A 57,671-nucleotide genomic window follows, 5' to 3' on the forward strand; every position below is an offset into this window, starting at 1 on the left:
TTCGACAGTTAGTTAGCTTTTTAACCCCTAAACCTATGAAAATCGGGTGGGGATGATTTTTTTGTCGTGTGCAGAGATCTTTTTTAATCTTTTATAGCGTGACGGGTGTAATGTCGCGCTTCTTCAACCAATGTGGTTAATCATCTCATCAATGCTGTGCAAAACATCGCCATTCAAAAACGTTTATTTATCAAAAATACTTACAGGATAGTTTTTAAGCACCATTCATGATTACTAACCTCACCGACGATGTCTGAAAACAACCCTGCGAAATATCTTAATTAGCTCACCAAGAAGTTCAAAATTCTTCCAGAATTACAGCAGAGTCTGGGATGCGCAATTCGCCTGACATAAGCTTAGGTAAAAGAGTGTCGCGGAGCTTGGCAAGGGTCTGGCTCTCAATTCTCAATCTTATTTGCTTATTCAGAATACCTTCAAAAACTGCAAATATATTATCATCAACTCCATTTTCAGGAATAACGCATAACGCTTCTTTTAAGTGTCCTCGTTTAATATGTCCCATTGTCACAGCTTTATCTGTAGCAATCCTCTGAAACTCTACTAAATGGTGTTTTGTGTAGTTTAAATAAAACCATTTGGGATATTTGTCCGATGTTACTTTAAATAGATGCTGATTGAGCGCTGCTTTGCCACCACACCATACATCTACAAGTAATGATCCTGACCATGAGAAAATAACATCACCATTATCTATAATATATTCAGGTTTAATATTAATAGATGCCTTTTCATCATGATTGGGCAACCCTTCTCTCAGCTGTGCAATCTTAACTATTGGTAAATAATTATCGTCAATATCTTCAGGTCTGTATTTCTGCAGTGCTAGACCATTCAAATAGTCAGCAACTTCATCTAATGACTTAACTCCCCAACCCTTAGGAATCCAACCCATTTCCTCAGTAAACTCAAATTCATCAGGGAATAAATTCTGAATATCCGAGTTGTTTTTTTTCTCAATCGCTTTACGCTGCTCAGCACGTTCAGAGAACTCATCAGGAATAGCGTTACCAGCCGCGAGCGCGTTATCAATCACTGGATCAAAATCAACAAACCAGCTCTTAAACAACGCTTGCGCCATCGCCTCTAGCGTCTCGTTCATTTGGCGGTTGAGTTCGATTTTGTCGTCTAAAGAACCAAGGATATGAGCAATGGCTTTTTGTTCTGAGAGTGGTGGGAATTGAAATTCAAGACTAGTTAAATTCCCCACTTTAATACTGGGCTGAGCAGCACCAATATTAAGATTCATTAGTGCTTTTCTATTATTTTTAAGAAGGTAGTATAGAAAAATATTATCATTATCAGAATTGCATCTAAGTCCAATTGTATTTTGAATAATGACACATTTTTCTGATGGCGTTAAAGCTACCTGCCCATAACCATTACCCACCAGCGTAATCAACACATCATTTTCTTGAATATGTTTTCTTATGAAGCTCTCATAAGTTCTTTCATCGACACATCTTTTGACTTCATTTAAATTTACATACCCTTCACTAATAATTAAATAGTTGTCTATAACAGGGATGCCTTCATTAGAATATGATTCTGGATTTCGACCTCTATTATCAGCCACTAAATCAATAACATCTTTTAACTGCAAATACATCCAATCACTCGCCATAACCCAACACCTCCAAGTTCTGACGAATGGTCGCATCTAGGCTTAAAGATTCTTGCATCTGCGCATATAACGTTTGGCTCAGCTCCAGCATTTTAGTCTCAAACGGGATGCCATCATCTTCTATCGCGGCAGCACCCACATAACGCCCAGGAGTGAGCACATAGTCATTGGCTTTGATGTCACCTAGAATGGCTGATTTACAGTAACCTGCCTCATCCTCGTACGCTTCATAACCGCCTGCTTCCGCCTCACCACGCCATGCATGATAAGTCTTGGCAATCGCCTCGATATCATCTTTAGTGAGTTCTTTATTCGTGCGGCTAATCATGCTGCCGATAGCGCGCGCATCAATAAATAGTGTCTCACCGCTACGGTTACGCAGCCCTTTTGCTTTACTATCAGCTGAGGTGGCGGCTTTGTCTTTACTGATAAACCATAAGCACACGGGGATTTGGGTGGTATAAAACAGCTGACCCGGTAGCGCAATCATACAATCGACCAAATCGTTCTCGATAATCTGCTGGCGTATCTCACCTTCACCGCTAGTCGTGGTAGACATCGAGCCATTGGCCAGTACAAAGCCTGCTGTACCGTGCTCAGAGAGCTTAGATATCATGTGCAATATCCATGCATAGTTGGCATTACCCGTCGGCGGTGTCGGATACCCTGCCCAGCGTGGGTCATCAATCAGCTCATCAGAGGCGCGCCAATCCTTTTGGTTAAAAGGTGGGTTTGCCATGATGAAGTCGGCTTTAAGGTCTTCATGCTGATCTTTAAAGAACGTATCGGCTGCCACATCGCCCAAGTTGCTAGAGATACCACGAATGGCAAGGTTCATCTTAGCCAATTTGTACGTCGTGCTGGTGTACTCTTGCCCATAGATAGACACGTCTTTGGTATTGCCGTGGTGACTTTCGATGAACTTAATAGACTGGACGAACATACCGCCTGAGCCACAGCACGGATCATAGATTTTGCCTTGATACGGCTCTAGCATCTCTGCAATCAGATTGACCACCGACTTGGGTGTATAGAACTCACCACCGCCTTTACCTTCAGTCGCGGCAAACTTACCCAAGAAATACTCGTACACGCGCCCGACGGTATCTTCTTCTGGATTACCGATGGTGTCGATGTTATTAACCACATCAATCAAAGCAGCAAGCTTACTGGCAGTTAAGCCAAGGCGCGAAAAGTAATTATCAGGCAATGCGCCTTTCAATGATTGGTTGGTCTTCTCTATCGTGCTAAGCGCAGTGTCGATTTTAAGCGCGATGTCTTCTTGCTTGGCATTCTGCTGAATGAAGCTCCAGCGGCTCTCTTCTGGCAAATAGAACACGTTGTCTTTGGTATAGGCTTGTACCATGTCGATATGCTTTTCATAGCCTGTATCGATGAGCTTCTGTCTTTGCTGCTCAAAGGTATCACTGATGAATTTTAAGAAAATTAGGCTGAGGACAATGTGCTTATATTCTGATGATTCGACGCTACCTCGTAGCTTGTTGGCAGCATCCCAAAGGGCTTCTTCAAAGCGACCATCTTTTATATTGTCGTTTTTGTTTATAGGTGTTTTAGCCATTTTTCTTTAGTCTCGATTGTTAGTTTTTTCATTGTGTATAGTAGGATAGGGTAGTTTGCTGTAAGGAGATACATGTATAAGTAAGGCAGCTATTGTAGCCTTGAGGCATTAATTGAAGGAAGTCTGGCTTTTAGTCTTTCATTTTCCAACGTTAAATCAACAATTTCACGCTGAGTCTCTACTAACATTGATAGGGCTTTATCTCTTTGTTCTTGTAACGAAGTGACTTGCTCCCTTAGTGCTCTATTTTTTGATCTCTGAGCAAGCATCATTTGTCTTGAAGACTTCTGGACAGGATCTTCCTTGTGGTCTTCTATCCATTTTTGAATTTGTTGAGATAGCTCGGGATATCGAGAACTCCGTAAGGCCGATGGATTCACACCTGCTTCTTTAGCAACGTTGTTCTGACTTACAAGAGTTCCTTTAGGTAAGATTTCTGGCTTATTAGATTTTAAGCGTTCAAATGCTTCGAGAAACCTTATTTCCGCCTTGCTCAATACTCTTTCTTTGGCTTTCGGTTTAGCTTCTATGAATGACATGAATAGCTCGCTCCGCTGATTCTAGTTGGGCTTGTAGAGACTCGTGTAATGGTGTTCCAATTTCAACAACATTTATTTGGCTACTTAACACATCTTTTAATTGATTAATCATGGGTAACTTTTTTTTGTCTATTAATGCGGATTTACATGGCTTTTCATCACCAAAGCCCATACAAGAGCTAATATTGCTTATTCCGCCTAATGGACATGGTGGTCCTAAGTTTGCACAACCACCAAGAAACGTCTCACGATAGCTTACTTTGCCAGATTTAGCAGCCGCTAAAAGCTGCTTATGATCTTTTTCTGATATCTCAGACAATAGTTGTTCTTTTCGTTTCTCAGTATGTGGAGAGACGTAATGATCGGCTTGTAGCTCTTTAAGGTCTCTGACTATAGACTCGTACATTTCACGCAAATAGAAACTACGAGCTTCATCATTTAACGGTTCTTTTAACTTATAATAATTTTGACCGTAATACTGGCTCATAGCTCGACTAGCATGCTTTAGCTGGTACTGTACTGAGAACTCTGAAACAAGCCCACTTGCAAGCATGTTGACGGCTCCTGTACGTCTTAATTGATGCCATGCTAAAGGCCAGACCTTACCAACCGAATATTTTTCTGGATCTAAGCCACTTGTAAGTCTATTAGCCATTTCTAGATCTTTTTCGGTTATCCTCAGTTCATTTTCATCGAACAGCTTAGGCCATAGCTTAAGAGATTCAATATATCTACGTGGGGTTTTGAATAGATTTTTACTTTGCGATGCATTTTTCGATATCCACGGTTCGTGTGACGTACACTGTAAAACAGGGTTATCAATAAACTCTTTAGGTAAATTCGCATAGGGGTTTTCTTGAGCAGCTAGCATTCTCAAAGATGCAATACTAACCATAGCATCAATCGCTATTTTCACACTTGGAGAAACTATCCAACGAGCATGGCTATCTTCGAGAGTCTTAGTGGTAGCTCCTCTTATTAAATAAATCTCAGTCCCCAGTGGGTCTACTTCGACTTCAAAACAGTCAGCTCTCAGCCTATTACATTCTTCGACACGCATTAAGGAGAAGTTCAGTGTATAAGCTAACCCTACAAAGCTAATCAAGCTCATATAACTTGAAAGCGTTCCAATGCCAAATACCTCGTCAGCATTACCCCATTTTTTTAGTAGAGTATCTATTTCAAAAGTCTTAGCTGTATTAGCAAAGCTTCCATAGAAAATCTGACCTGACGGTCTTTTACCAATATACCTAGCAGAATTGAAAGGTGATTTCTCTGATAGCCCATTGAATGCATGTGAAAGCTTGCCACCAGCGTTATTAGCGTAAGCTTCCAAGCAAAATTTATAACATTCTTCTATCTTGTCTTTATGCGCTATGAAATCATCTAAGCACTCTTTTAATCTCTTTACCTGATAATGCCATAATCTAGTAGGAATATATGCTGTTTGAATTTTATCGCGTTTAACTACTGCACTGACAAAAATACTCATACCCTTTTCATCGAGAATATTAAATCCAATTTCTTTTGATATGAACATAAGGTCATTCAGGTAAGTAATTAAATGTTTTTCTTTAATCGTAGGATTAGAGGCTATTTCTTTAATTATGTCTGGAAAGTCAGACAGCTGAGAGGCACTGATGTTATGTTGTGAGCAAATTACAAATATGGGCTTTATTGTTGCAAACTTAGAAACTAGAGATCTTGGGTTAGTTACTGCTGCATAACCCCAAAGCCACCAAGCGACAATTTGTCGTAATAAATTGGCATTATCTTGACTAAGTTTATGACCTTGCCCCTGTCCATCACCAAAGTAAATCTTTAAATTGCTACCCTGCCAAACTGAAAAATCCCATCGAGCATCACCATACCGTGAAATGACACTACCATCTGTGTCAACAACAACAGGAAAATTAGAGGAAGGAGGCCAGCAATTAGGACGGAAGTTAGGTGAATCTGCTTCAATAAATGAAGAAGCAATTTGCAACCCTGGAAGGTTTGATATATTCATACCATAACCTCCAACAGTCTTATATAGCCATCCCAAGCAGGATGGTAATTACCTGAGCGAATTGAGTTTTGAGCATCTTCCACCCATGTATTTCGGATCTCACCACCATCAGAAATGGCTTTGAGCTTTGATGTGATTCTATCCATTACACGGTTGCCTGGGTGGATGTGGTTATGTTCAGATGGTTTATAAAGATTAGTTTCAAGCCTTTTTAGTTGTAAATGTGATGCTAGTTTCCAACAATATTCTGAACTCATTACATCCCTATGTTTCTCACAAAACAGGCAGCCTTCTGGACTTATACAGTCAGGTTGAGGTGCATTTTCTGGGAAATTAACTACTTGCTTAGGTTGATGTGAATCTACACATAGTCCTGGACCAGGTGCTAATTGAGCGTGGTCTATCAAGTTATGAAACTCTATAATCTCACTTGATGCTCTTTGATGATGAGGACGCAGATAATCTTTCAACAATACTTCTGTTGTATGACCCATTTGCTCTGCTGTGAGATTTAAGTCATCTGTTTGCCTCAACAACCAGTTAATACGTGTATTGCGTAATTGAGTAGGGTTAATAAAGATAAGGCCATGCTTTTTGAATAAGTTTTTGAGGGTGCTGATGCTTACCTTAGATGTTTCGGTACGAATCATGCCTCGACTCATCATTGGAAATAGCCTTTCATCGTTTTGACTTAATTCTGTCTCATCGAGCCAATCTAAGTATGTCTGTAGGTGGTCACGATACGCTTTATAACAGCGAAAAATGGCTTCACCTTCTCTGCGACCCTTATAGACTCGGAAAACTTCATAGTCCTCTCCATCAGACTGCCATCTGTAAGTACTCTTACTCAGAGCTACTGCTTGAGATAGGTTCATTCCAGTTTGCGCTATGAATATTAGTAACTCTGATTCAATTCGGAGGTTTAGAATTGATGATCTTTTATGAGTTTCTAAAAGGCTGATGTTCTCCGCTAATGGTTGTCGCGCAATGATAGCTCTTTTCTTTACACCGCTATTTTCTATTGTTGACACATCTAAGTAAGGATCAATTAAATTACCAGCGACCGTTAAGAACCTGTTTTTACTGAGTAAGATTTTTATAGGTAAACTACCGCGCACAGTTTTAATGTCTAAATGATTACAAATGGTAGTTAATGTATGTCCAAACTCAAAGGTGTCTACTAAATTCTGTTTATCAGCTTTTGTACTCAAAACCTTAGTAGGCTTTTTTGGCCTTTTGAGCCTCGTTGTAAGCATAAGACTGTGCCCAGGCTTAGCACCTGGTAGATGTAAAGCTTTGGCAATGAAACTTGCTATTGTTGAGGCCAGCTTATAGGCAGTCATTTGAGCTATATCTTTATTAACCTTAATTCTATTAAGTAAATGCTCAGTCCAAGCTTTGAATGTAGAGATGATGGATTCTTCTGTAGATAACTTATCAGTAGTATCTAACCAGCTGTAAAAAAACCATATTTTTTGAAGATAGCTTCTGACTGTGTGTTGAGACGATCCCCTGGTAAGATAAGAGTTAAGTATTTCATGAAGTTTAACTACAAAAAAAACTCTGTCTTCAATTAGGTCTCCGAACTCGCTTTCGTTGATAGACTGAATTACCACATCGCGCCTAACACTTGCAGCTCCTCTATATAACAAGGTTTGCAAATCCCAAGGAGTTTCATGGGTACCTAAAGCTAAACCTTTAACCGTAAGATCTAATTCAGACATTTTTATGGCTCTCTATCAATCCCATAAAAGCTTGGGTAAATGCATCAGATACTTCTTTCATTGCTTTATTGTTTTCAATGAACTTAATGTATTTCATAGTCGTGATTTCATCTTTATGGAGACAGGCTTCTCTGACGAACTGAATAGACTCGCTAACAGGCATGAATTTTAAAGCTAATTTCATTAGCTCAGTAGCATACGTGGCACGAGTTCTATGAAAATGAAAACCTCTTAATACCTTTACACCAGAATCCTTTCCTATACTACGAAAACGAGACATCTCAACATTTACTGCACGACTATTATCACCGCTATATGTATTGCCATATCTAGTTAGAAAAAGAATATCCTGATCTTTATGAGACGCTAAAGCTTGACGCTTTAAACGCCTCGTACTCATAGCGTAATCTAACAGGGTATCAACCAACTCTTTTGGTATTGGAACTGAACCTGTTACGTCAAATTTTGTTGCTACTGGTGGTCTAGCGCCAGGTCCTACAGATAGCGTCTTTAACCCAACATTTGGGATAAGAGTGGCATTTTGAAGGGTAGACACTTTTAAGTCAGTAATTGAGCCAAGTCGCAAACCTGTGAAAAAACCTATTCTTAACATCAAGGCAAATTCCTCAGAAGCACGTTCATCAGCTAAGGTCAAAATCTCTTTCATGCCTAAAGCTGATACAGGTAATAGCCCATCTTCAAGATTAATAGATCCTGCTACTTTGCGGTTCGGAATAGCTAGATCTGTACTTGATACACGTAAAGTGTGTTCCAGTCCAAATCCATTCGTAATCTTGATTCCTACAAATCTATCTTGCCACATCGGCCAATCTGGTGAAATAAGACCCTTCTCTTTGACCCATTTATAATATCGGATGACTGAGGACATTCTTTGAGATGTCGTACTAGGGGCTAACTCACCTAAGTTTCTAGCTTGTATTAGTGCGCCTCTAAATCGAATTAGGCATCGTTCATTCTCTCTCTCAGGAAAATGCCACCAATCAATTGATTCAGCCTCTAGCCATTTTGCATAAGCCAGTAGGTGAGACATATTAGATCTGACAGTCTTTATACTACGCTTAGAAGAAGTCGCCTGTTCTAAAGCCCATAAGTTTGCTTCTGCCCAAGTTGAGTTATCTTCCCAAACTATTTGAGGCAGTCTGTCGATGCTTTTAATTTTGAGTTTATTCCAGGATATAGAATTATTCTTGACTTGAATTGAGCGAGGTTGGTAATTGATAAATTCTAGGCTAGCCACTTTTATTTCCTTAATACCAGATCATCATTAGAAGTAATGTACTAATAATCAAATAATGATATCTATGTATTAAGTCATCATTATGTCACTAGATTATCATGTATGATGTGTTATTAAAAGTACCTATGTAACGTTTACCGCAAGTCGGGTCTATTGCCTTAATTTGAGAAATACGTTCAAGTAAAGCACTTAAGCGATCTGCCTTGTTGTTCTTGCGACGATTTTCATAGCTTAGAGATATAATAGTATTTAGTTCTTCACGCAGCTCGTCTAAAAATAGTGGTTGAATCACTTTCATAATATTACTAACGCTAGTGTAATGCTGTCCTAAGCTACCCCTCTGCTTAGGATCGATAACCGCCTGAAACATTGAGCCAAAAATATCAGGGTTAATTTCAGCCCAATTCAAACGAGCGCACTCTAGTAGAATACGGCGGGTACGTGCACTAAACTCAGGGATAGCAAACTGATATTCAAATAAGCTGCCATTTACATAAGGGAAGCTTGTGAGGTGTGTGGGTTTATTCTCACGCTCCTTACTAGATTCAGGTAGGTCAAGAACTTCAAACAGATCGAATAATACGGCATCAACATCACTACCATCTATATTAGTGGCTGAATCTATAAGGTCATGAAACTGGTTTGTTTTGAAAATGCCCGTGTCTTCGGAATACAAGCAAAATAGCAAGCGAGTCAAGAATACATTAAGCGCATGAATGTCGTCAGCAGTATCAAATTCGTTATGCTTGCGAATATGATCGAATAAACGCCCCATTTTCTCAGAGGCTTGCACATCCGCAGGATGTTCTGAGTATTCACGAGCACGTTCTAAGCCCGCAAGAGGCAATAAAAAATGATAGTTTTTATAAAGATCAGCGAAATCGCAATCTAGTGTCTCATCAAACTTAGTGTCATTAACGAGTACGGTTTCAAAATCTGTCACCATTATCATGCGAATTTTATTGGCATTTATAACTGGGCTACTCTTTAACTCGGTTAAAGCTTTGGCAGGATCGTGCCCTACAGGTAAAGGCTTGAAGTAAATTCTGTTCCTGTTAGCTACTTCGCCAGATTCAAGGTTGGTTGCTACGTTAATCCTCTTATCGTTCTTTTTGAGAGAGGTAATGGTTGCCTTTGAAACCTCTAGTAGGGCTAAAAACTCGTAAATAAAGTCATCTTTCTTGTTCTTATTGATAACTTCGTTGGTTAGCTTTTCTAAGCTGTCAAAAAATTGGGTTTGATTAAAAGCCATATTTATCTCGAATTATTTATAAAAAGTTGAGGTGAGTTTATAGTTCGGCTGAACTGATGCTTTTTAAGTACGCAATTCTACTGTGCGTTTTACATGCGAAATATTAAGCTGGATTAAGTTTGGCGATGGTTTGGCAGCCAATATTCCTTATTGCTAAGAGTTATTTTAGACATTGCTTGGTTAACTGGTTGGACAGGAATAGCTTTTAGTGTGTTTAAACTAACATCGACCTGATGGTAATAGGCCATTCCTAACTGTAGCCATCTTAGCTTGTCTTTTGGTGCTAAAGGACTGGGCTTGTTAAAAATATCTGCAATCTTCTTTTCAATCGCTTTTCTTTTGAAGCGTCGTATATCCTCTTCACTAGGTTTGTTGCAAATTAAAGACAGTTCATACTGATCATTCAAAAATCTCACGAAGCCGTAAAGTGAATTGTATTGCCCATGCTTCAATGTTAAATAGCTGTCTATATGCTCCTGATTTGGCGTATTTGAGCTTTTAAGCCTGCTCTCTACGCAAAGGTCTACAGCAGGCTGTAAGGCCATTCTGATGGACTTAAGAGTGGTTTTACGCTCAAGCTGTCTTTGTATTAAAAACTCATAATATTCATTGATGCACTGAGGTACTAGATCATCAAATTTTGCTAATAGACTATTAATCCGTTCCTGTTCAGCAATTCGATCTTTCACATCATGATTAATGCTTATTTTCTCAGCAGCAATCAGCCATCGTACAATCGTTAAATACTCACGTAAGCCGTTTGGCTTAAACTCTTGCGCTAATGACTCATAACTAGGTACTCGACCCCATAATTCATCACAACGGATAAAGAAATTGATGAAATGGTTATGCTTTGAAGTCGCTGTCTTTGCGCCTTTTTCGGCTTCAAACCACATCATAAAATCAGAATAAGCCTGCCTCATCACATCAGAAATTAATAGATAGGCATTTAGTCTTTTCTCATTTTCTAATCTTTGCGACCAATAGCATTCTTCACATTGCTTTCCCATACCTGCGGGCATTAATTGATGACATGTCTGGCAAGGAGTTTCTCCAAAATCATGGCACTTTTGACAAATTCTTCCTTTATTTGTTTCTACCAACTTCCGATATCGTCGGCACAAAGGGCAGGTTTCTCTTACATGGCTCTGATAGCAAACAATACAGACAGCATAATCATGAGGAAGTTCTGAATAACTACTAACGCCTCTTTTAAGCTCTCCGCACTCAAAACATTCTTTCTTAGGTCGAAAATACCCCTGATAGCAAATTTGGCAGACTCGGCCATATTCAGTGTTCGCACCGTTTTTAATAGCGTCATTACCGCAGCGAATACAGGGCTGGCTTACACGACAATCCGTACAAACAGGGAAGCTCTCTTTCTTGTGTAGGCGACTTAGGTTGCCGCATTTACTGCAAGGCTTCTTGATAAACCAGATGCGGTAGCAATTGGCGCAATAAGTTTCATTTTTATAACGTCGTTTGATTTCAACGTTTCGATTACCACAGTTGTCACATCGGTCTTCATTTTTCATTGAGGTGCTTGTCATATTTGTTTGCCATCTCTATCTTTCGTTGTAATCTGTTCCAAGAGGCCATAACCGCCTCGGGCGAAGCGGGCTGAAGATCGCTTAACTGGGCTTTATAACGTCGAAGAGGAGTTTTAGGTAGTTTGGCATAAACCTTATGAAAAGCCGCTGGTACGACGGTATGCTTAGACCATTTAAAGCTATTTTGCGTTATGTTTAATTCTTGGCAGTAATTTAGCCAAGTGTCAGCATTTATTTGTAATAGATAATAAGCCTGCTCAAGCAATACAATCCTTTCCTCAACTGGTAGGTAATCAAACCTAAGAGCTGTTTTAGGTAATGATAAATCACTAATGTCAGCACCAAACTTCATCAGTAACTTTCCAAACATATAATTAGGGTTTCTTACGGCTAGCCTTACCATGTTTATTAGAAAAAGTAAGTAGTTAAACCAATCGCTAAGACTGACATTTTCTCCTAAGACACTTCCTTCCTCTTCATGAAAAACTCGATTGGTTAGCAATTGGTACTGATAGATACTATCTCCTAGTTCGGTATTGAGTCTCTCTTTCCCAAGCTCGTTATGGCATAAATGGCAATGATTAATAAACCCTTGGTCGGGTTTTAACAGCTGCGGTTGATAGGGATGTTCGCAATGTGGGCAATTAGTCTCTAAAAGCTTTTTATGCTCAGTGCAGCAAACTGTCCATGAGAAACGCCAATGAAGTTTTAAGTATGCAGATTTGCTGTTTTTCATACATTCAGAGCAATAAGGATACCCAATTTTTGAATAACGATTTCTCTTTGAAAGAGGTAGTACCCAAGTCAGACTATGCTTGTCACTTAAGCTTGCATTAACCTTTTTTGTAAAACTCATCAGAGTCTGTTTGTTAAAGATATTTGAAGTAGTTTTAGCTAGCACAGCCATGTCGGAATGTATATTAGAGTCGATATGCTCAAATCCCTTATCAACATCATAAGTCCATATACGGTATTCAGGCCAAAAGAAGTAAGTAAATGTTAGAGGTGTGCAGCCATGCTTAAGCGCAGCTCTTACCAACCAAGATGCAAGGCTTTCGTCCTTCCGTAAGGGGGTTGGAAATGTCAGCGGCTTTATCCGATAATTTTTCGGAGTCCCTTGGTTGGTCTTAACCATGATTTACTCTCAATAATTTCCTTTGTTATACGTTCATTGCCTGATTTTATAGCCTCAATAGCGCACTCGTTTATCAGTCTCTTTACATTACCAATATTGCCGCCACTGATACTGTAAATTAAGTTTAGAACGGAAGTTTCAGTTAGATTTGAAGGTTGCTTTAAAGGCAGCACTCTCTCAAAACTACCCACGAGCTTTCTAAACTCTTTATCGTTCTGCCAAAGTGGTAGCTCGGCCACATCAAAGCGACTTGCGTGTTGTGGATCTATATGTAGGATGCGAACAGCATCTTTAGTGCCGCTGAGTACTATAGGCATTTGCAGCGCATTGCAAAGATACTTGATCGCATTCATTATTAAGCGTTGCTCTCTAGCCGTCCCTGTAAGCATTGAATGAACTTCATCAATGATTAGTATTTTTACGTGAGTCTCACGCAGAGTGTGAACCACCTGAGCACGTAAAGTACCTGCTGAATCACTGGATTTAAACGGCAAAGCAAAAGAATCAATTAGACTTATATATAAGTCTTTTTCGTTTGCAGAAGGCGGGGCTTGTATTAGACATACGGGTATAATCAAGTCTTCATCTATATATGTTTGACCAAACCTTTCAGCAAAATCTTGAATAATAGTAGTCTTGCCATTGTTAGAGTCCCCAATCAGTAATAGATTGGGCATACGATGTTGTTTTACCTTATTCATCAAGCCCTGCATTACCTCCAAGACCTCGTTCGCTCGGCTGTAGCCAATCCATCTTGGTGTATCTATAAATTCAATGCGCTCATCGTCGGGCAGTAGAGCTATATGTCTAAATTTTTGATGAATATGGGCATAAGATGTATCTGTCATTACCTTATATCCTCAAAGAAATCTAAATCATCATCGTCGTCATCACTCACTAAAAGCGATGTGTCTGGAACGGCAGGGGTTTGCATTTCTTTAATCTCGCTCTTTAGAGGCTGATGTACCTTTTGTGATTTAGAGTGAAACTTTCTGCGTTGCTCCTGCCGACGCAGAGTTTTAGTATTTTTTTCCGACGCTTCAACTAGGGTCTGCATGTCTTCCCATGCTTGATAGATTAGCGACTCATTAACAGTGCCAGACTCTTGCTGGACTTGCTTATAAAGTTGCTTATATTCCCATAGGCTCATAGCTGGCAACGCTTGATTTGCTAATGAGACGTTGAAGTAAGTTTTTGCTATAGGGTCATAAAACCAGATGATACTAATGTCTCTTGGGTCTTGACGAAAAATAAACTTCTTCTTTTTCTTGGTTTTACTATCGGTTTGATTAATAAAATGATTCAAACAAGGATCATAGTAATTAAGACCACCAATATTTACCCCATTGCGTTGAATTGTGCGCTCAATACTAGGCATAAAATCTAGCAATAATGTTGTTTGGTTGGAAGGTAGAGCAGGTATACCAATACCTTCATTAAGATTATCCCCAAATAAGCCAATCTGCCATTGTTGTTGAGGGGTTTTGCCGATACCGCTATGCACTGTTTCGTGATAAACCTTAGTGACGTAAATTAAGAACCATCTCTCAAACTCATCAAGCGTCAAAGAGGCGTTCTTTTCTGAGTTGTAATTATCTTTTTGTTTGATGTTGGAAAAGGTCGTTCCGGGCAACTCATGAACTTTTTTCATCAAGCTACCAATGAGGCGTTCAATATGACCACCAAACTCAGGTCGTGCTATTGGTCTGAACTCAAGGTCTATGCCATGAAAAGCACAAGATTTCTGTAGGCTGTCAGCCCTAAAATCTGATCCGTTATCTACGTGAATCTTTCTTGGTATGCCAAACACGTCCCATTTAGCGTCATTTAAGCCAAAATCTAGCAACAAATCGGTTTTGGGCAAAATACTTCGAGAAATACACATACCCACTGAGGTGACAGAGGGGGCATCAAGTGAGATGTAGTATCCTGTAATCATACGGCTGTAAACGTCAATCGATACAGTGATAAATGGTCTACCAATAGGCTTTCTGTGCCTGTCATCAACTAAGATGATGTCTACTGGGGTGTGATCAATTTGAATAACGCTAAGGGGGTAGTCTGCGTTAGGGAACATACCTGCTTTAGGGGTGAACTTGTCTTTCGCTCTCTCTCTATATCCTCGCCCTCTTAAAAAGTCTCGTTCGCTGATTTTCTCTATCCGTCTACGCACCGTATTCTTACTAGGCTTGCTAAGACCTAGCTTATGACAACGTTTAAAAACCTCTCGAATCGTAGCTTCAACTGAAGGGCGTTGTATGCTTAAGTAATGCTCTTTTATTACTTCATCTATTATCAATTCTAAATCTTTAGATATTCTGCCTTTACCAACCTTCCAACCACGCTTTCTATCAAGCAGTGATGCTATAGAGTTGGTTGATTTATAGGACTGCACCCAACGCTTCAATGTTCTTGAGGAAACATCAGTCTCCTTAGCTCGTCTTTCGTAGCCTTTTTCGCCCATGTAGTCATCATAAGCACCACCTATCAAAGGCTTGATAGCTAAATATTTTTTCTGTGCTTTTTGCCAGTCTTCATCGCCAATATCGTTTATATCTACTTGTATAGAAATATCATTGCTGTTTGTGACATTTTTAAACTCATGAACACTCAACACTTCGTTTTTCAAGCTCGAAAGATTCTTAAAAACAGCCTGATTAATATCCTTAAGATATTCTATTAATTGATATTCATGTCTATTGGATTTTCTTTTATATACACCACCGATTTTCAAGTGAACATAATCACGCTCAATAGCATCGTAGTGATGCTCTACCTCAATACCTAGCTCTGAATCAATTGACTCATTTTCGTCTTCATGAATATTCATGCCAAATCTCCAATTTTTCACTACGAACATCATCCCAGATATTAAAGCCAATCATTTTGTTTGCCATTAAATGCCATACTAAATGTCTGCCTTGGTTGCGATAAAGATGGGATTTGAAATAGCGCTCTAATACATATTCAACTGTAGTGCTGCCTCTTTGCTCAATATCTTGCAGTATTGCTCTTATCTCTTCTGGGACAACAGAGGTGTTCTTATAACGCATTAGAAAGTTGATGTTTTCTAATGCTAGGTGGTGGATTCTATCTTCATCATAAATAGAGAACTTAAAGTCCTGCTCTCTACAAAATGAGATAGCCGCCTTCCACTTTTCTGACCAGTCTCGCCAATTCTCCTGCCATTCTTTTTTTGGCTTGACTTCGACAATCAATGATTTACCAGAGTCAGGCTTCATCTGAACAAAAAAGTCAGGAGTATATTCGTAAGTCCGACCATTTTTAATAAAGGGAATGGCTATGGGCTGTGGAACTATATCAATGACATCATCCATAAAAGAGTGATAAATAATAAAATCACGTTCTAATGAAGACTCAAATGCAATAGGACAGCCTTTAAAAGCAATATGACCAGATATGCTTCTTCGTGTTGGTCTGATTTTTCTAACTTGTTTCATATATAATATGACATCTATTTAGGGTATTTATTAAGAAGATGACATTTATTAAGGTAAATTAATGACATCTATTTAGATAAGTATGGCACAAAAACCTTATAGATAGGCGCTATTTCTGACATTATTTGTGGGAACTGACAGGGGGTCACGACCCAAACCTGGCGAGATTACCTTAGCCAACAAGGGAGTATTATTTTTAGATGAGATGCCTGAGTTTGACCGCAAGGTCTTAGAGGTATTACGGCAACCACTCGAGGCCAAGCAAATCACTATTAGCCGAGCTAATCAGCAGTCGACCTTTCCTGCGAATTTTCAGCTGGTGGCGGCAATGAACCCCTGCCCTTGTGGTTATCACGGTGACCCCTCCGGTCGCTGCCACTGCCGACAAGAGCAGATTCAGCGCTATCAAGATAAGATATCGGGGCCGCTACTCGACCGTATTGACTTGCATGTGAGCGTGCCTGCTTTACCGATTAGCGACTTACAAAACGCTAGCGTGGGGGAGACGTCAGCCGTGGTCAGAGAGCGGGTGACCGAGGCTTATGAGCGTCAACAAGCGCGGCAGAATAAACCTAATAGCGAACTGGCGCCTAGTGAGTTGGATACGCTCGCGGCGTTAGGGGAAGGGGAGAAGCAATTGCTACAGATGGCACAATCGCGTCTGAATCTATCGGCGCGCGGCTATCATCGCATCTTACGGGTAGGCCGTACTATCGCTGATCTTGCGGCCAGTCCGACTATCCAAACGGTGCATCTCACTGAGGCGTTAAGCTATCGCGGTAGTTAGTGTTTTGGGCAGGGTAATAAGATCGGTCAAAACAGTCCAATGATATTACCTTCATCGTCTACATCAATCTTTTCAGCGGCAGGTCGTTTGGGCAGTCCAGGCATTTTCATAATCGGTCCACAAATCACCACAATGAAGCCTGCACCCGCTGAGATACTGATATCTCTAACGTGTATGGTAAAGCCCGTAGGTCGGCCAAGTAGTTTGGCATTATCACTCAATGAGTATTGAGTTTTGGCAATACAAATAGGCACCTTATCAAGCCCCAAAGCTTCTAACCGGCGAATCTTAGTCAAGGTCTGCGGACTGATATCGATATCATCTGCCCCATAAATACGCTGCGCTATAGTGCGTATCTTAGTGGCGATGTTCTCGCTGCTATCGTAAGCTAAGCGGAAAGTACTGGGCTGATTATCTTGTTGGGCTAACAGAGTTAATAAAGCGCTTGCCAATACTTCACCGCCTGCCGCCCCTTTTTCCCATACTTGCGTCAACGCAACTTCCACCCCGTAGTCTTTACACGCCTGCCGGACCAACTCAATCTCGGCATCCGTATCACTAACGAATTGATTAATCGCGACCACCACGGGGAGGCCATAGACTTGCTGAAGGTTTTCGATATGTTTAATGAGGTTAGGCAGCCCTTGCTCAAGCGCGGTAAGGTTCTCAGTAGTGAACTGATCTTTTGCCACACCGCCATTATATTTTAGAGCGCGAATAGTGGCGACGAGTACCGCAGCATCGGGAGTTAATCCTGCTAGTCGGCATTTAATATCGCAGAATTTTTGTGCACCAAGGTCTGCGCCAAACCCTGCTTCAGTCAAAGTATAGTCCCCCAAGCGCATGCCCACGCGAGTGGCTATCACTGAGCTACAACCGTGAGCGATATTAGCAAAAGGCCCGCCATGTAATAAGGCTGGCGTGCCGGCAATAGTCTGTACGAGGTTGGGTTTGATAGCTTCTTTGAGCAAGGCGGTCATGGCACCTTGCGCATTTAAATCTTTAGCATAGACTGGGGTTTTGTCTCTACGATATGCTACGAGGATATTGCCCAGACGGTACTTTAGGTCCGCTAAGTCCGTGGCCAAACAGAAAATCGCCATCACCTCAGAGGCCACAGTAATATCAAAACCATCCTCGCGCATAACCCCATCCGAGGGTTTACCCAATCCGCTAATGATGTTGCGCAGTTGACGGTCATTCATGTCAACCGCGCGGTGCCAAAGCACTTGTTTAGGGTCAATATCTAAGGCATTACCTTGATAAATATGGTTATCAATGAGTGCCGCAAGCAAGTTATTAGCCGCGCCAATAGCGTGAAAGTCCCCGGTGAAGTGCAGATTGATATCTTCCATTGGTAAGACCTGCGCATAGCCGCCACCTGCTGCACCACCTTTCATCCCAAATACAGGACCAAGCGAGGGCTCACGTAGTGCCACAACGGTCTGCTCCCCCGTACCTTGTTGCTTATGCAACCGATTGAGCGCATCAGCTAAACCGATAGTGACCGTCGTTTTACCCTCGCCTGCTGGAGTAGGGTTAATAGCCGTTACCAGTATTAATTTGCTACGTTTGACGGCAGTGGGCTGAGCAAATACGGCAGTGGGGTCTATTTTTGCCTTGTAGTGTCCATAGGGTTCTATTTGCTCAGCCGATAAGCCAAGTTTGTTCGCGATGTGCTGAATCGGTTGTAGGGTAGCGTTTTGCGCAATGGTTATATCGTTCGGAACGGTCATAGTACGCTCTCTAAAATTATCAGCTAAGCAGAATGTTGTTATAAAAGTAGAATGTTATAAAAGTAAAATGCTATGAAAATATAGGGTTATAGAAATTATAGGTGTAAGGCAAACCAATATAGCCACAGTTAAGCCCACGCGCAATGTATTACCACGCACGATTAGGTGGCTATTTATTTTAGGGTGAGGAGGGTGGTGTTTTATTAGTTTGCTAGCTGTACCAATGGATTGGCGTTGCTAACTTTAGCAGATTTTAAATTGAGCTATTGGATAAATGAAACTGTCAGAATAGTGTGTTTTTCTATCAGATAGGGACAGAACTTTGCTTTTGCCTCGGGACGAGGCACGGCCATAGTCTAGTAAGTTCGCCTACCTATGAGCCGCATATTTCCCAATTTCTAAAGAACCCCGATATCAAGGCCAATCCTTTGCTTGTTGTTCTACTTATTATTTTGAGCAAGTTTGCTACCCAAGTGATAACCGCTACTTGGCAGAATGACCTAAATAATTTGCTAAGATAAAATTCACTAAGTCCTGAAAGTTATCAAAGGCGACCGTTGGATTATAGTCGCGTATATCCTGACCATAGTTATAACCATAAGACAGCCCTAGCGTGTCCATAGCCGCATTTTGTCCGGCCAAGATATCGTTCTTGGAGTCGCCAATCATCACGGCTTGCGCAGGGGATACGCCGATTTGCTCACAGACATGCAGTAGGGGCGCTGGGTCAGGTTTTTTAGTGGGCAAACTATCCCCGCCCAACACTTCAGTAAATAAGCTATCCCAACCAAACGACGCTAAGATTTTAGGTACAAAGCGAATGGGTTTATTGGTCACCAAGGCTAAGGTAAAGCCCGCAGCGGCTAATTGTTTTAAGCCGCTATCGACGTTGGGGTAAGCGACGGTTTCTCTGCCACTTTGCTGCGCGTAGGCTTTAAAGAAGATTTCTTCGGCGGCATCAACTTCGGCGGCGGGCAAGCCATCACCCACCTCTACCGCTCCGACCAAAGCACGCTCGACCAACAAGCGCGAGCCATTGCCCACCCAATCACGGACCTTGTCTAGAGGGTAGGGGTCGCGACCGAGTTCGGCCATCATGCCATTGATACCGGCGGCTAGATCAGGGACGCTATCGATTAAGGTACCATCGAAGTCAAAGAGTAATAAGGATTTTTCTGTAGTAGGCAAAGTGTGATCAGTTACAGCAGTGGTCATAGGAGTCTCAGTTATTATTAAATTTGGTGTCTTTGATTTAATCTGTTAAAAGTCAGGGTGGCTAGTATTCTCTGGAAATTTTGTTAATTAAAAGGTTCGTTAATTAAAAGCTTCGTTAATTAAAGAAATGGTCAATTAAAAAGGCAGTTAATTAATCAGCTACTCGACATCTTTATACTGGTCGCGGTGCGCTTTTTTCATCGCAAGATAAGTTTTATTCTCGCGGCATAAGTCCCATTTGGCTTTAAAGATTCGGGCAGATTCGGCTTTGATAGGGTCTTCTTTTTGCCGAGGTAATTCGTCACGACCATGCGCGCCGCTTTGGCCTTTTTTATCATCGGGTACAGGACCATCGTATTTTTTGCCGCCTTTATGGTTGGCGTAGCGGCGAGATCGAGTATAGCCCATCTGGATGAACTTACGCGCCATATCCGCCCCAACGAAATCCTCGTCATCTAGATAATCGAGAAACATCTGATAGATAATATCGCTGCTCTCTTGCGCAATTTCGGGGGTAGCAAAGCGCCAATGTGGCAGAATCTCTGATTTATAAGGCTCGACCAATAACACACCTTGCTCACTACGGCCAACGCGGTAAAGCTCAGGCTGCTTGCGTAAGTCCAGGGAGGCGTAGTCTAAATCGTAGTCAAATTCGCGCATAATAGGGGCAATACCGTAGACAGAGTTTCTCAGTATAATGGCTGTAGCGACTAAGTAAGATATTGACTGTGTAAACTGATTTCCTGTTTAAACTGAGAGTTATTGCCAATATCGTGGTCGGTTTATCTTTACGCAGCGCTGCCTTTAAGACTCATAATTTATGGCTACCCTTATGTCACACCTCAAGATTAGAGTGATTATCCTCACTATTTTAGCTCTGCTCATTTGTTTCGGTACTCAATCTAGCTATGCGGGTTGGTTTGACCGCATCGTGCCGCAAGGGGAGACCCATACCGTCACCGCTATCGATCGCGATGTGGCATTTTTGATTGACGGTTATATCTATGATGCGCGCAAGTTTTGCTATATGGCAGTTGGCGATAGAGTCGTATTTTTTGAAGGGCGTCACGGCATCGATTATTATGCCACGCTGTATAATTTGGACGGTAAAGAGCGCTGTGAGGTGTTGCTGCGGGGTCGGTATTATGGGGAGTAGCAATAGTAAGGATAGTTATTTTAAGAGTATAGTCATGAAAAGTGGTCTCTCTACCTTTAGCCAAATTATGTTATTATGTACGTCATAATGGCGTACAATTTTAATGGGGAGTTAATCCTATGTTAGCAAATGAACGTATCAATATACGCACTACAGCCCAAGCTAAAGCTGCCATAGAGAAAGCCAGCTCGTTAACGGGCGTCAGTGTGAGTAATTTTATGGTAGAAGTGGCTTATCAAAAAGCATTAGAGACGATAGAGAACAGCCAACGTCTTGTTTTGTCTGATACTGAATGGGCAAACGCAGTCGCTCTACTGGATAATCCGCCGACAGCGAATGCCAAAATGACCGCTTTATTTGAGCAGGGGTATAAGGTTGCAGATCAGTAAGCTCGACAAAAACTATAATAGAAAGACATTTGATTGTGGCAATGAGCCTATCAACCGCTTTATTCAACAGCTTGCCAGCCAGATGCTGAAGCGTCATGAGGTCATTATCTATGTGGCTCACGAAGGAGAAACTGTAGCAGGATTTTATACTTTATCCGCCAATCAAATTGAGCAAGCAGACGACCCTAATCAGCTTAAGAAGCAATCTAAGCATACGCCGATACCTTGTGTGCTATTAGGACGTTTGGCGGTTGATCAACGCTATCATGGAATAGGACTAGGGCGTGACCTACTGTTACATGCCTTAAAGACTACTAAGCAACTTTCTCAAACACTCGGCATTGCCTTTATAGTCGTGGACGCAAAAGACGATAGTGCCAAGTCTTTTTATGAAGCTTATGGGTTTATTGAGCTGCAAAATAAACCATTACGACTATGCTATCCCGTAACGAGTATTCCTTCAGCGGAACAGCAGGAATAGTTCAATAATCTCCAAGCATAAAAAAACCCCAAACCATAAAGTTTGAGGTTAATTATTAAGCTAGCTAGTACGCTAAACCTGGTCTTACATATGGGGCAAACAAATGGTGGCTCGAGGCAGGATCGAACTGCCGACACACGGATTTTCAATCCGTTGCTCTACCTACTGAGCTATCGAGCCGTATTCGTTTGAGGTCGCTATTAAACTAAATATACGCGTTACTGTCAAGCCTTTTTTCAGGTTATTAGTCAAAAGTCGCATAATAGTCTTAATAACGCTATGTTTTTGATTTTATTTAACGCTTAGCATCTCATACTCGGTCATAATCTGATGAATGGTCTCATCGACCGGTACAAATCTACGCACGCCTTTTTTCACTTCTGCATCATAAACTTGCTTGATAAATCTGCCTTCGATACCGCGATTTTGGTTTTCTGGATGAGTCGCTAAGTACTGCAAGCGTCGAGCATCCGTTTGCCCATCGTCAAAGCAGCCCATCACCACGATAGGCTTGTCATTAAACATGCCTACATAGAGCAGCGCACCTTGGCGGAAAGCCGTTTCAAACAGGGTAATAGCGGCTTCAGCACCGGTTTCTTTGTTGGAGAAGTCTTCATGCTGCTCAAATAGCTTGCCAATACGTACGCTAAGTTCATTCTCTTGGTTCATCTGGCGCATTAATGGCGCGTCAAAAGTGTTGATAGCGACAGCTTCTAAAGGCATGGTGGCATCCTAATTCAGTAAAATTCTGGCAGAAAGGGTCAATTATGGCAGATTAGTTGGATTAAACTCAGTATTTTAGCAAACAACAGCCGCTGCCATAGCGGAAAAATGGTGCGTTTGCTATCATCAAGCTATAACTTTCTTTATGTGTTAATTACAGCGAGTCAGCCATGAGTTTACAGCCAAGTTCTAACGAAAACCCAAGTATCAGCTCTAACCCAGCCGAGCGTCCGCAGCGTATCGCTACCGTCGAGCGTAACACTGCCGAGACCCAAGTGACAGTCACCGTCAACCTAGACGGTACCGGCCAAGGCACTATCGATACTGGCGTGCCCTTTTTAGACCATATGATCGATCAGATCAAGCGCCATGGGTTATTTGACTTGGACATTAAGTGTAATGGCGATACCTTCATCGATGATCACCACAGCGTCGAAGATACGGGCATTACCGTCGGCCAAGCGTTTGCAAAGGCACTAGGCGATAAAAAAGGCATCCGTCGTTACGGGCATTTCTACGCGCCTCTAGATGAGTCTTTGACCCGCGCCGTGGTCGATATCTCGGGTCGCCCTGGTCTGCACATGGACATTCCTTTCACTCGCTCGCATGTGGGCAAATTTGACGTCGATCTGTTCAGCGAATTTTTCTACGGTTTCGTCAATCACGCGTGGATGACAGTGCACCTAGACAACCTTAAAGGTAAAAACAGCCATCACCAGATCGAGAGTACCTTTAAAGCCTTCGCTCGTGCGCTACGTATGGCTTGCGAGTATGATGAGCGCGCCCTAAACACCTTGCCATCGACTAAAGAAGCGCTGTAGCCCATGACTAAAATTGCACTATTAGATTACGGCATGGGCAACCTGCATTCGGCCAGTAAGGCGTTGGCGGCGGTAGGCGGTGAAGTGTCTATCACTAATGACCCTAAGATCATCGCGGCAGCAGATAAGATTGTCTTCCCGGGTGTTGGCGCCATGCGCGATTGTATGGCCGAGATGCGTGCCCAGGGCATTGATGAGGTGGTTCGTGATGCGGTGTTCAATAAGCCCGTTATGGCCATCTGTGTCGGCATGCAGGCGCTTTTTACTGAGTCATTAGAGAATGTCCGCACTCCTTGCTTGGATATCATCAAGGGTCAAGTGAAACAGTTTGAGCCGACCTGGACAGACGCGCGCGGTGACACCATCAAGATTCCTCATATGGGTTGGAATACCATCACCGATATGGATCATAGCCATCCGCTCTGGCAAGGTATCGATGACCATGCGCATTTCTATTTTGTGCACAGCTATTATTGCGCGCCAGAAGACGAGTCTGTCGTTGCCGCTACCTGTGATTACGGGCAACCGTTTTGCGCTAGCGTGATTAAAGACAATCTTTTTGCCACGCAGTTTCACCCAGAAAAGAGCCATGATGATGGCTTAAGACTGCTAAAAAACTTCGTTGAGTGGGCGCTTTAGCGAAATAGTGTGAAAGTCGTAATAAGTAGGGCAGGTTTGCGAAAGCAGGACCTGCCTTTTTTTATGGCCTATTATGTTGGTAACTGCCGTTATGAACCGCTACTATTAAAGTCGATTATTATAAAAATAGCGTCCGACAATGAGGGGTACACTTTGAATTTTCAGCACTTAAAAATGGGTTTAATCTATGTCACGGGGCTTGAAAAAGATGCCTTACATATTTATGCAGGCGTCAGTATCTATCTGTTGTCTTTGCTTATATTACGTCGCTATACTGTGAGAAGTGGCGTGCTAGCGTTACTAATAACTACTGCAATTGCGCTTATGGCTGAGGTATTAGACTTGCGTTATACCCTGATGGCAAGGGGTCAACTACATTGGGCAGCTAGTCTTCACGACCTTATCAATACCTGTCTATTGCCCTATATGCTGTTTGTGCTAAGTAAATGGACTACGCTCTTTTATCCAAGAGGGAGTAAGGCTTTTGTAGACTGAAGCTTTAGCCCAGTTAATACTTTACTAGCGAATACAAGACTTCCCTATAATTATAATTTGTATTCTTTAAAGCACGTATCTTAACAAGAGTGAACCGTATGAAACTATTCAACTTTACCACCCTAACCGCTATCGGTCTTCTAAGTTCTAGTCTACTCGCCATGCCAGCTTTTTCGGCCAGCTTTGATTGCGGTAAAGCCAGTACCTGGGTCGAAAAAACTATCTGTAGTAATCCTGAGCTGTCTCGATTGGATGAAGCTATGGCAAAGAATTATAAAAATAACTTAGCAAAAGCATTTGAATATGAAGATAGTAAACTATATAAGGAAGAAGTTCGTGATGGCCAGTTTAAATGGTTAAGCTTTCAACGTAATACTTGTAAAAGTGAAGCCTGCCTTGTTCGAGAATATAAAGAACATACAAATAATAAGAGCTCTAGTACTGTGGGTCATACTAAAGATAATGGAAATAAACCAATACCTAGTAAGGTTGCTTTTGGCAATTTTTCTAACCGTGTTAATATATCTATGTATAACTCAGATACTCAGCGTTGGGAAAATATGGGAGATGCAACTAATTCACTTGCTATTAATAAAGTTTCAAACAACGCTTATCTTAGTAAAATCGAGAGTGTTTTGATTTTTAAGAATGCTCATACGTGTGAAATATCAAATGCCACAGCAAGATGGTCAGAGAACCATTGGGTGTTAAAAGATCGTCAAGGCAGTAAGACTGCTGAACTACGTCTATATCCGGCAGTTTATAAAGGCAAAAATCAGTTATTATTGAAAGATATCGATAGCAGCTATCGAGAGTTAAATTGCGGTATGCGCGGTTATTTTGATGGGATTGTATTTGAGAGAAAATGAGTGCAAAAAACTTAAATGTTAAAATATTTAGGAAGGTTACAAATATATAGGGTGGGTTAGCGGTAGCGTAACCCACCAAAGCATCGAAAAACCTAAACCATCCCCCGAACCCGAGCCATAATTTCCTTACCAATGACCAAGCGCACATAGGTAATAGCAATAATTAATAGTACTGCCATTAACATCACTGCCCCAAGCGCAAAGCTCCCCCATGGTACCGCAAAGCGCAAATCAAACCACTTCGTTATCAGCACCCACGCACCAGCACTGGCTCCTAACACAGCTATAAGCCCCGCGCTTACCCCCAATAAACCAATCTCTAAAATATTAATTTTATACAGGTCACTCGTCTGCATACCGAGTAAGCGGAACGAAGCACTATCGCGTAAACGATCTTGCGAGGTTGATAGTAGCGAGGTGATGAGTACCATAATGCCGGTGATTAATGCCAATAAGGTAAATACTTCTACCAATCGGCTCATCTGCGCTACAAAACCTTGTACTTGCTTAGCAATAGCACCACCATCAATTGTGGTAATAGCTGGGAATTTACGCGCCAGATTGGTCTGAATTTGCGGTATTTCTGCAGGCTCCACTTTAGTCGTAGCAAACTGAATTTGTGGCGCATCCTCTAATACACTCGGTTCAAATAAGAAGTAAAAGAACGGACTCGGGCCTTGCTCATAGCGTTTGCGGATACTGGTAATTTGCCCGACGATTTCAATCCCTTGAATATCAAAGCGAACTTGATCACCCAGTCCTACACCAAGCATATCTGCTGCCGTATCGAGTATCGACATGGGCACAGGTGCGTCAAATGGGGCAGTATCAGCAGTAGCGTTATTTTTACTATCTTCTTTATTTGTAACTGGCGCATAGAGTTGGTCAGCCTCAACCGAGGTGTCGATATACTCGGTCTCCATGACACTATCGGCGTAGCTTAAGTTAAAGATACGCGTAGGGTCATCGCTACTGCCCGATTCAATCTCGTCAGCAGGCGTGCCACCCACATCACTAACCCGAGCACGAATGACCGGATAATAAGTAATATCGGTATCTATGACACTATCTAATTCATCATGCTGTTCGCTCTGGACATCCAGCAAGAACAGATTGGGCGCATCTTTAGGATAAGCATTGACGAACTGGGTGGTTAAGCTGTGATTGAGTAGCGTAATCATGGTCAGCACGGCTACCGATAAGGCTAGCGTAACGAAAAATAGCCCCGACTGATTGCCTTTGCGAGATAAGTTATGAATCGCCGTGCGGCCCATCCAACCAAGCTTGCCCTTGCTCGCTAACTTAGCCAGTAGCCATAACCAACCCCGCGCTAATAACCAAAAACTCCCTGCCAATACCAGCATGCCACCGAGGACTTTTAACCCGTTTAGCAGCGAACTAAACTCAAAAGCTAATAAGGCATAGGCGGCAATGACTACTAACGCATACCAAGTTAAAGGCGGATGCTGACGAACATTTTGTGCCGACTGTTGTAGCACGGCTGACGGCTTAGTATGGGTGACCGCATAAAGACTGTGCTGTACGATTAGCAAAGTAATCACTAAGGCAACAACACTGATTTTCAGCACACTCAATAGATTGATCGCTAAGCCAATATCGGGGGGCAGTACCGCCGTGAGATATTGTGCACCGACTTTCAGTATAACGAAACTAAGCAGCACGGAGCCTACACAAGCGAGCAGTACCATACCGATAAAGACTTGATAATAGCTGCGTTTAATCGCGCTCACCGACTCACCGAGTGCACGACGGATGGCATTGGTACGGGCTTGCTGACTCACAAACGCTTTGACTACACTGAGTAGGGCGACAGCCGATAAAAATAGCACGGCGATGACCAACAGCTTTAGGAAAATCAGCACGTTATCAGAGACTTGCGTGACTGAAGTATCTGTATTATCAGCATCGGTAAGGGCGATTTCAGGTTGGTTTTCTAATAAATTTGTCAGGTTAGCTTGCTCAGTGGCAATCTTATCAGGCTCGCCTGCCAGCTCAATACGGTAGCTCACGCGGCTGCGTTGACCGAGTAGATTGGTCGCCTCTAAATCATTGCTGCCCATCAAGACGCGAGCCCCAAAACCAAACGCAGTTAGCGGGCGATCCGGTTCAGCGAGCAGTTCATCGCTAATAGTAAAGTTAGCGTCACCAATTTTAATACTATCGCCAATCTTAACGTCAAGTCCAGTTAGTACTTGGGTCTCGACCACGACCGTTTTGGGTTTAAGTTGTTGCCATAGCGGTTTGCCTGACGCGAGTTCTACTTCCCCGTACAGTGGATAGGCTGGCGAGACGGCTTTAATGCGCGCTAACTGGGTCAGTTCATTAGCAGGTGTTGATGTTACTGATGTTGCTGCAGGCGTGACTGATGGGGTAGAAGACGCTGCTATCGAAGTGTTAGACTCCGCTAGCGTGGCATCACCACCACCAAAGTTCGCAATCATCGCATTAAATTGATAATCGTAAACGACTTCGTCAGGCTCAAAGCTTTTGACGGTCTCTAATACTGCGGCAGGCCATGCTTGCTGGCTAGTCAAAATTAGGTCACCGCCCACTAAGGCGCGTTGATTGTCTGCCACATAATCACGCACCGATTGCTGGATAGAGTCTAGCGTCAGGTAAGTCGATAGCGACAACAATAGCGCCAATAAAAACAATAAAGGGTAAATCCATTGTTGCCACCAGCTGCGGCGGACTGCTTTATTGCCTAATGAAGAGCTACCTAATGAGAAGCTGCTTGGATTTACAAAATGGTTGGAGGACGATGAGGGCGAAACAGAAGGTTTACTCATAATGGCGGGTCTATTCAATGTTTATCAGAGGTTTAAATAAAGTGTTAAATAGGGAGCTAATCCTGCTATTCGCTATTATCTTACGGACTCACTAGAGCGGGTGAGTACAAGCTAGTAGCGTTCCTGATGTCTCGATACCACTCCTAGCTAAGTCACCGCAATCTAGTGGTCACGTAAGGATAGCCGCTACTATCAGGGCTAAAACTCATCCCAAGGCAACTATTAGGACTTTATTAAAATATGTTATACCTCATTCTCAACTTTTCTAATTTATTAACTGTGAGCTGTGGCTTTAACCTAGTGGTTATATGAGTTTTATCTACTTTGATGGGCTAAAAGCGCCAACCTACATAAAGTCCTATCAAGTTGAAAGTGAGGTATGTTATGTAACAAAGTAATAATCCTCGCCAAGTAACTTACCGTCTTCCAAATGGTAGACTCCTGAGATATCTAACCTTTTATCAGTGGAACGATGACCTCCGTACATTGCAATTTTTTCTGCAAGTACAGTCCAGATGACTTTGCAACCTGTAGATTCTTGTAATCTTTCTAAATATTCTTTCTTTATAACTAAGTTGTTACCACCTTTATTTCCATATAATGACGCATCAAACATTACTACATTGTTTGCCTCATTAGCCCAAGAGCCAGAGAACTTGTCATTTTTTAAGTTTAAGGATTCACATATTAGTTGAGTAGGGGCGCTAACATTGTAGCCTACATTCCGGTTTTTGATACCTTCTGAAATATGGTTCTCAGAACAGATATATATACAACCAAGACTGTTTCCATTTAAGCCAGAAAGCCGTTCATGAATTTGCTGCCAACCAGAGCTACCGTAATATTCGTTTTCGAAAATTTTCAATAGAGGCGACCAATAGTATTCTAAATTAAAAATATCGTTATAACGCTCTGTTGGCTGAGGCATCCATTGCCCCATGAAGTTTTTGTTTTGTATATTAGATAAGACCGTCTCAAAATCATCATTTTTTACTAAATAAGCTTTTACCATATACCATAAACGCTGATAACCCTCTGAGAGGTTGTCTTGACCTAATTTTTTACTAGGTTCAAATTCAATGTGTCTATGCAAAGATAACCATTCATTATTGTCAAACTGATTTACGATAAGCTCCTTAGAATCAATTAATTTGTTTGTTGAAAGGACCCATGCTTCGTAATCATCGCTCCAGCCATCGTATTTAGGTGACTCTATAACACGCATGTTTGCTGGTTCTGGCGGAATAAAGGTAGGGTCAATGTCTCTGAAGGATGGCTCAACAGAACCGTTATACCAAACCAGTTTTTTATCTTCTTTCCATTTTGTTGCTGGATCAGTCATTTTAAAATTATCAGCTACTCTAGCGACGACTTCATACATAGCCAACCATTGATATTTTTTACCAATCCGTTCCACTCGATTTTCATGACTGTCTCCTTTAGAGGCATAATTTCTATCAAATTCTCCATGTTTATCAGCATTATAGCCGTATTTTTCAAAAATTAACTGAATAGCATAGTTACTAAGTTTATCTATATCGATATTATCCCAGTTATAGAGGTGAGATTGAAAAGTGTATCGTCCAAAGTCACCGTACCATCCAGTACCTCTTCCATATTCTGTAGTCATTGAATCTAGAATCGAATTTTGCATAAAACGATATTTAGGTATGCTCTTATCTTCATAATCAATTTTATACTTAGAATCTATATCATCGTTAGTAGGTAAGACTTTGGGGAAGTCACTCTTATATGGCGGTCTTACTAAAGCCAGTTCTTCTGTTTTTATAGGAACCAAATTATAGTAATGTGCATATTCAATAATGTTTCGAGCATAATCCCGAACCAATACATTAGGATATACCTCTTCTTCCGAGAACAACTCTTCAATTAAATAACGGCATATCTTATCCAAACCAATATGGTTTTGTGAGGACAATATCGAGCCATAAACAGAAGCAAGAACACGCTCATACACATAAGAGTCATTCACTTTTCTAAAAGCAACTAGAAGGTCGGCGGATATCACAAGGTGATTTTGTAATAGACGAGTTAAAGCAATTGTTGCATTATCTCTCAACTGGATATTAGTACTAGTAAAAGTCCAACTGATAGCGACTCCTATCAAATACCTACTATTAGCTGACAAGCTTTCAGAAAACCCATACTTTTTTGCCCAGTCAATCAGTGTCAGGATGGCTGAGTCTTCATCGTAATATCCGCGACTAATAAAGGTAGTCCAAAAGCTATCCCTATCAGATAAGCTATGTTTTGATAGCCAGTCATGAAGTTTATTGGCATTTAATGGATGATGCGCTTTCCCAGCTACTTGGTAGCTAGTATTAATAAATTCAGCAAATAAATTATCATTTCTAAATAGGTTGTTATTGATGAAATCCTTACAGCTATCTAAACTTAAGTTATTCTCATCTCGCCAATATAAGCTTTTGATAAAAGCATAGCCCAGAGAGTAGTTATCATAGATATGATTTTCGTCTAGGATTTCAAATAACTCAGCACCAATTTTAGTAGGAATAAGAGTAGCTAAAATGCTTAATACGCCTTGCGATAAGTTGTTATCTTTGTAATAAACGTTAGATTCATCACAATTAAATGACTTTAAAAAATCATTTTTGGCAGCGTTCTCATCACAAATAAACTGAGCTGATAAATAATCGTAGAATCGCTCATAGGCAAAATATAAGACCTCAGTATTATCTTTTTGATTGGTATAAGAAGTCAGCAAGTTCTCAGCAAGTAAGGATTGGAGAAAACTATCTGAATTTAATGAATAAGTTGTATCATCAATTATCTGTATTGCAGTTTCATAGGATATTGCAATACCATTTTGATAAAATATGTCTTCAGCCAGCTTTTTCAAAGATTTCTGAACATAGTTTAAAGTACTTCTATAACCGAACTGCTCAGCCAATTTTTGGTTGATTGAGCCAAAGTAGTGATTAAAAATATCTGACATCACTACTTCAAATGAATCAGCTTTTGCGTTTTTCCTATACTCGCAGTAAATTTTAAGAAATAGAGGGTTAGTAAACTCTTTTATTAGTAAAGGTTCGTTTGGTAAAGCTAATTGATAGTGGCTAAAGAACGATTGAATGGCTTCAAAAACGTTATATTGAAATCCATAATGCTTGATGGTGCTAACTTTACTATTTTTAATATCGTCTGCTATATTAACCATAATATCGTCTTTATACTCGCTACGAACTGATAGAACTAGGGCTATCCAAGGATACTTTCTAAATTTTTCTATAAACCCTGCTAAGGTATTTTTCCAGAATTTTCGTCCCTCACCTTCGTTTAATGCATCTATAATGACAGGTACTCTCTCTTGCTGAGCTTGACCTATCGTATTCAACACTCCTAAAAAAATATCTTCGTTACAATCAAGTCTGAGTTCGTTTTTTAGAATTTGTGTCCAAGGATTAGTTGTTTCAGTCATCATTTGACCAAGTATAAAGATACATTTCTTTTTTTGAGAAAGAATGTTTGATGAAAAATCGCCTAATAGGTGCGATTTGCCAATACCTGCATCCCCGTGAACAATAAGATAGGGGGAATTAAATAAATTAAAAGTTGCTTTATCTAAGTCATCAATGATGCTTCTAAGTTGGTAAAGTTCTTCACGAAATGAATTCTTTTCTTCCTCTCCATTAATAACTTGGCTTGCTTTACCTAAAAACTCAATAAAGTTGTCGCATTCTGTTATCAAATCAGTAAAAGAGGGTATCTGTAGGACGTTATTTTCAATGCCTTTCCAATAGTTATTTAAAATACCTGACAGATGCTTGGCTTTTCTGTCAGGGTCTAGGTTATGTTTTTCACAATCACGACTTAAATTTCTCAAAGCTTCATATAGTGAGTTTAGGTATTTAAACACATTATTCTTAGCCTCTTCATTTTTTAATAATGCATTGAGACTATGAGATATATCATGTATTTCAACGTTAAGTTCAGCGCTGTATCGTGCACCTAAGTTTTTAATTGAAATGTTTACTTGATCAGTAAACCATTCATCTGAAAAATCATCACCTCCGAACCAAAATCTCACCATTCCTGCATTTTCAGGTTTTTGAAGCATATTATTAAGCTCAAAAGCTCCCCAATACTCAACTTCAATAGTAATACCTTGTTTTCTTGCTAACGTCTGACAGTCAGTTACAAACTCTTCCCATCTGTCTTGCAAATATTTCTTGTCAGGAATACGAGGGTCTTGCTTGTCGATAGGACAACAAACATAGTATTTAGTTAACTTTGGATGTTTACTAATAGCCGTCTCAAAAGATTTTTTGATTTGTTTAAACTGAGAGTCTTGGATATCAAAGAAATACTTGGCTTGCCAACCTATTTCACTACCGTCTTTTAGAATCAGATAGGACTCAACGCCACCATCGGGAGCTTTGACTCTCACATATTGCCCATTTCCTTTATTTTCATTAAAGGCTAATTGGCAGACAACTTCTTCAAAAGCTGTATTTTGAGAATGTTCATAGGTTCTAATGCTCTTCCAATCAATAGACATGGCTTGTTCTCAGATATTATTAGTATGATTTAACTATATTATTTCTATAATGGATTTATTAGGAAGGAATCGCTGCCGTAAGTAGATATTGAAACCTAACCTGCCACTTGCCCATCTAAAATAGTAATCACCTGATTAGCTTGCTCAGTCAAAGCAGGGTCATGGGTCACTACGACTAAAGCCGTGCCCGATTGTTGCTGCAGCTCTAATAATAGCGTCATCACCTGCTGCGCATTTTGCTCATCCAAGTTACCTGTTGGCTCATCAGCAAAGATAATTTTTGGTCGTGCGACCAGAGCACGGGCTAAAGCTGTACGTTGCTGTTCCCCACCCGACAGTTGATGCGGCAAGCTATTGCGACGGTGCGTAAGCCCCACTGCAGTGAGCAGCTCCTCCACTCGAGCGGCATCAGGACGGCGAGCAATATCTAAAGGAAAGGCGATATTCTCGGCGACGGTCAACGTGGGCAATAGATGAAAGGACTGAAAGACAAAGCCCATATCTTGCTGGCGTTTTTGCGCTAAGTCGTCCTCAGAGAGCTGAGTTAAGTTTTGCCCATTTAGCCAAACCTCGCCACTATCCGGATAGTCTAGACCAGCAAGCAACCCCAATAACGTGGACTTACCAGAGCCAGATTTACCCATGATGACGGTAAACTCGCCCGCCTTAATATCAATATCGATGCCCTTAATAATATCGATACGTTGCTCGCCTAGCAGGACACTTTTACTCAGGTTGCTGGCATGCAGCAGCGGTTTTACCGTGTACGATTCCGTAGTCGAATGGGAGATAGCAGTCATAGCAAAGTCTCAAAAATAGGCGGTTAAAATATTAAAGGCAACAATTCATTTTTATAATAAGTCAGAAGCAATGGGCTATAGGCTTGCTAAGCCGCAGGTTGCGCTGATTTTTTCGCCACCACATCGGTTAAGACCGGTTTTAGTACTGGAATAATGTTATTTGACACGATACGCGTGTAACCCTCTTTGGTCGGGTGGATAGCGTCATCTTGGTTGAGCTCAGCATCGGCAGCCACTCCCTCTAAAAAGAAAGGAATGAAAGCCACCCCAGTATCTTCAGCAATTCGCGGGTACATATCAGAAAAGGTTTTTACGTAATCGTTGCCCAAATTCTGATAAATCTGCATCCCACCCAATATCACAGTACTACCGCTGGCTTGCAGGCGCTCAATCGTGCTGCGAATATTCGACTCAATAGTATCCACTTCGATACCTCGCATAGCGTCATTTGCACCGACGGTTAAAATGGTAATATCAGGCTTAGTTTTGAGCGCCCAATCAACGCGATTGACCAAGCCGGTACTGGTCTCACCACTCAGCCCTGAGTTTACAACCGTCACGTTGCTATAGCCGGCTTGTTTTAATGTGGCTTCTAATTGTGCGGGATAGCTTTCTTCTTTAGGCAGTCCTAGACCTTCGGTTAATGAGTCGCCTAATGCCAATATCGTAATGGGTTGAGCCGTCACTTCCTCACTGCTAACTACTGCAGTATCTTCACTCGCTGTGGTGGGGGCAGTTTGAGTTTCGGTTATCACTGCACTATCTGGCTGAACGTCTTCTTTCACTTCAGGATCAGGAGTAGGTTGGCAACCGATTAACGCCATGCTGGCTAGCAGGGTCATTGCTAAAGTTTTGATGATCTTCGTTGGCATTTACCGCCCCTTTTCTAGATAGGATATGAGTGTGATAGCGCATGAGCTAACCAATGCGCCGTCAATTTCTATAAATCCATAGTAGCGGTTTTAACAGGGGTTAGCTGTCTAGAATTGGTTATAGCCCGTTATCAAAGACAGCGGCAGGCTCAACAAAAAGTTCTTAGCCATTAAGTGGATTCACTAGAGCTATTGTGACGGCGACCTAAAGGCGTCAGAGATAGGAGGGCCTACCAAATGTAACGCTAATATCATCCTGTTGATAAGGAAAATATTGCTATGATAAAAGGGCGGATGACAGTAGGGATAAGAGTAAGAATAATAAAGCGTAATAAGGGATAAGCGAGGGCAAATATGACTCAGTTAAAGCAGCGTTTACTGGCAGCAGGTGTGTTGCTATCGCTATCATTAGGCGTCTTGGCGACCCCCGAAATTGGCGAATTTGAGAGTAGTAATGCAGTGGCAACAGAAGTAGTGACGTTAAGTGTTTATGAAGACTGCGTACAAGCGCTTGAGAGCCCAGGAGGGCAGCTGGCTAGCCTTAGAGAAGAGGGCTTGATTAACTCGTCAGCAGACATCGACACTATCTGTGCTTGCGCCTCCGATACGATATTAACGTCGCTAGCCAGTGAGTCATCAACAAGAGCAGCACAAGCGGCAACGCAAAAAGGTATGGCGCAATGTCTAGCCCCTTATGTGGGCCGCGCCGTCCAGACCATGTGCTTAACCGCACGTGATAACGGCAGCAATACGATGTCGGTTGCGCAGTGCGAATGTTTTGGCGCACAAGTTGACTTAAGGGTGACCAGCCATCCGCTAAGTTTCTTAAAGCATCCCGGTAATTTTGTGAAATCCGCCGGCCTATATTGCGAAAGGACGGTACGCTAATAGCGACCGCCCTTTTATAGATAGCAATTATTTAATCCAGTTTAGCTAATGCCTACTGTCTGAGTTAGCCTTGCGCATAAAGCTCGCAAACCACTTCTCCAATGGCTTTAATCCCATTCACTAGAGTCTTGTCATCTGCGGCAATGCTCATGCGAATACACTCGTGTGCGTGGGGATAATCTTCGATATCAAGACCAGGGAAGAAATGCTCACTTGGCACAATAAGGGTATTTTTAGCTTTTAAGCGCTCGTACAATTCGGTCGTTGAGATGGGCAAATCTTTAAACCATAACCACAAGAAAATCGCGCCTTCGGGTTTATGAATCCGCATCGGAGTCTCACCCATCGCTTCTTTTAACAGCGCCACGGCACGTTTGGCTTTTTTAGCGTAAAAAGGTTGAATAGTTTCATCGCACAATTGCTTAAGCGTATCGTCTTCCACTAGCGGTTTAGCGATAGCGGCACCAAAGCGAGTAGGCGCTAAGTTCACCACCGCATTCATAGCACTCACGGCGCTAATCACCTCTGGGCGCGCTACGATAATCCCAGTACGCACACCGGGTAAGCCAATTTTTGATAGGCTAAAGCACAGAATGGTATTGCTGTCCCACTTAAGATTAACATCAGGATAAATGATATTAGGGAAGGGTGCGCCGTAAGCGTTATCAATAATAAGCGGCACGTCATACTGCTTGGCTATATCCGCTAAGGTTGCCATCTCTTCATCTGTCAGCACGTTACCGGTAGGATTGGTCGGACGGGAGCAGCAAATAGCCCCGATACGGCCTTCTTTTAGATCGGCTAAGTCACGCAACGCCTCAAAATCAACGCTGTATTTATAAAAGCCGGTCTCACCTTCATGAGTCACTTCTTCGATATGCGGCTTAATCGCCACGAAGTGCTTGCCATCGATTTGTACATCGCTATAGCCGATATACTCTGGCGCTAATGGCAATAATATGGATTTATTGACGGATTCTTGAACGCCATTATTGTCAGCAGTCTCGCTAGCAAAAGCACCACCAAATAAATTGAACAGATAAAAGAAGGCGTTTTGCGAGCCGTTGGTCAGCGCGATATTGTCGCTAGTTAGATTCCAATCGTAATGACGATTAAAGAAATCCACTAAGGCTGTGATAAAGCCGCTATCCCCTTGCGGGTTCGAGTAATTGACCATGCTATCTAAAGCGCCACTATCAAAGCCGTCGCTACCTAACGCCTGATAAGTGGCCAAAAAGATTTCATTCACCGCATCAATACGAGCTGGATTACCACCGCCAAGCATATTGACTGGCTCTGGGCTTTTTAGCGCGTCGCCTAAGTCGTCCATAAGCTGGGAGATGCCAGTAGTTTCAGTGAATTGCTGACCAAATTTCGAAAACTTCATAGGGTGTCCTTTATTCTTATCGAAGCAAAAGATTTTAATGATGGCAGCAGTATAGCAAACCTAGTTTCGATAAATGAGGGCTCAGCCATAAATCACAGGCTTTTTAGTGAAAAGTTTCTAGTAAAAAGCTTCTAGTGAAAAATTGCTAAAGCCCCAGCTTGCTGTAGTCAATCCTGTTTAGAACGGGTACGTTGCGAGTCACTGATATAAATTTTCTGGCTAGAAGTCATAATACGACTGAGGCAGGCGCAAACTTATACCAGTGACTCTGTGCCAAAACTTGAGTGGATTGACCTTACCTTATTGAGCGGGTTTGCCATCAATCATAATCGGTCGGCTGGCGAGCCAAGCCACACCTACGTTGATCACCATCAAGATTAAGATTAATAATAGCGGCGTATCCCAATTGCCCGCGCGCTCATGCAGCCAACCGGTCATTACCGGTCCTAAGAAGGCGATGAGATAAGCAATGGTCTGTACCATACCGGACAGTTTGCTGGCTTGATGCGGGGTATAAGTACGCAAGGAAAACAGCATAATCGACATGGTGAAAATACCCGCACAACCCAAGCCCATACTGCCGGACCAGAGCCAAGCTAGCGAGTTGGGTAGATAAGCGATACCCACTGCCCCGATGACGTTAAAAGAGGCGGCGGCAACCGCTACTTTTTGGATAGAGACCCCACGGCGAATGAGCCACGTCATACTAATAATAGCGGCAGGCCCCATCAATTGGAATACAGACGCCATTTGCCCAGCGGCGACTTGATCGAGCCCTTTATCCGCCCAAATTGAGGGCAGAAAACTCGCCACGGTATAGAACATTAGCGACTGCAAGCCCATGAATACGGCCAACTGCCACGCTAAGGCTGAGCGCCAAATCGAGGTATCTTCATCGACTGAGGTATCGAGCGTATTGGGCAGGCGGTGTGACGAGCCCAATTTGACTCGCAAGAGTATCCAAAAAATAATAGCGAATACGCCTAATATAGCCCAGCCACCGAGCGCCAATTGCCAGCCAAAGGCGGTCGTTAAGGGATAAATGACCCCTGCGACCATTCCTGCGACTACGGTCATCGTTAAACTGAACAATCCGGTAATTAACGGAATGTTATTGGGGGTGCGCTGTTTGATAATCGGCGCGGCTAAGGTATTTGCAAAGCCAATGGCTAGCGACAGCATCATAGTGCCAATTAAAAATCCCGTCCAAGTGTCCCAGACTGAGCGTAATACAATCCCTGAGGTCAACAGCGCAATCATAGTGATTAGCGTGTTTTCTAACCCAAAGCGTTTGCCTATAGAGGGTGAGATAAGCGCCCCTAAAGCAAACATCAGCATAGGGATAGCACCGAGCCAGCCAATTTGCACTTCAGATATTTGTAGCGAATCTTGAATAACCGGGGCAATAGAGCCTAGCGCCACGATAGGGGAGCGCATATTGGCAGATAACAGCATGATGGCAATTAACACTAGCCAAAAGGTAGAGCGCGGCGTTTGCGTCCGCAAAGAAGGCGTGGTCACCTTAGGAGAAGAAGTCGATGAAGATAGAGACATAGCAATCACTATAGATAAATATCGTGTCAGTTCAGACAGAGCAAAAGGCAGCGATTAGCCGAGAGCTCGCCGTACGGTGACACTTTTGGTTTCAGTAAAAAGCCACCCCTTAGACGGTGATGGCTTAGATAGTTTTTCAAGAAAGAGGTCTTACTAAGATAACGCTTGAATTTTATTATTTGCTTCCGTGGCTTGCCGCATGGCGACTAAGGGGAGGGCGGGGGATGGATACAATTTGATTATCATAAGTAATATCTAATACTTAGTATTTATCAATAGTTCTTTTATAGCATTAAACGACCGGTTTGCCCAGCTGTTTTGCCTTTTCGGCATTGTATTCTGCCTTTTGGGTGTCGGTACTATTGTCACACTTGTTCGGGTCGTCGCCACAGAACTGACAGAGCTCATCGCCCATCAGGTTAGCCACGCGTCCACAAGAGCCACGTAAGGGTTCTTTTTTGATCATAAAGCCAATGCCCATGAATAAAAAGAACAGGACAAACACCGCAAAGGTGATGGTAAACATGGGGATAAGTTGAGCGAGCATAAGAGCACCTCTTCGCAATAATAGCGGTAGAAAATGGCAGCAGCAACTAAAATAGCTAGGAGCAACCTGAATGATGCCAGTCGCTGCAATGCCTTTATTATAGCAAATTCCACTCCGCCTCACAGCGCAGAGTCAGTAACTTACCAGCTACAACAGCCCTTAGTTTTTGGGTTTATCGCCACGGAAAGTCTGCATAGCTGGTGTCTCTACCACTTCCCAATCCTCTATAGTTTTAGCGGTTTCACCAGCGGGCAGGCGTGATACTACAAAGAGCGCTGCGATATTCTGTTGATCCGCGACCTTTAAAGCTTGCTCATAAGGCATCGCGGTTAGCGCTGTTGCCCAAGCATCGGCCAAGGCAACGGAGTCAGCGGCCACGGTTACCGAAGGAGCACCGCCAACGACAGGTATACCTTTGATAGGGTCGATAGTATGGCTGTAGCTCACCCCATTGAATATCACGTGGTTGCGGTAATTGCCGGAAGTGGCGATATGCATCCGGTCTTGCTGCTTAGAAGTACGCGAAGGTTGGCGGATGACTGAGATAGGTTTGCGACTGTTGACGGTGCTGTCAGAGAGCGGGGCATCGATGGCGATTTGCCACGGTTTATTCTGCTCATTCACGCCCGAGGTGGCCACTTCACCACCAATCTCTACCATATAGTTGGTAATTTGATACTCTCTAGCTAGCACATCCGCGATGGCATCGACCCCATAACCTTTGGCAATAGCTGAGAAATCCAACTCGACGCCAGGTTTGGTTTTACTGAGGGATTCACCGCTGAGTTTGACACTGTCAAAATCGATTAGTGCTTTGGCTTTCGCAATATCTGCCTCTGACGGTGGGCTCTGTAATCGGTCCACACTGAGCTTGCCCCCAAACCCCCAAGTCTCGATTAAAGGCATAACCGTCGGATCAAAGGCCCCTTGCGAGGCTTGGTAGACTTCTTTTGACATGGTTAATACGCTAATAAAATCGGGGTCCAACGTCACAGCTTGGCTAGGGGGCAGCAGATTAAACTTGGTAATCAGCGAGTTGTCTTGATAAGTCGACATACTGTCATTGATTTGCACCAACCGCTCATCCACCTTGGCTTGAATCGTCTCAGCATCGACATCGGTACTTTGGTCATAGCGAATATGGTAGCTCGTGCCCATGGTTTCGCCCTCAATATGACCATATTGCGGAGACTGCTGCTGGCAGGCACTCAGGGTAACTAAACTTAGACCACAGAAACTGGCCATAATGCCGATTTGAGACAGCGTTTTCATAATAATCCTATCGAGACGGTTATTAGCAGCGGAGTGCTATAAGAAAAATACTCTAGATAAATAAGGGCTCGTAGCCATCAGTTTGTACCAGTTAACAAAAACCAGCTAATAAAAAAGAGTACCGTTAGCGATACCCTTTCTCTATTCTAACAAATTAACGCTGACAAGTTGTGACCTAGTGGCTCAATACTGAAGTAGCGTGGCGCAGCTTACTATATGCCAACAGTCGCTACTATTTAACAGTCGCTTGACGAATCATAGTATAGACCTTGGCGGGCGATACTTTATTAATAGTGAGAGCCATTTTTTCTTTAGCACCGGCTGCGACGATATATTCTTCCCCTTTACCTAAGGCTTTAGCGACTTGCTTGGCACAGGCTTTTGCGGTCATACCTTGGCTAGTAGTGTCGTCCATCGTCCCTTGAATAGAGCCGTCACCCGTTAGCGCATTAATCGAGACATTGGTTTGAATAAAGCCAGGGAAGATAGTCGCGACTTCAATGCCTTGGTCATATAATTCCGCCCGTAAGCTGTTCGCCCATAAATGCAGAGCCGCTTTCGCCGCACTATAGGCGCCGCGATATTGCGTGCCCAATAGACCCGCAACACTCGAGACCATGACGATTTTACCACCGCCTTGTGCCAACATGGCTGGCAGGACCAAACGGGTTAGGCGGGTCTGCGCAAAATAATCAACTTCCATCAATTGGCGTTCGACCTCTTCTGTGGTCTCCATAATGAGCGAGCGCTGACTAATACCGGCATTATTAATCAACCAATCGATACGACCGGCCTGTGCTCTAGCCGTTTGATAAGCCGCTTTAGCTTGCTCAGCGTCACTAATGTCAAAAGGGACAATTATATGACGTTTGGGTTTTTTGCAGCGTTTGCGCACGGCTTCTAATTTATCTTCGTTACGCCCACTTAAAATAACGGCTGCCCCGCGTCTAGCAAACTCTATTGCTAAAGCCTCACCAATACCGCTAGAGGCGCCAGTTACCCAAATTACGAGATCTTTATATTTGGTTTTCATAAGAGTCCTTTCTTGTTTGATTAAATAGGCGGAATAGCCGCCATAAAAAAAGAGCACCCCTAGGATGCCCTTTTTTATTACCAATGCAAATACTAATAATGTTGCTTAACCATTAAAGGTTTTTAACCACCAAAGTCATCGAGTAAGATGTTTTCATCTTCCACACCCAACTTGTGCAGCATGTCGATGACCGCGGCATTCATTACCGGTGGCCCACACATGTAGTATTCACAATCTTCTGGGTTAGGATGGTTTTTGAGGTATTCTTCAAGCAACACGTTATGGATAAAGCCTGTGTAACCGTCCCAGTTGTCTTCATCCGACGGATCAGATAGCGCCACATGCCATTCAAAGTTATCAAACTCTTCAGCCAGTTGGTCGTAATCTTCTACGTAGAACATCTCACGCACAGAGCGCGCACCATACCAGAAGCTAATTTTACGTTTTGAACTCAGACGCTTTAGCTGATCAAAGATGTGCGAACGCATCGGCGCCATACCAGCACCACCACCGATGAAGATCATTTCCGCTTCAGTGTCTTTGGCGAAGAACTCTCCATAAGGGCCTGATACTGTGACCTTATCGCCAGGCACTAAGCTAAATACCCAAGAGGACATTTTACCTGGTGGGATACCATCTGGACCGCGGGGTGGCGGACTAGCAATACGAATGTTAAATTTGATGATGCCTTTTTCGTCAGGGTAGTTGGCCATTGAGTAGGCACGAATGACGGGCTCATCCACTTTAGAGACGTATTTAAACAGACCAAATTGTTCCCAGTCGCCGAGGTACTCTTCGTCGACTTTGAAATCTTTATAATGTACTTCGTGCGGCGGTGCTTCCAACTGCACATAACCACCGGCACGGAAATTCACTTCTTCGCCATCCGGAATCTTGAGGACCAATTCTTTAATGAAAGTAGCAACGTTGTTATTAGAGACAACTTCACATTCCCACTTTTGTACATCAAAGAATTCAGGGTCGATCTCGATTTTCATGTCTTGCTTGACGGCCACCTGGCACGCCAAACGCATGTTATCGCGAATCTCACCTTGAGTGAAATGGCCTTCTTCGGTCGGCAGAATTGAGCCGCCCCCTTCAATAACGCGGCAGCGACACTGCGCGCACGTTCCACCGCCACCGCAAGCAGAGGAGAGGAATATTCCTTCATTAGCGAGCGTCTGGAGCAGTTTACCACCGGCGGGTGTGACCACATCATTATCGGCATTGTCATTGATATGAATGGTGACATCACCTGAGCTGACCAATCGTGAGCGAGCAGCCAAAATAATGGCTACCAAGCTCATAATGATCAAGGTAAACATGGCGACGCCACCAATTGCCGTAGCATAATCCATGAGCAGGATCCTTAATCTAGGGTCACAAGGGCGAAATCATTGCCCCCTGACCGTACAAATGAGTTGAATGGCTATTTAGAGTCAATCCTTTAGATAGACATACCACCGAATGACATAAAGCCCAATGACATCAAGCCAACCGTAATAAAGGTAATACCTAAACCGCGGAGTGGGGCAGGGATGTCTGAGTACTTAAGCTTTTCTCTGATACCGGCCAAAGTAGCGATGGCGAGTGCCCAACCAAAACCAGCACCAACGCCATAAACGACAGATTCAGTGAAGTTATAGTCACGCTCTACCATGAACAGTACGCCACCTAAAATGGCACAGTTGACCGTAATCAATGGTAGGAATACGCCCAGGGCGTTATAAAGGCTTGGGACAAACTTATCCAAAAACATCTCTAGGATTTGGACGGTTGCCGCAATAAGACCGATATAACTGAGGAGGCCTAAGAAGCTCAAGTCGATGTCAGGGAAACCGGCCCAAGCCAATGCGCCATCTTTTAGGATGAACTGGAATAGCAAGTTGTTCAGTGGTACGGTGATGCCCATAACGACGATAACGGCGACGCCTAGACCAATAGCGGTCGAGACTTTTTTGGAGACCGCCAAAAAGGTACACATGCCCAAGAAATAGGCCAAGGCCATGTTTTCAATAAAGACAGAGGTGATAAAAAGACTAATATAGTGACCCATTAGTGACCTCCTCCATGGACCATGCCTTTCGACTGTGGCTTCATCACATATTCAGGAGCTTCTACTTGCTCAGGCTTCCAAATACGAATGATGGTGATAAATAGGGCGATAATAAAGAACGCTGAAGGTGGTAATAGCAATAGACCATTCGGCACATACCAACCCCCATCAGTGACGGGTTGTAAAATAGTCATACCAAACCAAGTACCGCTACCTAAAATCTCACGAATAGTCGCAACGAATAGCAATACGGCAGAATAGCCTAAACCGTTACCGATACCATCCATGAAGCTTGGGATTGGCGGGTTGCTCATAGCAAAGGCTTCAGCGCGACCCATAACGATACAGTTGGTGATAATCAAACCAACGAAGACCGACAGACCCTTGCTGACATCATAGGCGACCGCTTTTAACAGCTGATCGACCAAGATAACCAAAGAGGCGATAATCGTCATCTGTACAATAATACGGATGCTCGACGGGATTTTATTACGAATAATAGAAATAAAGAAGCTTGAGAACGCGGTCACTAAGCTTAGCGCCACGCACATGACCAAAGCGTTGGCCATGCTGGTGGTGACGGCCAGTGCCGAACAAATACCCAAGATCTGTAGCGCGATAGGGTTGTTATCGAATATCGGCGTGGTTAGGATACTTTTGGTGTCTGCCATGTTATGCCTCCTTGTGGCGCATTTGCGGCGCTTGTGGTGTAGCGGCAGCCTGAGCAGCAACGGGTGCTGCAGCAGGAGTACCACTTTGCTCACGCAACTGGTCGAGGTAAGGCTTATAGCCTCGCTCACCGAGCCAGAATTGGATCATATTGCTGACGCCGCGGCTGGTTAAAGTTGCGCCACTAATACCATCTACCCAGTTTTCTTTCGGGTTGCCCGCTTTAGTTACGCCCGTAGCGACCTTACCTGCCTCGTCATACGACTTGATACCCGTCCACATGGCGCGCCATTTTGGCTCTTCGATACGAGCGCCAAGACCTGGGGTTTCTTTATGAGAATAAAAGCTAATCCCTTTGATGGTATTTAAATCACTCTCTAGGGTTAAGAAGCCGTAAATCGTACCCCATAGGCCATAGCCTTTAATAGGCAGTACGACCAACTCAGGCTTGCCGGCATCATCTTCTTTCACATAGACTTTGGCATATTTAGGGGTACGACCAATACTGGCCGGGTCTTCGTCACCCAAATCATCGCTCAAAGCTTTGTTTTTTGACGCTTGGTTGTCATCATAAGTATTACGGTCAGCGATACCGACTTTGGTCAAATCTTCGTCGCTTAAATACGTGCCTTTTTTCAGGTCAACGATCTCGACCTTAAAGTCCGCAAAACGCTCAGCGACATCATCATTGGTATCTTTAGCTGGGTCGTATAAGTCCGCGGCTACCAAGATATTCTTGTTGCGGTCTAAGCGACTGTTTTCGAGTTGCGCAGGCTTGAGCCCTACTGCGAAGGCTGAGACCAATACGGAACACACCAGACATAAGGTCAAGGCGACACTGATGGTTTTGGCGTTGCTGTTGGATTTAGTCTTGGGCTTGGACATAGCGAACCCTCCGTGCAGTTTGGCGTTTGATATTGGCTTGCGTCACAAAATAATCAAACAATGGGGCAAATAAGTTAGCAAACAGAATGGCTAACATGATGCCTTCTGGGAATGCCGGGTTGACGACGCGGATCAGCACGGTCATAAAACCGATAAGGATACCGTAAGCCCAGCGGCCTTTATTAGTATGGGCGGCTGACACAGGGTCTGTGGCCATAAATACCGCACCAAAAGCAAAGCCACCAATGACTAGATGCCAGTAGAAAGGCAGCTGCATCATTAAGTTATCATCACCGCCAAAGGTGTTAAAGACGAGTGAAGTGATCACTAGACCTAGCACACAACCGGCCATGATGCGCCATGACGCAATACGCGTCCAGAGCAATACTGCTGCGCCTAATAAGATAGCTAAGGTAGAGACTTCACCGATACTGCCCTGCATGTTACCCAAGAAAGCATCCGTCCAAGTGATGGCATTGCCATAAGCGTCGACGAATTGATCTGGCGTGATGCCAAGAGCAGCTAGTCCTAATGGGGTGGCGCCTGAAAAGCCATCAACGGCGGTCCAAACGGCATCACCTGACATATAGGCAGGGTAAGCAAAATATAAGAACGCACGACCCGATAGCGCGGGGTTTAAGAAGTTTTTGCCCGTACCACCAAACACTTCTTTGGCGACTACGACACCGAAGCTGATACCTAGCGCCACTTGCCATAACGGAATATCCGGTGGCAAACATAGGGCGAATAGAACTGAGGTAACAAAGAAACCTTCGTTGACTTCATGACCACGCACGATAGCAAAAATCATTTCCCAAGCAATACCTACCGCGAAGGTGACGATATAAATGGGTAAAAATTGCATTGCTCCGTAGACGAAAGATGCCCAAATACTGTTGGGATCATACCCTGCCATACTGGTAATAATAGTGCGCCAGCCTTCTTGCTGTAAGCCCAACTGCGCCATAGCGGTTAAAGCTTGATGCCCGACGTTATACATGCCCCAAAACATAGCTGGGAAAGTACATAACCAAACGGTAATCATAATACGTTTTAAGTCGATACCATCACGGACGTGGGCCGCTGAGTGCGTCGTAATATTGGGCTGACGCATAAAAGTATCGAGGGCTTCAAAAACGGCGTAGAACTTTTCGTATTTACCGCCTTTGGTAAAGGACGGCTCCATACGATCGAACATATTGTGTAAAAATTTCATCTAAGTTAGCCCTCTTGCTCGATGCGAGTTAGATTATCACGCAAGATATCACCAAACTCGTATTTGCCTGGCGACACAAATGTACAGAGTGCCACATCTTCTTCATCCAGCTCTAATACGCCCAAATCGACTGCGGTAATGATGTCTTCAACAATCAAAGCGCGCAATAATTGAGTGGGCAGATAGTCTTGCGGCATCACTTCTTCGAACACACCGATTGGCACCATAGCTCGTGGTGAGCCATTGCTGGTAGTAGTGAAGTTGAATTTTTTGCCGCCAAAGAAATGCGAGATATAGATAGGCAGTTTAGAGAAGCGACCTTTACCGGCGCTGAGATAATGAAACGCAGGACGCTCATGGCCTTCTGCTAAGACGGTGACTTGGTTATCAAAGCGGCCAAGATAAGCGGTGCTTGGAATAGTTTTGCGCCCAGAGAGGACAGAACCGGTAATGATACGGTTATCCGTACCAATGAGCTCACCGTTAGTCAAAGCCGTCAAATCAGCACCACGTTCAGTAGCTATGAGGCGTGGCTTGGCGACGGCAGGGCCTGCAAGGCTAATCAGACGACGGGTGTATAGGCGTCCGGTCGTAAATAGCTTGCCGATAGCGATCACATCTTGAAAGCCAATAGTCCAAACGGTCACGCCGCGGCTTAAAGGATGCAAAAAGTGAATGTGCGTGCCCGCCAATCCTGCTGGGTGCTTGCCTGCAAAGGCATGATATTCTGTGGTATTGCCAGCAGCAGTCGTCGTAAACTTAGGAATATCCGCGTTGCCATGATGACAGACGTAAGTCTTAGGGCTGAGGGTAGACAAAACTGCCAAGCCATCATTAAATGCCTGCAACTCTTCTTTAATCAGTATCATAGGATCAAAGCTAAGCGGCTGGGTATCGATGGCGGTCACGAAAATAGCGTGAGGACGAGCACCGATATCAGGGCTACGGCTGTAGGGACGCGTACGGAAAGCGGTCCATTCGCCTGATGTAATCAGTTGGGCTTCGACCGTTTCTGCATCGAGGGTAGCGAGCTGAGCCGAATTAAAGCGCTCAAATTCGACTTCTTCGCCATTGGGATCAATTTGAATCACTAAGCTTTCAAAGACTCGGCGATCACCGCGATTGACTGCGACGACTTTACCGGCGGCCGGAGCGGTATAGATGACTCCCACGCGCTTTTTATCTTCAAAGATAGGTTGACCCTTGGCGACCACGTCCCCTGCGCTGACATTCATGGTAGGCTTCATTCCTACGTAGTCATAGCCGATAAGGGCGACTTGAGTAGGACGATGCTCAGTGATATCACGGGAGGGCTCGCCTGCGATAGGCAAATCCAGTCCTTTTTTGATGGTAATCATAAGCGAACACTTATTCCATAGTCTAAACGATACCAGACATCCTGTTTGGTATGATCTAAGCTAACTTTGCAAAGGTACTGCAGCCTTAAAACCCGCTACAATAGGACTTATAAAGTAAGCTTATAAAAGAGCATTAACGGCGACCCTGCTGATTGCAATAACAGATTCCTTCGTACCACGTTAACATCTTAATCAATTACCAAGTGGCGACTGGCTACCAAGTTTGTTTAATGCCCGTCTATTAGTTATCAGGTCGAGCTCTGAGGTTATACAACCATAAAGACGCCCTGATTAAACGGACAAAATGTAAAGCAAAAACATAAAATCTGGCACTATCATCATAGGGCTAATAGAACTAATATCAACTTAATCCTAATAGGGCATGATGGCCATGATTATTTTTAGCTAGCCCTAACTCAAATAAATCCTACTAAAAAGCAGGATAGGCTACCTCACATAAGTAGCATAATTAAATAAGTCGGGTTGAACGAAATCAGATAAAACAAAAATAAGATAAAACAGAGAGTTGCGACCTTTATTTAGATAAGGTGCCTGACGTACCGTCAATGGAGACACGTCTTTGCAGTAAGTGTTCTTACTGCCGTAAAGGTGGTGTTAGGGAATATTTTTTATACAATACGTTATACAACCCGGTTTTTAGTCAACTAGTATTTGACCTAAGCGTGTTGCTAAGCCAGCATCTTAAGGCCGGTTAGTTTTATCCTAACATCGCTTTTTATACCGGTTTTAGGACCTTGTAATGATAAATACCCATAATCTGACCTAGGATTATACGATAAATTACCCTAAAATTGCCAGTTAGTAATGAAAAATGTTTAATAATGACGGTATTATCAAGCGATATTATTGACAATCCAGTCAAAAAATCACAACAGCAGATTGCTGCTAGTCCTTAGTTTTGAGTGGGATTCTATCTAGCGTCTATCTGGGTTATATAAGACTATCTGTCTCATTATTAAGGCTTTATAAGCCAAAAATATCATAATTTATCTCTACTTTATTTATTTTAAGGAAAAGCTATGCCAAGTACGCCTGTGATTATCCCTGCCATTGATCTAAAAGATGGCAAGTGTGTGCGCTTAAAACAAGGGCGTATGGAGGATGATACGGTCTTTTCAGACGACCCTGTCGCTATGGCGGCCCGTTGGGTCGATGCCGGAGCGCGTCGTTTGCACCTGGTCGATTTAAATGGCGCTTTTGATGGTACGCCCGTCCATAAAGCGGTCGTGACAGATATCGCCAAAGCCTATCCTAACTTACCGATTCAACTCGGTGGTGGTGTGCGCTCATTAAAGACTATTGAGCATTATTTAACCGCAGGACTGACGTATATCATCATCGGAACTAAAGCCGTCGAAAACCCAGAGTTTGTCGAAGAAGCTTGTCGCGAGTTTGGGGGCCATATCATCGTCGGTATCGATGCCAAAGATGGTTTGGTGGCGACCCATGGTTGGGCCAATGTCACCGACGTCAAAGCGACGGAACTGGCGAAACGTTTTGCCAATGCTGGCGTCTCCTCCATCGTGTATACCGATATCGCTCGTGATGGCATGATGCAAGGCGTGAATGTCGAGCAAACGGTTAATCTAGCGCGTGAAGGCGGCCTACCGGTGATTGCTTCAGGTGGTGTGACCGATATGAAAGATATCGAATTTCTTAAGCCTTATAGCGATTGTATCGAAGGGATTATTACCGGCCGTGCTATTTATGAAGGCACATTAGACTTAGGCGAAGCGCAAGCCTATTTAGATTTGTAGATAGGGCGAATAGTTAAATAGTATGTTGAAGCTTGCTAGGTAAAGAGGTTTTGTTTATTGTTAGACTGAGCCTATTTATCTAGCAGAGCCAACTTTTAGGCTGCGGCTTACTTTAGAGTCCCACCACTGGAATTAAAAGGCCCTATTGATGGACCATAATAAGAATAGTAGCGCCAACTTAGGCCAACCCTTAACCAAGGATAAGTCGGTTACTGGGTCTAAGTTGCCGCAACCCTTAATACTAGCCACGGCGTGTCTCCTTAGACGCGCCGTTTTGCTTTTAATAACCAGTGTCTTACTGCTGCTAGGGCCCGTTAGTCTCAGTTATGCGATTGGCGAAGAGTTATTGGCGGCTGAGGCAACGTTAAGTGGACAAGCTGTAGAAGAAGAGTCACCAACAGTCTCTACCTCGACCAATGAAGCCACTATTGAGACCAAACCGGCCCCGCAAAAAGACAGCGAAATTCGCCAACGTATCACCGGTATTTTTAGCGAAATCGAAGGTCTACAAGCCGTGACGGTCAGAGTCAATCAAGGCGTGGTGACGCTAGCGGGTGAGGTGCCCAATGAAAAAAAGGCGCAACAAGCCATCAACTTGACCAACCGCTTAAACGATGTGGTGACAGTCGATGACAGCATTAGTCGTACGCTAGATGTCCAAGACAATGTTTCGACCGTCTATAAAGGCTTAAAAGTTCAGGCTAAGAATTTTTTTAAAGCCGCGCCATTATTACTGGTGGCTATTTTATTGTTTGGCTTAGTAGCATGGTTTGGGGCGTGGTTATCCGCGCGTCAAGGCATCTGGCGCCGTGTAACCCCCAATCCTTTTGTGGCTGAGCTATTGGCGCAAACCATTAAAGTCGTCTTTATTATATTAGGCTTAATCTTAGGTTTGAGCCTTATCGGTGCGGAGGCGATCATCGGCACCTTGTTAGGCGGGGCAGGAGTCATTGGTATCGCAGTAGGTTTTGCGGTCAAAGACACTATCGAAAATTATATTGCCTCATTAATGCTGAGCGTGCGCCAACCGTTCCGTGCCCGCGATCATATCGTTATTAACGACCGTGAGGGTATCGTGGTCCGGTTGACCAGTCGTGCCACCATCTTGATGACCTTAGATGGCAACCAATTGCGTATTCCGAATTCGGAAGTCTTTAAAGGTACTATCCTAAATTACACCAAAAATCCTGAGCGCCGCTTTACCTTTGAATTGGGTGTCGATGCTAACGATGACCCTTTAGCGGCTATTAAAGTCGGCTTAGATGCGATTCGAGCGCTAGATTTTGTCCTCGAAAAGCCCAAATCCTCAGCGGTAATTAGCGAAGTGGGTGACTCCAATATTGTGCTTCAGTTTCAAGTGTGGGTCGATCAGTCAGAGTCTGACTTTTCTAAAGCCCGCAGTATCGCCATCCGTGAGACCAAGCATGCGCTAGAGAATACCGGCTTTAGCCTCCCAGAGCCCATCTATCGCTTGCGATTTGACCAAGCTGTGGAAGAGGTGCTCAAACATGTGGACAGCAGTGACCAAGGGGTAACGGTTGCACAAACCACGCCCAAGCCTAGTAGTCCTGCGACCGAGCAACAAGCTGTTAAAAAGGAAGCGAAAGAGCGGGCTAAACGGGTCTTGCAAGGGGGCGCCGCTGATGAAGTGTTGGATACGCAACCGGATACCAAGCTTATGGAAAAGGTCAACCAAGAAATTGCCGAGAATGCGGATGACACTGATTTATTAGATCATAATAGCCCGCAAGAGTAGGTAGGTAAGGGCAGGGTAGGTTAATAAGAATAGGCTAGTAAAAGTAAATGGGTAAGAGTCGTTGCGTAGAAACAATCGTCAAGCTTAACCGCGCAAAAACTGGTATGAAATATGCACTCCAAGGGCTATCATTGACTTGATGGCTATCTTAGAGAGGCGCTTACAGTGAGTCGTCTCTAGTTGGTTAGTAGCTGGATGGTCTTTATTACTTTCATTGCTAAGGATTTACCCATGCAAGCCAAACATCTTATTATTATCGCTATTATTGGCATCGTTGCCTTAGCAGCTTTTAATATCTTTAATAAACCTAGTATCACGCCTACTATCGCCACCGCTACTGAGGCGGAGCCCAGCAATACGGCGATAGCTAAGCAGCCGTTAAGCCAGCAACCGAAAGCCATCGTGGATAAAGCGACCAATGATATCGCGGCAGCCCAACAGTTAGAAAACGATAAAATAGCTACGGCGACAGATACAGCACAATAGGTCGCTGTCTTTAAACCCTAGCTCTTAAACTGCGCACAATAAAAAAGGCTAACGATGACGTTAGCCTTTTTGCTATGCGTAAGTTGCCTATAATCTAGTCATTAGCAGGCTTTTTACCTTTGCTACTACTACGGCGGCGTGGTTTTTTCTTAGTTTGGTTCATTTCGCTAGCTTTTAGCTTTTCAACCAATTCAAAGTCAATTTGCAACAAGTCCATATTCACGCCAGCGACTTTCACTTTTACAGAATCGCCTAGACCAAATATGGTGCCCTTGTCTTTACCGATCAGCTGTTGCTGCTTTTCGTCATAGACAAAGAAGTCGTCACCCACATTAGAGATATGCACTAGACCATCGATGTATAGGTCGGTCAGAGTAATGAACAGACCGAAGTTCGTCACAGTCGTCACGACGCCATCAAACTCTTCACCCACATGGTCTTTCATATAGTGACATTTGAGCCATGATTCGACAAAGCGTGACGCTTTCTCTGCACGACGTTCTGTATCTGAGGTCTGCGTACCCGCTTCTGCCAATTTAAAGTCCATAATTGGCTGTTTTTGGCCGGTGACTTTAGCTTTAATTGCACGGTGCAACATTAGGTCAGGATAACGGCGAATAGGGGAGGTAAAGTGACTATATTCGTCATACGCTAAGCCAAAGTGACCAATATTGTCTGGCGCATAGTTGGCCTGCATCATAGAGCGCAGCAACATACTGTGGATACTGATGGCATCAGGACGGTCTTTAGTCGCTTCGATGATGCGTTGGTAGTCTTCCTGCGTTGGGCTTTCTTCTGGGAACGGAATACCGAAGTTTTTAGCGTATTCATGGATACGCATCGACTTTTCACCATCTGGCTTATCATGGTTACGATAGAGCACCGGCAAATCATTTTTCAGAGTGAAATTAGCGGCACAAGTATTGGCCAGCAACATACACTCTTCAATCAGTTTATGCGAATCACCACGGGTACGCGGTACGATAGCATCGATGCCACCTTCTTCATTAAACTTGATGTAAGTCTCAACGGTCTCAAACTCCATCGCATGGCGTTCAGCACGTTTTTTCATCAATAGACCATACAGTTGATGTAGGGTATCTACAGATTTCTTCACGTCTTTATTACCCGTGATAGACTCAGGAATGCTCTTATCTTTTGGATTAGCAAAGTAGTCGTTGACTTGGTTATACGTCAGACGCGCTTGTGAGTTCATCACTCCAGGGTAAAACTCGTAACCGGTAATTTTGCCTGCGCGGGACACTTTGATGTCCGCAACCATACAAAGACGGTCGACATTAGGATTCAAAGAGCATAGACCATTGGACAATACTTCAGGTAGCATCGGCACCACATAATGCGGGAAATATACCGAAGTACCACGCTCATACGCATCATGATCGAGCGCTGAGTTTGGCGTCACATAATGGCTCACGTCGGCAATCGCTACGACCACACGGTAGTTACCACCCGAGCGTTTTTCAGCATACACAGCATCATCAAAGTCACGTGAGTCTTCGCCATCGATAGTCACGAGTGGCAAATCGCGGATGTCTCTACGACCTTTAAAGTCTTTGGCAGCCGGTTCTTTATAGCTGTTTGCTTGCTTGATAGCTTCTTGACTAAACTCGTGCGGGATATCGTAGTTAAGCAGCGTGGTCTCAATGATCACTTCACGATCGTTATCATCATCCATCACATGGACGATTTTACCGGTAGCGAATTCATGCTGGTTCGGCCAGTCGATGACATCGACTTTAACTGGATGACCGGGTTTAGCACCGATAGCTTCGACGTTTTCTGCCGTTACGGTGATCGGTTGATGATTGTTAGGACTGGCCAACTCGACACAATAGCCTTCATCGTCTTGAGCCAATGTACCGATAAATTGCGTTTGCTGACGTTCGGTCACATCGACAATACGGCCTTCGGTACGGCCACGGTTGTCAGTAGTCGTGCCAATAGCATTGACAGAATCGCCGTTAAAGACCCAACGCATCTGTTTTTCATGCAAAAATAAATCTGGCATATCGTCTAGTACGACGAAACCAAACCCTTTGGCATGGGCAGATACCGTACCACTGACGATGTCTTGCTTGGTCACTGCACGGTATTTATAAGGTCGACCATCACGGTTTACTTGACCGTCACGCGTCATGGCTTTTAAGCGATTGCCTAAAGCGTCAAACTGATCGGCGTCTTCAATACCGAAGGCTTCAGCCAATTGTGGCTGCGTAGCTTCGCCTAAATCTGCCAAAGTTTGCAAGATTAATAAGCGGCTCGGGATTGGGTTGTCGTAGTTTTGGGCTTCTTGTTTGGCGTTTGGATCATTCCAAGTCATAGGTTTCCGTGTCTGTTCTTGTAGAGTCATAAAGGAGGCTATCTAATCACGCTATCTTACCACAAATTGCAAATGGACAAGGCAGCTTAGCAGTGACGCATGATAGCTATTGAATTATAAGCGATATTTTATAGTTTTCTTGGTCGTTGTCAGTTAGGTTATAACGCATACTTTTAACCACTAGACCATTGGTGTGCAAACTGGGCTTAGAGCTAATGCCTATCGTTAATTTTAAAGCCAATAGGGATAAAGGCTAAGAGTTAGCCGTTATCCCTAAGTCAAAAGCAAGGCGCTCAAGTCCATCCAATTAGATGCGCACTTCGCCCAAACGTTTGGGCTCTTCGTTCAAGCTATTGGTCACTTCAACGATGGTCGTTTGATTGGCTTTATCTAAGTATTTATTGGCTTTATCCACTTCATTGGTCAGCACATTGACCGTCTCTTTCATATTATCGAGCGCTTCAATTTTATAGTTGCTGATCATATCCATAGTTTCATAGATATTGTTAAAGGCATTTTGCAGACGTTCCACTTCGATAGTGTTTTCAGTCGCTTGCTTGTGGATATCGCCCGTTTGTTGCTTGAGCATGGCTGAAGTCGATTCGATTAAACTGCTGGTAGTGCTGTTCAAGGCATTGATTTGATCGAGGACTAATTTCTGGTTCGTCAACGCTTGCGAGACCATTACTGCCGTACGTAGCGCAGAAATCGTGGTCGTGGTAGCGCGATCAACCCCTTTAATGAGTTCCATATTATTTTTACGGATCATATCTAGGGCCAGATAGCCTTGCACGTTGACTGCAAGCTGAGTCAAAAAGTCTTGGTTCTTCTGACGCACATAAAACAGCATCTCTTCTTGAACCACACGGGCTTTTTCTGGGTCTGTATTTTGCAGTTCGCTGACTTTACCTTCGAGCTGACTATCAATTTGCTTACCGACGTAAATATATTGACGTAATGACTGCATCATCGCCCACATATTCACTTTTTCTTGCTCGATGACCGCATTGTCTTTTAGCAGCTCGTCTTTACCATTATACAAGCTCTCGACCACCGCATTGATATGCTTTTGCGATGACTCGTATTGGCGGAAATAATCTTGGACTTTATTGCCATAAGGAATAAGGCCTAAAAACTTACGCGAGCCACTCATCAGCTCTTTTTTACTAGGGTCTAAGTCTTCAACGATACCGCGCAGCTCAGTGAGTGACTTAGCAATAGGTGATTGGTCGAATAGAGTAGTGTTCATACTCTTAGCGGGACGGTCGAGCATACGGTTCGACATTTGCGCTGATGCCCGAATCTCGGCATTACCCATCTGGTGGATAGCTTGGACTTGTTTGTCAAAGTCAGGCGTATTCACCGGGCTGGCTAACACATGATTCACGAATTCATTGACTTTTTGATTCAACTCAGGAATCTGGCTGTCATCAATTTTCACCATTTGGTCCGCAGCATCTGGCTCTATGACCTGCACTGGTTTTGGCGGCTCAAGCGTGATGATAGGTTGTTTATCGGATTGTGGTGGTGTTAACTCTTGCATAGTGGGTCCTTGTTATATTTATTAATGAATAAAAACCAATGTCTTGTCTTAATGAATAAAAACCAAAATCGCTGTCTAATCAAAAATCTCAAATAAAAGCTCATTGTTTTATAAAAAATAATAGGCTAGGTTGACGCAAAATAATACCGCTATAGTAATAGTCTTAATGTACTGCAATGCTAACTCGGTATCTAGTGTATTTGCTTAACTATTTGTATTGTGGTTTTATCCAATTATCTCAAGCAAACCTTAATAAGAAACAGATAAAAGGCCAATATAGATAGGTAAGCAGGCAGGTAGGCAGACAGTGAAACAGATAAACAGACAGGTAGTTGGGATTAAAACCAATAGCGTGCGCTTGGGAGAAGTTTGTGGCAGTCTCATTATTGATATGGCTAACCCTTTTAGCCTATAACTAGCCATAAAAAAAGCCACTTCAAATTCTGAAGCGGCTTCTTAAGTCGGAGATATCAGCTATTGGGAATAAAGGTTTAGCCGCTATAACCAGCAAACAAACACTTTAAATCCTTCAATCAATAGCCTATAAACCGGTTATTTCTTACGGGTCGGGCCAAGCAACATACCCATTTGACGGCCTTCCATCTTCGGGTGTTGCTCGACGTTAGCAAGTTCAGCCGTATCTTCAATGATACGCTCAAGCTGCTGACGGCCAATATCTTGGTGCGCCATTTCACGGCCACGGAAGCGAATAGTCACTTTGACCTTGTCTTGGTCTTCTAAGAAGCTCATGATTTTACGCAATTTAACTTGGTAATCAGCTTCTTCAGTGCTTGGACGCAGTTTCATTTCTTTTAGCTGCGTTTGCTTCTGATTTTTCTTCGCTTCTTTCGCTTTTTGCTTTTGATCATACAAGAAGCGTTTGTAGTCCATGATCTTGCACACAGGTGGCTTGGCATCAGGAACCAACTCAACCAAATCCAAATTGTCATCACGAGCGGCTTGGCGGGCAGTCTCGATATCGACTACGCCCATTTGCTCGCCATCTTCTTTAACTAAGCGGACTTCTTTTAGTTGGATCTCTTCGTTGATGTTCAAACGGTTTGACTGTTTAATGGGTATTACTCCTCATCAGTTTTTAGTTGTGGTCGTCCTTTTTGAGCGACCGCTTTCTCTACTAATTCGATAAAATCAGCCACAGACATAACGCCTAAGTTTTCGCCCTCACGGGTGCGCACGTTGACTTGTCCAGACTCGACTTCTTTGTCCCCTAATACTAGCATATAGGGAATGCGTTCTAATGTTCGTTCTCGTATCTTAAATCCAATCTTTTCGTTACGCAAGTCACTAATTGCGCGCAGGCCAGCATCTTTAAGCTCACGCACCACGTTTTCACAAGTTTCTGCTTGTTTATCCGTGATATTCATCACCACCACTTGCTGCGGTGCCAACCAAACCGGCATCCAACCCGCATAATGCTCAATAAGCATGCCTAAGAAACGCTCAAAAGAGCCTAAGATGGCACGATGCAGCATGATTGGGGTTTCGCGCTCGCCTTGTTCGTTAATAAATTCAGCGTCTAGGCGCTCAGGCATGTTGGGATCGACCTGAATCGTACCGCACTGCCAAACACGGCCCAAGCAGTCTTTTAGACTGAATTCAATCTTAGGACCATAAAAAGCGCCTTCACCCGGTAGATATTCCCAATCTAAACCAGAACTGTCTAAGGCATCTGCTAAAGCTTTTTCAGCGAAATCCCAAGACTCTTCGCTACCCACGCGTTTTTCTGGGCGGGTAGACAGTTTCATCTCGATTTTATCAAAGCCAAAGTCGTCATAAACGGCTAGGGTCAGCTTAATGAAATCCGCTACTTCTTGCTGAATCTGGGCTTGGGTACAGAAAATATGGGCATCATCTTGCACAAAACCACGCACACGCATCAAGCCATGCAATGAACCCGATGGCTCGTTACGGTGGCAAGAGCCAAACTCTGCCATACGTAATGGTAGGTCACGGTAAGATTTCAAACCTTGATTAAAGACTTGCACGTGGCAAGGGCAGTTCATGGGTTTTACCGCATAGTCGCGGCTCTCACTTGAGGTCGTAAACATATTGGTAGCATAGTTACCCCAATGCCCTGACTTTTCCCACAGGCTACGATCGACGATTTGTGGCGTCTTGATCTCTTGGTAGCCATGGTCATGCTGCACTTTACGCATGTATTGTTCAAGCACTTGATAGATGGTCCAACCGTTCGGATGCCAAAATACCATGCCGGGGGCTTGCTCTTGCATATGGAACAAGTTCAATGCTTTACCAATCTTACGGTGATCGCGCTTTTCGGCTTCTTCGATACGCTGGATATATTCTTGCAGCTGTTTCTTATCTGCCCAAGCTGTGCCATAAATACGTTGAAGCTGTTCGTTTTTGGCATCACCGCGCCAGTACGCACCACTCATC

Annotated in this window: 46 protein-coding genes, 1 tRNA gene and 1 pseudogene (1 of these 48 running past the window's edge); 12 read left to right on the top strand and 36 right to left on the bottom strand. The window is 43.3% G+C overall.

Going from position 1 to position 57,671, the window contains the following annotated elements:
- Positions 1-298: 298 nt before the first annotated feature.
- The 12 genes from ACZ2XM_RS14395 to ACZ2XM_RS14450 all read right to left on the bottom strand — a co-directional run bounded on the left by ACZ2XM_RS14395 (position 299) and on the right by ACZ2XM_RS14450 (position 16,151).
- Entirely contained in the window at positions 299-1,642 is a 1,344-nt protein-coding gene (locus ACZ2XM_RS14395) for a restriction endonuclease subunit S (protein WP_458673992.1), read from the bottom strand.
- The gene (locus ACZ2XM_RS14400) at positions 1,632-3,221 is read right to left on the bottom strand and encodes a class I SAM-dependent DNA methyltransferase (RefSeq protein WP_458673993.1); all 1,590 of its coding nucleotides are present in this window, start codon (positions 3,219-3,221) and stop codon (positions 1,632-1,634) included. The genes ACZ2XM_RS14395 and ACZ2XM_RS14400 overlap by 11 nt, the downstream gene beginning before the upstream one ends.
- A gap of 89 nt (positions 3,222-3,310) precedes the next feature.
- Entirely contained in the window at positions 3,311-3,760 is a 450-nt protein-coding gene (locus ACZ2XM_RS14405) for a hypothetical protein (protein WP_458673994.1), read from the bottom strand.
- Entirely contained in the window at positions 3,741-5,771 is a 2,031-nt protein-coding gene (locus tag ACZ2XM_RS14410) for a site-specific integrase (protein ID WP_458673995.1), read from the bottom strand. The genes ACZ2XM_RS14405 and ACZ2XM_RS14410 overlap by 20 nt, the downstream gene beginning before the upstream one ends.
- Positions 5,768-7,495, bottom strand: a complete 1,728-nt coding sequence (locus tag ACZ2XM_RS14415; RefSeq protein WP_458673996.1) for a site-specific integrase — start codon at positions 7,493-7,495, stop codon at positions 5,768-5,770. Before ACZ2XM_RS14415 ends, ACZ2XM_RS14410 begins: the two co-directional genes overlap by 4 nt.
- Positions 7,488-8,753 (bottom strand): tyrosine-type recombinase/integrase, encoded by a 1,266-nt coding sequence (locus ACZ2XM_RS14420; protein WP_458673997.1) that lies wholly within the window; start codon positions 8,751-8,753, stop codon positions 7,488-7,490. Before ACZ2XM_RS14420 ends, ACZ2XM_RS14415 begins: the two co-directional genes overlap by 8 nt.
- An 88-nt stretch (positions 8,754-8,841) precedes the next feature.
- On the bottom strand, positions 8,842-10,005 hold the full coding sequence (locus tag ACZ2XM_RS14425; RefSeq protein ID WP_490589660.1) for a type IIL restriction-modification enzyme MmeI: 1,164 nt from the start codon (positions 10,003-10,005) through the stop codon (positions 8,842-8,844).
- A 113-nt stretch (positions 10,006-10,118) separates the two neighbouring features.
- A complete protein-coding gene (locus tag ACZ2XM_RS14430) occupies positions 10,119-11,540 on the bottom strand; it encodes a hypothetical protein (protein ID WP_490589661.1) in 1,422 nt (473 codons plus the stop codon).
- Positions 11,530-12,690, bottom strand: coding sequence for a TniQ family protein (locus tag ACZ2XM_RS14435; RefSeq protein WP_490589662.1), 1,161 nt, complete (start codon positions 12,688-12,690; stop codon positions 11,530-11,532). Before ACZ2XM_RS14435 ends, ACZ2XM_RS14430 begins: the two co-directional genes overlap by 11 nt.
- Complete coding sequence (locus ACZ2XM_RS14440) at positions 12,648-13,538, bottom strand: TniB family NTP-binding protein (RefSeq protein ID WP_490589663.1); 891 nt, start codon at positions 13,536-13,538, stop codon at positions 12,648-12,650. The genes ACZ2XM_RS14435 and ACZ2XM_RS14440 overlap by 43 nt, the downstream gene beginning before the upstream one ends.
- Positions 13,538-15,520 carry a transposase gene (locus tag ACZ2XM_RS14445; protein WP_490589664.1) on the bottom strand — a complete coding sequence of 661 codons (1,983 nt, stop codon included), beginning with the start codon at positions 15,518-15,520 and terminating at the stop codon, positions 13,538-13,540. The genes ACZ2XM_RS14440 and ACZ2XM_RS14445 overlap by 1 nt, the downstream gene beginning before the upstream one ends.
- Positions 15,507-16,151 carry a TnsA endonuclease N-terminal domain-containing protein gene (locus ACZ2XM_RS14450; protein ID WP_490589665.1) on the bottom strand — a complete coding sequence of 215 codons (645 nt, stop codon included), beginning with the start codon at positions 16,149-16,151 and terminating at the stop codon, positions 15,507-15,509. The genes ACZ2XM_RS14445 and ACZ2XM_RS14450 overlap by 14 nt, the downstream gene beginning before the upstream one ends.
- 142 nt (positions 16,152-16,293) lie before the next feature.
- On the opposite strand from ACZ2XM_RS14450, the pseudogene ACZ2XM_RS14455 reads away from it, so the two are divergent.
- Positions 16,294-16,938: pseudogene (locus ACZ2XM_RS14455) on the top strand (ATP-binding protein); the annotation flags it as partial.
- Positions 16,939-16,964: 26 nt separating this feature from the next.
- Here ACZ2XM_RS14455 and ACZ2XM_RS14460 read toward each other — a convergent pair.
- The 3 genes from ACZ2XM_RS14460 to ACZ2XM_RS14470 all read right to left on the bottom strand — a co-directional run bounded on the left by ACZ2XM_RS14460 (position 16,965) and on the right by ACZ2XM_RS14470 (position 20,549).
- Positions 16,965-18,674: a formate--tetrahydrofolate ligase gene (locus ACZ2XM_RS14460; protein ID WP_490589666.1), complete on the bottom strand. Its 1,710-nt coding sequence runs from the start codon at positions 18,672-18,674 to the stop codon at positions 16,965-16,967.
- Positions 18,675-19,157: 483 nt separating this feature from the next.
- Complete coding sequence (locus tag ACZ2XM_RS14465) at positions 19,158-19,889, bottom strand: phosphoglycolate phosphatase (protein ID WP_490589667.1); 732 nt, start codon at positions 19,887-19,889, stop codon at positions 19,158-19,160.
- 159 nt (positions 19,890-20,048) lie between these two features.
- Entirely contained in the window at positions 20,049-20,549 is a 501-nt protein-coding gene (locus ACZ2XM_RS14470; RefSeq protein ID WP_490589668.1) for a DUF4385 domain-containing protein, read from the bottom strand.
- Positions 20,550-20,709: 160 nt separating this feature from the next.
- On the opposite strand from ACZ2XM_RS14470, the gene ACZ2XM_RS14475 reads away from it, so the two are divergent.
- The 3 genes from ACZ2XM_RS14475 to ACZ2XM_RS14485 all read left to right on the top strand — a co-directional run bounded on the left by ACZ2XM_RS14475 (position 20,710) and on the right by ACZ2XM_RS14485 (position 21,915).
- Complete coding sequence (locus ACZ2XM_RS14475) at positions 20,710-21,045, top strand: hypothetical protein (RefSeq protein ID WP_490589669.1); 336 nt, start codon at positions 20,710-20,712, stop codon at positions 21,043-21,045.
- Positions 21,046-21,164: 119 nt separating this feature from the next.
- Positions 21,165-21,434: a type II toxin-antitoxin system TacA family antitoxin gene (locus ACZ2XM_RS14480; RefSeq protein WP_490589670.1), complete on the top strand. Its 270-nt coding sequence runs from the start codon at positions 21,165-21,167 to the stop codon at positions 21,432-21,434.
- The gene (locus ACZ2XM_RS14485) at positions 21,421-21,915 is read left to right on the top strand and encodes a GNAT family N-acetyltransferase (protein WP_490589671.1); all 495 of its coding nucleotides are present in this window, start codon (positions 21,421-21,423) and stop codon (positions 21,913-21,915) included. Before ACZ2XM_RS14480 ends, ACZ2XM_RS14485 begins: the two co-directional genes overlap by 14 nt.
- Positions 21,916-22,019: 104 nt before the next feature.
- Here the strand turns inward: ACZ2XM_RS14485 and ACZ2XM_RS14490 are convergent.
- Positions 22,020-22,095: transfer RNA gene (locus tag ACZ2XM_RS14490), tRNA-Phe, on the bottom strand.
- Positions 22,096-22,206: 111 nt separating this feature from the next.
- A complete protein-coding gene (locus tag ACZ2XM_RS14495) occupies positions 22,207-22,638 on the bottom strand; it encodes a hypothetical protein (protein ID WP_490589672.1) in 432 nt (143 codons plus the stop codon).
- A gap of 170 nt (positions 22,639-22,808) precedes the next feature.
- Here ACZ2XM_RS14495 and hisB point away from each other — a divergent pair, with 170 nt between their 5' ends.
- The 4 genes from hisB to ACZ2XM_RS14515 all read left to right on the top strand — a co-directional run bounded on the left by hisB (position 22,809) and on the right by ACZ2XM_RS14515 (position 25,462).
- Entirely contained in the window at positions 22,809-23,459 is a 651-nt protein-coding gene (hisB, locus tag ACZ2XM_RS14500) for an imidazoleglycerol-phosphate dehydratase HisB (protein ID WP_490589673.1), read from the top strand.
- A 3-nt stretch (positions 23,460-23,462) separates the two neighbouring features.
- On the top strand, positions 23,463-24,098 hold the full coding sequence (gene hisH / locus ACZ2XM_RS14505) for an imidazole glycerol phosphate synthase subunit HisH (protein ID WP_490589674.1): 636 nt from the start codon (positions 23,463-23,465) through the stop codon (positions 24,096-24,098).
- Positions 24,099-24,161: 63 nt separating this feature from the next.
- Positions 24,162-24,593: a hypothetical protein gene (locus ACZ2XM_RS14510; protein WP_490589675.1), complete on the top strand. Its 432-nt coding sequence runs from the start codon at positions 24,162-24,164 to the stop codon at positions 24,591-24,593.
- 98 nt (positions 24,594-24,691) lie between these two features.
- Positions 24,692-25,462, top strand: a complete 771-nt coding sequence (locus ACZ2XM_RS14515; protein ID WP_490589676.1) for a lysozyme inhibitor LprI family protein — start codon at positions 24,692-24,694, stop codon at positions 25,460-25,462.
- A 92-nt stretch (positions 25,463-25,554) separates the two neighbouring features.
- On the opposite strand, the gene ACZ2XM_RS14520 is transcribed toward ACZ2XM_RS14515, so the two are convergent.
- The 4 genes from ACZ2XM_RS14520 to ACZ2XM_RS14535 form a co-directional block, all read right to left on the bottom strand.
- Entirely contained in the window at positions 25,555-28,272 is a 2,718-nt protein-coding gene (locus tag ACZ2XM_RS14520; RefSeq protein ID WP_490589677.1) for an ABC transporter permease, read from the bottom strand.
- 382 nt (positions 28,273-28,654) lie between these two features.
- Complete coding sequence (locus tag ACZ2XM_RS14525; RefSeq protein ID WP_490589678.1) at positions 28,655-32,812, bottom strand: NACHT domain-containing protein; 4,158 nt, start codon at positions 32,810-32,812, stop codon at positions 28,655-28,657.
- 95 nt (positions 32,813-32,907) lie between these two features.
- The gene (locus tag ACZ2XM_RS14530; RefSeq protein ID WP_490589679.1) at positions 32,908-33,612 is read right to left on the bottom strand and encodes an ABC transporter ATP-binding protein; all 705 of its coding nucleotides are present in this window, start codon (positions 33,610-33,612) and stop codon (positions 32,908-32,910) included.
- Positions 33,613-33,698: 86 nt separating this feature from the next.
- A complete protein-coding gene (locus ACZ2XM_RS14535) occupies positions 33,699-34,484 on the bottom strand; it encodes an arylesterase (protein ID WP_490589680.1) in 786 nt (261 codons plus the stop codon).
- Between the two features lie 354 nt (positions 34,485-34,838).
- Between ACZ2XM_RS14535 and ACZ2XM_RS14540 the strand changes: the two genes are divergently transcribed.
- Complete coding sequence (locus tag ACZ2XM_RS14540; protein WP_490589681.1) at positions 34,839-35,372, top strand: hypothetical protein; 534 nt, start codon at positions 34,839-34,841, stop codon at positions 35,370-35,372.
- 64 nt (positions 35,373-35,436) lie between these two features.
- On the opposite strand, the gene ACZ2XM_RS14545 is transcribed toward ACZ2XM_RS14540, so the two are convergent.
- From ACZ2XM_RS14545 to ACZ2XM_RS14595, 11 genes are all read right to left on the bottom strand, one after another.
- The gene (locus ACZ2XM_RS14545) at positions 35,437-36,759 is read right to left on the bottom strand and encodes a valine--pyruvate transaminase (RefSeq protein WP_490589682.1); all 1,323 of its coding nucleotides are present in this window, start codon (positions 36,757-36,759) and stop codon (positions 35,437-35,439) included.
- Positions 36,760-37,059: 300 nt separating this feature from the next.
- Positions 37,060-38,313, bottom strand: a complete 1,254-nt coding sequence (locus ACZ2XM_RS14550; RefSeq protein ID WP_490589683.1) for an MFS transporter — start codon at positions 38,311-38,313, stop codon at positions 37,060-37,062.
- Between the two features lie 292 nt (positions 38,314-38,605).
- Positions 38,606-38,860, bottom strand: coding sequence for a (Na+)-NQR maturation NqrM (nqrM, locus tag ACZ2XM_RS14555; protein ID WP_490589684.1), 255 nt, complete (start codon positions 38,858-38,860; stop codon positions 38,606-38,608).
- 159 nt (positions 38,861-39,019) lie between these two features.
- A complete protein-coding gene (locus ACZ2XM_RS14560; RefSeq protein WP_490589685.1) occupies positions 39,020-40,132 on the bottom strand; it encodes an FAD:protein FMN transferase in 1,113 nt (370 codons plus the stop codon).
- A 232-nt stretch (positions 40,133-40,364) separates the two neighbouring features.
- On the bottom strand, positions 40,365-41,165 hold the full coding sequence (locus tag ACZ2XM_RS14565; RefSeq protein ID WP_490589686.1) for an SDR family NAD(P)-dependent oxidoreductase: 801 nt from the start codon (positions 41,163-41,165) through the stop codon (positions 40,365-40,367).
- 122 nt (positions 41,166-41,287) lie between these two features.
- Positions 41,288-42,523, bottom strand: a complete 1,236-nt coding sequence (nqrF, locus tag ACZ2XM_RS14570; protein ID WP_201498351.1) for an NADH:ubiquinone reductase (Na(+)-transporting) subunit F — start codon at positions 42,521-42,523, stop codon at positions 41,288-41,290.
- Positions 42,524-42,612: 89 nt separating this feature from the next.
- Positions 42,613-43,221, bottom strand: coding sequence for an NADH:ubiquinone reductase (Na(+)-transporting) subunit E (gene nqrE / locus ACZ2XM_RS14575; protein ID WP_490589687.1), 609 nt, complete (start codon positions 43,219-43,221; stop codon positions 42,613-42,615).
- Positions 43,221-43,892, bottom strand: coding sequence for an NADH:ubiquinone reductase (Na(+)-transporting) subunit D (locus ACZ2XM_RS14580; protein WP_490589688.1), 672 nt, complete (start codon positions 43,890-43,892; stop codon positions 43,221-43,223). Before ACZ2XM_RS14580 ends, nqrE begins: the two co-directional genes overlap by 1 nt.
- A 1-nt stretch (position 43,893) precedes the next feature.
- Positions 43,894-44,775 (bottom strand): Na(+)-translocating NADH-quinone reductase subunit C, encoded by an 882-nt coding sequence (locus ACZ2XM_RS14585; protein WP_490589689.1) that lies wholly within the window; start codon positions 44,773-44,775, stop codon positions 43,894-43,896.
- Complete coding sequence (locus ACZ2XM_RS14590) at positions 44,756-45,991, bottom strand: NADH:ubiquinone reductase (Na(+)-transporting) subunit B (RefSeq protein ID WP_490589690.1); 1,236 nt, start codon at positions 45,989-45,991, stop codon at positions 44,756-44,758. Before ACZ2XM_RS14590 ends, ACZ2XM_RS14585 begins: the two co-directional genes overlap by 20 nt.
- Positions 45,992-45,996: 5 nt before the next feature.
- Positions 45,997-47,349 carry a Na(+)-translocating NADH-quinone reductase subunit A gene (locus ACZ2XM_RS14595; protein ID WP_490589691.1) on the bottom strand — a complete coding sequence of 451 codons (1,353 nt, stop codon included), beginning with the start codon at positions 47,347-47,349 and terminating at the stop codon, positions 45,997-45,999.
- Positions 47,350-48,389: 1,040 nt separating this feature from the next.
- On the opposite strand from ACZ2XM_RS14595, the gene hisA reads away from it, so the two are divergent.
- The 3 genes from hisA (at position 48,390) to ACZ2XM_RS14610 (ending at position 51,369) form a co-directional block, all read left to right on the top strand.
- Positions 48,390-49,127, top strand: coding sequence for a 1-(5-phosphoribosyl)-5-[(5-phosphoribosylamino)methylideneamino]imidazole-4-carboxamide isomerase (gene hisA / locus ACZ2XM_RS14600; protein ID WP_490589692.1), 738 nt, complete (start codon positions 48,390-48,392; stop codon positions 49,125-49,127).
- Between the two features lie 148 nt (positions 49,128-49,275).
- Positions 49,276-50,883 carry a mechanosensitive ion channel domain-containing protein gene (locus ACZ2XM_RS14605; RefSeq protein WP_490589693.1) on the top strand — a complete coding sequence of 536 codons (1,608 nt, stop codon included), beginning with the start codon at positions 49,276-49,278 and terminating at the stop codon, positions 50,881-50,883.
- 231 nt (positions 50,884-51,114) lie between these two features.
- Complete coding sequence (locus ACZ2XM_RS14610) at positions 51,115-51,369, top strand: hypothetical protein (protein WP_490589694.1); 255 nt, start codon at positions 51,115-51,117, stop codon at positions 51,367-51,369.
- A gap of 94 nt (positions 51,370-51,463) precedes the next feature.
- Here ACZ2XM_RS14610 and rnr read toward each other — a convergent pair whose 3' ends face one another.
- The 4 genes from rnr to thrS all read right to left on the bottom strand — a co-directional run.
- Positions 51,464-53,710: a ribonuclease R gene (gene rnr, locus ACZ2XM_RS14615; protein WP_490589695.1), complete on the bottom strand. Its 2,247-nt coding sequence runs from the start codon at positions 53,708-53,710 to the stop codon at positions 51,464-51,466.
- A 307-nt stretch (positions 53,711-54,017) separates the two neighbouring features.
- On the bottom strand, positions 54,018-55,253 hold the full coding sequence (locus tag ACZ2XM_RS14620) for a toxic anion resistance protein (RefSeq protein WP_490589696.1): 1,236 nt from the start codon (positions 55,251-55,253) through the stop codon (positions 54,018-54,020).
- A 552-nt stretch (positions 55,254-55,805) separates the two neighbouring features.
- Positions 55,806-56,309, bottom strand: a complete 504-nt coding sequence (gene infC, locus ACZ2XM_RS14625; RefSeq protein WP_201498362.1) for a translation initiation factor IF-3 — start codon at positions 56,307-56,309, stop codon at positions 55,806-55,808.
- Between the two features lie 23 nt (positions 56,310-56,332).
- Positions 56,333-57,671: the 3' portion of a threonine--tRNA ligase gene (gene thrS, locus ACZ2XM_RS14630; RefSeq protein WP_490589697.1), read on the bottom strand. Its footprint extends 596 nt past the window's final position; the window shows 1,339 of its 1,935 coding nt (coding positions 597-1,935); its start codon lies beyond the right edge, outside the window; it ends in the stop codon at positions 56,333-56,335.

It is taken from the genome of Psychrobacter sp. CoH-33_TS_01 (assembly GCF_058189395.1).

Excerpts from the sequence above, each read along its gene's own strand:
- ACZ2XM_RS14495 (WP_490589672.1), bottom strand. The coding sequence starts at position 22,638 with ATGCCTTTAGAAGCTGTCGCTATCAACACTTTTGACGCGCCATTAATG.
- ACZ2XM_RS14440 (WP_490589663.1), bottom strand. The coding sequence starts at position 13,538 with ATGACAGATACATCTTATGCCCATATTCATCAAAAATTTAGACATATA.
- rnr (WP_490589695.1), bottom strand. The coding sequence starts at position 53,710 with ATGACTTGGAATGATCCAAACGCCAAACAAGAAGCCCAAAACTACGAC.
- nqrM (WP_490589684.1), bottom strand. The coding sequence starts at position 38,860 with ATGCTCGCTCAACTTATCCCCATGTTTACCATCACCTTTGCGGTGTTT.
- ACZ2XM_RS14470 (WP_490589668.1), bottom strand. The coding sequence starts at position 20,549 with ATGCGCGAATTTGACTACGATTTAGACTACGCCTCCCTGGACTTACGC.
- ACZ2XM_RS14465 (WP_490589667.1), bottom strand. The coding sequence starts at position 19,889 with ATGACCACTGCTGTAACTGATCACACTTTGCCTACTACAGAAAAATCC.
- ACZ2XM_RS14405 (WP_458673994.1), bottom strand. The coding sequence starts at position 3,760 with ATGTCATTCATAGAAGCTAAACCGAAAGCCAAAGAAAGAGTATTGAGC.
- ACZ2XM_RS14520 (WP_490589677.1), bottom strand. The coding sequence starts at position 28,272 with ATGAGTAAACCTTCTGTTTCGCCCTCATCGTCCTCCAACCATTTTGTA.
- ACZ2XM_RS14545 (WP_490589682.1), bottom strand. The coding sequence starts at position 36,759 with ATGAAGTTTTCGAAATTTGGTCAGCAATTCACTGAAACTACTGGCATC.
- ACZ2XM_RS14410 (WP_458673995.1), bottom strand. The coding sequence starts at position 5,771 with ATGAATATATCAAACCTTCCAGGGTTGCAAATTGCTTCTTCATTTATT.
- hisB (WP_490589673.1), top strand. The coding sequence starts at position 22,809 with ATGAGTTTACAGCCAAGTTCTAACGAAAACCCAAGTATCAGCTCTAAC.
- ACZ2XM_RS14525 (WP_490589678.1), bottom strand. The coding sequence starts at position 32,812 with ATGTCTATTGATTGGAAGAGCATTAGAACCTATGAACATTCTCAAAAT.
- ACZ2XM_RS14595 (WP_490589691.1), bottom strand. The coding sequence starts at position 47,349 with ATGATTACCATCAAAAAAGGACTGGATTTGCCTATCGCAGGCGAGCCC.
- ACZ2XM_RS14530 (WP_490589679.1), bottom strand. The coding sequence starts at position 33,612 with ATGACTGCTATCTCCCATTCGACTACGGAATCGTACACGGTAAAACCG.
- ACZ2XM_RS14580 (WP_490589688.1), bottom strand. The coding sequence starts at position 43,892 with ATGGCAGACACCAAAAGTATCCTAACCACGCCGATATTCGATAACAAC.
- ACZ2XM_RS14480 (WP_490589670.1), top strand. The coding sequence starts at position 21,165 with ATGTTAGCAAATGAACGTATCAATATACGCACTACAGCCCAAGCTAAA.
- ACZ2XM_RS14610 (WP_490589694.1), top strand. The coding sequence starts at position 51,115 with ATGCAAGCCAAACATCTTATTATTATCGCTATTATTGGCATCGTTGCC.
- nqrE (WP_490589687.1), bottom strand. The coding sequence starts at position 43,221 with ATGGGTCACTATATTAGTCTTTTTATCACCTCTGTCTTTATTGAAAAC.
- hisH (WP_490589674.1), top strand. The coding sequence starts at position 23,463 with ATGACTAAAATTGCACTATTAGATTACGGCATGGGCAACCTGCATTCG.
- hisA (WP_490589692.1), top strand. The coding sequence starts at position 48,390 with ATGCCAAGTACGCCTGTGATTATCCCTGCCATTGATCTAAAAGATGGC.
- ACZ2XM_RS14475 (WP_490589669.1), top strand. The coding sequence starts at position 20,710 with ATGGCTACCCTTATGTCACACCTCAAGATTAGAGTGATTATCCTCACT.
- ACZ2XM_RS14460 (WP_490589666.1), bottom strand. The coding sequence starts at position 18,674 with ATGACCGTTCCGAACGATATAACCATTGCGCAAAACGCTACCCTACAA.
- ACZ2XM_RS14510 (WP_490589675.1), top strand. The coding sequence starts at position 24,162 with ATGGCCTATTATGTTGGTAACTGCCGTTATGAACCGCTACTATTAAAG.
- ACZ2XM_RS14605 (WP_490589693.1), top strand. The coding sequence starts at position 49,276 with ATGGACCATAATAAGAATAGTAGCGCCAACTTAGGCCAACCCTTAACC.
- ACZ2XM_RS14515 (WP_490589676.1), top strand. The coding sequence starts at position 24,692 with ATGAAACTATTCAACTTTACCACCCTAACCGCTATCGGTCTTCTAAGT.
- ACZ2XM_RS14550 (WP_490589683.1), bottom strand. The coding sequence starts at position 38,313 with ATGTCTCTATCTTCATCGACTTCTTCTCCTAAGGTGACCACGCCTTCT.
- ACZ2XM_RS14535 (WP_490589680.1), bottom strand. The coding sequence starts at position 34,484 with ATGCCAACGAAGATCATCAAAACTTTAGCAATGACCCTGCTAGCCAGC.
- ACZ2XM_RS14590 (WP_490589690.1), bottom strand. The coding sequence starts at position 45,991 with ATGAAATTTTTACACAATATGTTCGATCGTATGGAGCCGTCCTTTACC.
- nqrF (WP_201498351.1), bottom strand. The coding sequence starts at position 42,523 with ATGGATTATGCTACGGCAATTGGTGGCGTCGCCATGTTTACCTTGATC.
- ACZ2XM_RS14620 (WP_490589696.1), bottom strand. The coding sequence starts at position 55,253 with ATGCAAGAGTTAACACCACCACAATCCGATAAACAACCTATCATCACG.
- ACZ2XM_RS14585 (WP_490589689.1), bottom strand. The coding sequence starts at position 44,775 with ATGTCCAAGCCCAAGACTAAATCCAACAGCAACGCCAAAACCATCAGT.
- ACZ2XM_RS14560 (WP_490589685.1), bottom strand. The coding sequence starts at position 40,132 with ATGAAAACGCTGTCTCAAATCGGCATTATGGCCAGTTTCTGTGGTCTA.
- ACZ2XM_RS14565 (WP_490589686.1), bottom strand. The coding sequence starts at position 41,165 with ATGAAAACCAAATATAAAGATCTCGTAATTTGGGTAACTGGCGCCTCT.
- ACZ2XM_RS14450 (WP_490589665.1), bottom strand. The coding sequence starts at position 16,151 with ATGAAACAAGTTAGAAAAATCAGACCAACACGAAGAAGCATATCTGGT.
- ACZ2XM_RS14400 (WP_458673993.1), bottom strand. The coding sequence starts at position 3,221 with ATGGCTAAAACACCTATAAACAAAAACGACAATATAAAAGATGGTCGC.
- ACZ2XM_RS14395 (WP_458673992.1), bottom strand. The coding sequence starts at position 1,642 with ATGGCGAGTGATTGGATGTATTTGCAGTTAAAAGATGTTATTGATTTA.
- ACZ2XM_RS14425 (WP_490589660.1), bottom strand. The coding sequence starts at position 10,005 with ATGGCTTTTAATCAAACCCAATTTTTTGACAGCTTAGAAAAGCTAACC.
- ACZ2XM_RS14445 (WP_490589664.1), bottom strand. The coding sequence starts at position 15,520 with ATGAATATTCATGAAGACGAAAATGAGTCAATTGATTCAGAGCTAGGT.
- ACZ2XM_RS14430 (WP_490589661.1), bottom strand. The coding sequence starts at position 11,540 with ATGAAAAATGAAGACCGATGTGACAACTGTGGTAATCGAAACGTTGAA.
- ACZ2XM_RS14435 (WP_490589662.1), bottom strand. The coding sequence starts at position 12,690 with ATGGTTAAGACCAACCAAGGGACTCCGAAAAATTATCGGATAAAGCCG.
- ACZ2XM_RS14540 (WP_490589681.1), top strand. The coding sequence starts at position 34,839 with ATGACTCAGTTAAAGCAGCGTTTACTGGCAGCAGGTGTGTTGCTATCG.
- ACZ2XM_RS14415 (WP_458673996.1), bottom strand. The coding sequence starts at position 7,495 with ATGTCTGAATTAGATCTTACGGTTAAAGGTTTAGCTTTAGGTACCCAT.